General features: G+C 62.7%; 56 protein-coding genes (1 of these 56 cut by a window edge). 25 read left to right on the forward strand and 31 right to left on the reverse strand.

The window, feature by feature from the left end:
* The 7 genes from D2N39_RS18630 to D2N39_RS18660 all read right to left on the reverse strand — a co-directional run.
* The coding region (locus D2N39_RS18630) for a DUF6915 family protein (protein ID WP_119136376.1) at positions 1-302 on the reverse strand (302 nt) is incomplete at its 3' end.
* A gap of 10 nt (positions 303-312) precedes the next feature.
* A complete protein-coding gene (locus D2N39_RS18635) occupies positions 313-804 on the reverse strand; it encodes a DUF6878 family protein (protein ID WP_119136303.1) in 492 nt (163 codons plus the stop codon).
* Between the two features lie 99 nt (positions 805-903).
* A complete protein-coding gene (locus tag D2N39_RS18640; RefSeq protein ID WP_119136305.1) occupies positions 904-1,422 on the reverse strand; it encodes a DNA repair protein RadC in 519 nt (172 codons plus the stop codon).
* Positions 1,423-1,535: 113 nt separating this feature from the next.
* A complete protein-coding gene (locus tag D2N39_RS18645) occupies positions 1,536-1,976 on the reverse strand; it encodes a JAB domain-containing protein (protein WP_119136307.1) in 441 nt (146 codons plus the stop codon).
* Positions 1,977-2,099: 123 nt separating this feature from the next.
* Positions 2,100-3,299 carry a DUF932 domain-containing protein gene (locus tag D2N39_RS18650; RefSeq protein ID WP_119136309.1) on the reverse strand — a complete coding sequence of 400 codons (1,200 nt, stop codon included), beginning with the start codon at positions 3,297-3,299 and terminating at the stop codon, positions 2,100-2,102.
* 190 nt (positions 3,300-3,489) lie between these two features.
* Positions 3,490-5,781, reverse strand: coding sequence for an AAA family ATPase (locus D2N39_RS18655; RefSeq protein ID WP_119136311.1), 2,292 nt, complete (start codon positions 5,779-5,781; stop codon positions 3,490-3,492).
* A gap of 223 nt (positions 5,782-6,004) precedes the next feature.
* Entirely contained in the window at positions 6,005-6,409 is a 405-nt protein-coding gene (locus D2N39_RS18660) for a single-stranded DNA-binding protein (protein ID WP_119136313.1), read from the reverse strand.
* 423 nt (positions 6,410-6,832) lie between these two features.
* Here D2N39_RS18660 and D2N39_RS18665 point away from each other — a divergent pair, with 423 nt between their 5' ends.
* A complete protein-coding gene (locus D2N39_RS18665; RefSeq protein ID WP_119136315.1) occupies positions 6,833-7,150 on the forward strand; it encodes an H-NS histone family protein in 318 nt (105 codons plus the stop codon).
* Between the two features lie 23 nt (positions 7,151-7,173).
* Here D2N39_RS18665 and D2N39_RS18670 read toward each other — a convergent pair whose 3' ends face one another.
* The 7 genes from D2N39_RS18670 to repA all read right to left on the reverse strand — a co-directional run bounded on the left by D2N39_RS18670 (position 7,174) and on the right by repA (position 15,481).
* Positions 7,174-8,226 carry a hypothetical protein gene (locus tag D2N39_RS18670; RefSeq protein WP_119136377.1) on the reverse strand — a complete coding sequence of 351 codons (1,053 nt, stop codon included), beginning with the start codon at positions 8,224-8,226 and terminating at the stop codon, positions 7,174-7,176.
* A gap of 252 nt (positions 8,227-8,478) precedes the next feature.
* Positions 8,479-8,643, reverse strand: a complete 165-nt coding sequence (locus D2N39_RS23150; RefSeq protein WP_167384016.1) for a hypothetical protein — start codon at positions 8,641-8,643, stop codon at positions 8,479-8,481.
* 389 nt (positions 8,644-9,032) lie between these two features.
* On the reverse strand, positions 9,033-9,506 hold the full coding sequence (locus D2N39_RS18675; protein WP_119136318.1) for a hypothetical protein: 474 nt from the start codon (positions 9,504-9,506) through the stop codon (positions 9,033-9,035).
* 100 nt (positions 9,507-9,606) lie between these two features.
* Positions 9,607-11,778 carry a ParB/RepB/Spo0J family partition protein gene (locus D2N39_RS18680; protein ID WP_119136319.1) on the reverse strand — a complete coding sequence of 724 codons (2,172 nt, stop codon included), beginning with the start codon at positions 11,776-11,778 and terminating at the stop codon, positions 9,607-9,609.
* A 169-nt stretch (positions 11,779-11,947) separates the two neighbouring features.
* The gene (gene repC, locus D2N39_RS18685) at positions 11,948-13,159 is read right to left on the reverse strand and encodes a plasmid replication protein RepC (RefSeq protein ID WP_119136378.1); all 1,212 of its coding nucleotides are present in this window, start codon (positions 13,157-13,159) and stop codon (positions 11,948-11,950) included.
* A 212-nt stretch (positions 13,160-13,371) separates the two neighbouring features.
* A complete protein-coding gene (gene repB, locus D2N39_RS18690) occupies positions 13,372-14,304 on the reverse strand; it encodes a plasmid partitioning protein RepB (RefSeq protein WP_119136320.1) in 933 nt (310 codons plus the stop codon).
* A complete protein-coding gene (repA, locus tag D2N39_RS18695) occupies positions 14,288-15,481 on the reverse strand; it encodes a plasmid partitioning protein RepA (RefSeq protein WP_119136321.1) in 1,194 nt (397 codons plus the stop codon). The genes repB and repA overlap by 17 nt, the downstream gene beginning before the upstream one ends.
* A 209-nt stretch (positions 15,482-15,690) precedes the next feature.
* Here repA and D2N39_RS18700 point away from each other — a divergent pair, with 209 nt between their 5' ends.
* Positions 15,691-15,918 carry an AbrB/MazE/SpoVT family DNA-binding domain-containing protein gene (locus D2N39_RS18700; protein WP_119136322.1) on the forward strand — a complete coding sequence of 76 codons (228 nt, stop codon included), beginning with the start codon at positions 15,691-15,693 and terminating at the stop codon, positions 15,916-15,918.
* A gap of 93 nt (positions 15,919-16,011) precedes the next feature.
* Here the strand turns inward: D2N39_RS18700 and D2N39_RS18705 are convergent, their stop codons facing one another.
* A complete protein-coding gene (locus D2N39_RS18705) occupies positions 16,012-17,175 on the reverse strand; it encodes an ATP-binding protein (protein ID WP_119136323.1) in 1,164 nt (387 codons plus the stop codon).
* A gap of 47 nt (positions 17,176-17,222) precedes the next feature.
* Positions 17,223-18,107, reverse strand: coding sequence for a recombinase family protein (locus D2N39_RS18710; protein ID WP_119136324.1), 885 nt, complete (start codon positions 18,105-18,107; stop codon positions 17,223-17,225).
* Positions 18,108-18,271: 164 nt separating this feature from the next.
* Between D2N39_RS18710 and D2N39_RS18715 the strand changes: the two genes are divergently transcribed.
* Complete coding sequence (locus D2N39_RS18715; protein WP_119136379.1) at positions 18,272-18,514, forward strand: type II toxin-antitoxin system Phd/YefM family antitoxin; 243 nt, start codon at positions 18,272-18,274, stop codon at positions 18,512-18,514.
* On the forward strand, positions 18,514-18,915 hold the full coding sequence (locus D2N39_RS18720; protein WP_119136325.1) for a type II toxin-antitoxin system VapC family toxin: 402 nt from the start codon (positions 18,514-18,516) through the stop codon (positions 18,913-18,915). The genes D2N39_RS18715 and D2N39_RS18720 overlap by 1 nt, the downstream gene beginning before the upstream one ends.
* A gap of 32 nt (positions 18,916-18,947) precedes the next feature.
* Here D2N39_RS18720 and D2N39_RS18725 read toward each other — a convergent pair whose 3' ends face one another.
* Positions 18,948-20,057, reverse strand: a complete 1,110-nt coding sequence (locus D2N39_RS18725; protein ID WP_119136326.1) for a tyrosine-type recombinase/integrase — start codon at positions 20,055-20,057, stop codon at positions 18,948-18,950.
* A 114-nt stretch (positions 20,058-20,171) separates the two neighbouring features.
* Here D2N39_RS18725 and D2N39_RS18730 point away from each other — a divergent pair, with 114 nt between their 5' ends.
* The 3 genes from D2N39_RS18730 (at position 20,172) to D2N39_RS22990 (ending at position 22,302) form a co-directional block, all read left to right on the forward strand.
* Positions 20,172-21,059, forward strand: a complete 888-nt coding sequence (locus tag D2N39_RS18730) for a DUF1403 family protein (RefSeq protein ID WP_119136327.1) — start codon at positions 20,172-20,174, stop codon at positions 21,057-21,059.
* 2 nt (positions 21,060-21,061) lie between these two features.
* Positions 21,062-21,667 (forward strand): SMC-Scp complex subunit ScpB, encoded by a 606-nt coding sequence (gene scpB / locus D2N39_RS18735; RefSeq protein ID WP_119136380.1) that lies wholly within the window; start codon positions 21,062-21,064, stop codon positions 21,665-21,667.
* A gap of 485 nt (positions 21,668-22,152) precedes the next feature.
* The gene (locus tag D2N39_RS22990; protein WP_158589884.1) at positions 22,153-22,302 is read left to right on the forward strand and encodes a hypothetical protein; all 150 of its coding nucleotides are present in this window, start codon (positions 22,153-22,155) and stop codon (positions 22,300-22,302) included.
* A gap of 4 nt (positions 22,303-22,306) precedes the next feature.
* On the opposite strand, the gene D2N39_RS18740 is transcribed toward D2N39_RS22990, so the two are convergent.
* The 7 genes from D2N39_RS18740 to D2N39_RS18770 all read right to left on the reverse strand — a co-directional run bounded on the left by D2N39_RS18740 (position 22,307) and on the right by D2N39_RS18770 (position 29,372).
* Positions 22,307-23,350: a quaternary amine ABC transporter ATP-binding protein gene (locus D2N39_RS18740; protein ID WP_233557277.1), complete on the reverse strand. Its 1,044-nt coding sequence runs from the start codon at positions 23,348-23,350 to the stop codon at positions 22,307-22,309.
* A 13-nt stretch (positions 23,351-23,363) separates the two neighbouring features.
* A complete protein-coding gene (locus D2N39_RS18745) occupies positions 23,364-24,398 on the reverse strand; it encodes an ABC transporter permease (protein ID WP_119136328.1) in 1,035 nt (344 codons plus the stop codon).
* 84 nt (positions 24,399-24,482) lie between these two features.
* Entirely contained in the window at positions 24,483-25,454 is a 972-nt protein-coding gene (locus D2N39_RS18750) for an ABC transporter substrate-binding protein (protein ID WP_119136329.1), read from the reverse strand.
* Positions 25,455-25,530: 76 nt separating this feature from the next.
* Positions 25,531-25,917, reverse strand: coding sequence for a carboxymuconolactone decarboxylase family protein (locus tag D2N39_RS18755; protein ID WP_119136330.1), 387 nt, complete (start codon positions 25,915-25,917; stop codon positions 25,531-25,533).
* Positions 25,914-27,371: an aldehyde dehydrogenase family protein gene (locus D2N39_RS18760; protein ID WP_119136331.1), complete on the reverse strand. Its 1,458-nt coding sequence runs from the start codon at positions 27,369-27,371 to the stop codon at positions 25,914-25,916. The genes D2N39_RS18755 and D2N39_RS18760 overlap by 4 nt, the downstream gene beginning before the upstream one ends.
* Positions 27,364-28,464: an aromatic ring-hydroxylating oxygenase subunit alpha gene (locus D2N39_RS18765; protein ID WP_119136332.1), complete on the reverse strand. Its 1,101-nt coding sequence runs from the start codon at positions 28,462-28,464 to the stop codon at positions 27,364-27,366. Before D2N39_RS18765 ends, D2N39_RS18760 begins: the two co-directional genes overlap by 8 nt.
* Positions 28,461-29,372 carry a MurR/RpiR family transcriptional regulator gene (locus D2N39_RS18770; RefSeq protein ID WP_119136333.1) on the reverse strand — a complete coding sequence of 304 codons (912 nt, stop codon included), beginning with the start codon at positions 29,370-29,372 and terminating at the stop codon, positions 28,461-28,463. Before D2N39_RS18770 ends, D2N39_RS18765 begins: the two co-directional genes overlap by 4 nt.
* A gap of 68 nt (positions 29,373-29,440) precedes the next feature.
* On the opposite strand from D2N39_RS18770, the gene D2N39_RS18775 reads away from it, so the two are divergent.
* The 12 genes from D2N39_RS18775 (at position 29,441) to D2N39_RS18830 (ending at position 41,913) form a co-directional block, all read left to right on the forward strand.
* Positions 29,441-31,888 carry an FAD-dependent oxidoreductase gene (locus D2N39_RS18775; RefSeq protein WP_119136334.1) on the forward strand — a complete coding sequence of 816 codons (2,448 nt, stop codon included), beginning with the start codon at positions 29,441-29,443 and terminating at the stop codon, positions 31,886-31,888.
* Positions 31,889-31,896: 8 nt separating this feature from the next.
* On the forward strand, positions 31,897-32,982 hold the full coding sequence (locus D2N39_RS18780; protein ID WP_119136382.1) for an alcohol dehydrogenase family protein: 1,086 nt from the start codon (positions 31,897-31,899) through the stop codon (positions 32,980-32,982).
* Positions 32,979-33,602: a dimethylsulfonioproprionate lyase family protein gene (locus D2N39_RS18785; protein ID WP_119136335.1), complete on the forward strand. Its 624-nt coding sequence runs from the start codon at positions 32,979-32,981 to the stop codon at positions 33,600-33,602. Before D2N39_RS18780 ends, D2N39_RS18785 begins: the two co-directional genes overlap by 4 nt.
* Positions 33,599-34,705, forward strand: coding sequence for a mandelate racemase/muconate lactonizing enzyme family protein (locus tag D2N39_RS18790; protein WP_119136336.1), 1,107 nt, complete (start codon positions 33,599-33,601; stop codon positions 34,703-34,705). The genes D2N39_RS18785 and D2N39_RS18790 overlap by 4 nt, the downstream gene beginning before the upstream one ends.
* On the forward strand, positions 34,702-35,817 hold the full coding sequence (locus D2N39_RS18795; protein ID WP_119136337.1) for a mandelate racemase/muconate lactonizing enzyme family protein: 1,116 nt from the start codon (positions 34,702-34,704) through the stop codon (positions 35,815-35,817). Before D2N39_RS18790 ends, D2N39_RS18795 begins: the two co-directional genes overlap by 4 nt.
* Positions 35,814-36,917: a mandelate racemase/muconate lactonizing enzyme family protein gene (locus D2N39_RS18800; protein ID WP_119136338.1), complete on the forward strand. Its 1,104-nt coding sequence runs from the start codon at positions 35,814-35,816 to the stop codon at positions 36,915-36,917. Before D2N39_RS18795 ends, D2N39_RS18800 begins: the two co-directional genes overlap by 4 nt.
* Before the next feature lie 9 nt (positions 36,918-36,926).
* Positions 36,927-38,201 carry an aspartate aminotransferase family protein gene (locus tag D2N39_RS18805; RefSeq protein WP_119136339.1) on the forward strand — a complete coding sequence of 425 codons (1,275 nt, stop codon included), beginning with the start codon at positions 36,927-36,929 and terminating at the stop codon, positions 38,199-38,201.
* Between the two features lie 60 nt (positions 38,202-38,261).
* On the forward strand, positions 38,262-39,023 hold the full coding sequence (locus D2N39_RS18810) for an electron transfer flavoprotein subunit beta/FixA family protein (protein WP_119136340.1): 762 nt from the start codon (positions 38,262-38,264) through the stop codon (positions 39,021-39,023).
* Positions 39,023-39,934: an electron transfer flavoprotein subunit alpha/FixB family protein gene (locus D2N39_RS18815; RefSeq protein WP_119136341.1), complete on the forward strand. Its 912-nt coding sequence runs from the start codon at positions 39,023-39,025 to the stop codon at positions 39,932-39,934. The genes D2N39_RS18810 and D2N39_RS18815 overlap by 1 nt, the downstream gene beginning before the upstream one ends.
* Before the next feature lie 15 nt (positions 39,935-39,949).
* The gene (locus D2N39_RS18820) at positions 39,950-40,264 is read left to right on the forward strand and encodes an ABC transporter permease (RefSeq protein WP_119136342.1); all 315 of its coding nucleotides are present in this window, start codon (positions 39,950-39,952) and stop codon (positions 40,262-40,264) included.
* Positions 40,265-40,288: 24 nt separating this feature from the next.
* Positions 40,289-40,612 carry a 2Fe-2S iron-sulfur cluster-binding protein gene (locus D2N39_RS18825; RefSeq protein ID WP_119136343.1) on the forward strand — a complete coding sequence of 108 codons (324 nt, stop codon included), beginning with the start codon at positions 40,289-40,291 and terminating at the stop codon, positions 40,610-40,612.
* 77 nt (positions 40,613-40,689) lie between these two features.
* Complete coding sequence (locus tag D2N39_RS18830; protein ID WP_119136344.1) at positions 40,690-41,913, forward strand: NAD(P)/FAD-dependent oxidoreductase; 1,224 nt, start codon at positions 40,690-40,692, stop codon at positions 41,911-41,913.
* A 328-nt stretch (positions 41,914-42,241) separates the two neighbouring features.
* Here D2N39_RS18830 and D2N39_RS18835 read toward each other — a convergent pair whose 3' ends face one another.
* The 6 genes from D2N39_RS18835 to D2N39_RS18860 are packed head-to-tail and all read right to left on the reverse strand — an operon-like array spanning position 42,242 to position 49,105.
* Positions 42,242-42,601 carry a RidA family protein gene (locus D2N39_RS18835; RefSeq protein WP_119136345.1) on the reverse strand — a complete coding sequence of 120 codons (360 nt, stop codon included), beginning with the start codon at positions 42,599-42,601 and terminating at the stop codon, positions 42,242-42,244.
* A gap of 16 nt (positions 42,602-42,617) precedes the next feature.
* Positions 42,618-43,334, reverse strand: a complete 717-nt coding sequence (locus D2N39_RS18840) for a DUF3726 domain-containing protein (RefSeq protein WP_119136346.1) — start codon at positions 43,332-43,334, stop codon at positions 42,618-42,620.
* Complete coding sequence (locus tag D2N39_RS18845; protein WP_199725301.1) at positions 43,334-45,007, reverse strand: hypothetical protein; 1,674 nt, start codon at positions 45,005-45,007, stop codon at positions 43,334-43,336. Before D2N39_RS18845 ends, D2N39_RS18840 begins: the two co-directional genes overlap by 1 nt.
* Before the next feature lie 51 nt (positions 45,008-45,058).
* Complete coding sequence (locus D2N39_RS18850) at positions 45,059-46,606, reverse strand: BCCT family transporter (protein WP_119136347.1); 1,548 nt, start codon at positions 46,604-46,606, stop codon at positions 45,059-45,061.
* A gap of 37 nt (positions 46,607-46,643) precedes the next feature.
* On the reverse strand, positions 46,644-47,657 hold the full coding sequence (locus D2N39_RS18855; RefSeq protein WP_119136348.1) for a membrane dipeptidase: 1,014 nt from the start codon (positions 47,655-47,657) through the stop codon (positions 46,644-46,646).
* A complete protein-coding gene (locus D2N39_RS18860) occupies positions 47,654-49,105 on the reverse strand; it encodes an aldehyde dehydrogenase family protein (protein WP_119136349.1) in 1,452 nt (483 codons plus the stop codon). The genes D2N39_RS18855 and D2N39_RS18860 overlap by 4 nt, the downstream gene beginning before the upstream one ends.
* Before the next feature lie 90 nt (positions 49,106-49,195).
* Here D2N39_RS18860 and D2N39_RS18865 point away from each other — a divergent pair, with 90 nt between their 5' ends.
* A complete protein-coding gene (locus D2N39_RS18865; protein ID WP_119136350.1) occupies positions 49,196-50,068 on the forward strand; it encodes a LysR family transcriptional regulator in 873 nt (290 codons plus the stop codon).
* Here D2N39_RS18865 and D2N39_RS18870 read toward each other — a convergent pair.
* Complete coding sequence (locus D2N39_RS18870; RefSeq protein ID WP_158589885.1) at positions 50,044-50,973, reverse strand: LysR substrate-binding domain-containing protein; 930 nt, start codon at positions 50,971-50,973, stop codon at positions 50,044-50,046. The genes D2N39_RS18865 and D2N39_RS18870 overlap by 25 nt on opposite strands.
* Positions 50,974-51,069: 96 nt before the next feature.
* Between D2N39_RS18870 and D2N39_RS18875 the strand changes: the two genes are divergently transcribed.
* The 5 genes in view from D2N39_RS18875 to D2N39_RS18895 are tightly spaced (at most 21 nt apart) and all read left to right on the forward strand, a layout consistent with a single transcriptional unit that may run on beyond the window.
* The gene (locus D2N39_RS18875; RefSeq protein ID WP_119136352.1) at positions 51,070-52,176 is read left to right on the forward strand and encodes an NAD(P)/FAD-dependent oxidoreductase; all 1,107 of its coding nucleotides are present in this window, start codon (positions 51,070-51,072) and stop codon (positions 52,174-52,176) included.
* Positions 52,151-52,468, forward strand: coding sequence for a (2Fe-2S)-binding protein (locus D2N39_RS18880; protein ID WP_108129937.1), 318 nt, complete (start codon positions 52,151-52,153; stop codon positions 52,466-52,468). Before D2N39_RS18875 ends, D2N39_RS18880 begins: the two co-directional genes overlap by 26 nt.
* Positions 52,465-53,844 (forward strand): FAD/NAD(P)-dependent oxidoreductase, encoded by a 1,380-nt coding sequence (locus tag D2N39_RS18885; RefSeq protein ID WP_119136353.1) that lies wholly within the window; start codon positions 52,465-52,467, stop codon positions 53,842-53,844. The genes D2N39_RS18880 and D2N39_RS18885 overlap by 4 nt, the downstream gene beginning before the upstream one ends.
* Positions 53,841-54,605, forward strand: coding sequence for an ABC transporter ATP-binding protein (locus D2N39_RS18890; RefSeq protein ID WP_108129935.1), 765 nt, complete (start codon positions 53,841-53,843; stop codon positions 54,603-54,605). The genes D2N39_RS18885 and D2N39_RS18890 overlap by 4 nt, the downstream gene beginning before the upstream one ends.
* Before the next feature lie 21 nt (positions 54,606-54,626).
* Positions 54,627-54,694 carry the 5' end (the start) of an ABC transporter substrate-binding protein gene (locus D2N39_RS18895; RefSeq protein WP_108129934.1) on the forward strand. It continues 715 nt past the right edge of the window, so the window shows 68 of its 783 coding nt (coding positions 1-68); its start codon is at positions 54,627-54,629; its stop codon lies beyond the right edge, outside the window.

The raw sequence follows: 54,694 nt of genomic DNA on the forward strand, positions 1-54,694 counted from the left end.
GGTTCTGGCCGGATCGCCTTGACCCAGTCGGTGAAGCTCGGAATGAACCCCAGATCCTCGCGGACGTGCTGCTCGCCCACCCAGCGGGTCGGAATGATCCTGCCGGTCGACAGCGTGATCGTCGGCCCGAAGACAGTCTCGGAAAGCCAGATTCCAGCCGCATGATGAAACATCGCGCGATGGCGGAAATCCGCAGAGTGGGCTTTCGAGCTATCGTACCAGGCATGGATGGGCTGGTAATCGTCGACCGTGCCGCCCCATTTTTTTACCGAAGAGAGGGCGTGATGATATGGATGTGCCATCGTCGCCCCCTCAGAATTCGTGGGTGAAGAGTTCGGACGACGTGAACCGTTCGTTGAACTCGAGATGGATGCAGCGGGCACCGGCGTCGAAGCAGAACTCGCCATAAGCGCCGTCGTTGTTTTCCCAACCGCCGTGGGTGTCGCTGAGGAAATCATAGGCGAGCTGTTCGACGACATCTTCGAGCGAAAGCCGCCGCATCTCGACCTCGGGGCTGTCCCAGGTGATGGCGGCATAGAGAATTTCCACGGCAGGGAAAGCGACAGCTGTCTCCCCCGCCCATGCCGCGATGCTCTCAATCTGGCCGCTGTCACCCTCGCCATCGAAGGTGACAGTGACATGGGAAATGCCGGCGGCGGTCAGGGCATCTAACAGGCGATCCTTGTTGGCCGGACGCAGTTCGGCCTCGCGGGCGGCTTGTTTGGCCTGCACCGCGAACACTGCGGCGAAGTCGATCGTGGACGGCGGCATCGGCGCCGGAAGCGTGGGTTCAACCTGGGTCATTGGGGTCTCCGAAGAAGGGGAAAGGGTCGGAGCCGCCGGGCACTCTCTTGCCCCGGCGAAGCTCACAAAAGCCCCCTGCCCTCCTCTGCCTCTTTGGGGTCATGCCGCGATCTGCAGGGCGCGCGTGGCAAAGGCGCGCCAGAGTGGATCGACGAGGCGAGCCTCCAAGAGATCGGCACGCTGCCGCAGGCGGGTTGCAAGATCGCTTTCCAGCCAGTCCGCCGCACGGCTTGCCTGCGCCCGAAGCTGGCTTGCTTCCATAACCACGACCCGGGCCTCAGTCGCGGTCATGACCGGAGCGCACCAAGCGACAGCGCCATTCGCTGCAGCACCGGCAAGGACAAGACGCTCGTCGCGGTCAAGGATCGCCAGCATGCGCGGTGCAGCATCAGGCTCCATTTCGTCCGCCATTTTGATCGCGCCCCGCATGGCTTCGGTCAGCGTGGCGAAATGGCCGATGATCCGAGGACGCGCCTCTCCCGACATCGCAGCCGCAAGGTAGCGGTCAGGTAGCGTCAGGGAAAAGGGCAGCGAGGGGTCAGAAGTGCTGTGCGCGATGACCGGCATGACGTCAGCCGGAAACGGGACCGAGAGAGCCAGAAAGGAAAGGTCGAACATGGGAAATATCTCCGACGGTGCGGGAAGCCTCTCTCCCCGCATCAAGCGTCAAAGACAAAACCACCGCCCTCTTCCTCGAAGGGGCGACGGAAGGCGTTGATCCGAAGGACGGGTCACATCTTGCCCAAACCCCGAAGAGAGAGTTCCTGGCCCCCACCCACGATGATGTGGTCATGCAAGGTCAGCCCGAGATACTTGCAGCCCTTCTGGATTTCCTTCGTCATGGTGATATCCGCCTCGGAAGGCGTCGGATCACCGGAGGGGTGGTTGTGGACCACAATGAGGGCACTTGCGTTCAACATAAGCGCCCGCTTAATGATCTCGCGCGGATAGACCGGGACATGGTCCACGGTTCCGATCGAAAGCTGCTCGTCCGAGATGACGCGATTGCGTCGGTCGAGGTAGAGGACATGGAAGCGCTCCACCTCGCCGCGTACGGCCACCGCACAGTAATCGCGAACAGCCTGCCAATTGCCGAGGACTGGGTTCTGGTTCAGATAGCGACCGAGGATTTCGCGGGCCTCGAGAATGACGGTTTCTTCTTGCGGGGTCATCGGGGGTCTCCGAAAAAATGAAACGCCGACGCACCTGCCCTGTCGAAGGGCGGATCGTCGGCGCAATTGGAGGAAAGTTGACCGCCCAACAGGCTTGGGCGGTCAAGCGGATGACGCGCGGCCTCAGCCGACCCGGTCGAGGAGCTTCTTCGCCCGCCCCTCCATGTCGAGGCGGGCATCTTGCTGGGTTTTGTCACGCGCAAGCCGCGTGATGCCCTGCACGAAATCGAAAATGCTTTCGGGCGGGCGACCCTCTTCCATCAGCACCTTTTCGATGATCTTACCGGATTCAGCCTTGGAGAAGCCGCGCTTCCGCAGGAAGTCATCCCGGTCCTCGTCCGTCCGCGCCACGATCTGCTGCCGCGCGGCCTTGATGCCATTCACGAAGCCCTGCGGCGAGGAATTGGCGAACCGCGTCAGCGCCGGGGCCGCCTCATGGGCGAAGCGGGAGGCGGCGTATTTCGAGTGGCGGATGGTAATCTCCTGGAAATTCTCGACGCCCCAGAGGTTGCGGTTCTGGCAGACGGCCCGCAGGTAGAAGCTGGCCATGCCGAGGGTCTTGGCCCCGACCTCAGAGTTCCAGCAATAGAAACCCCGGAAGTAGAGATCGGGGGAACCATCGGGCAACCGGCCCGCCTCGATCGGGTTGTGATCGTCGACCAAGAACAGGAAAACGTCCCGGTCCGAGGCATAGAGCGTGGTCGTGTCGCGGCTGATCTCGACATCGGGGTTGTAGACCCCGGTCGACCAGTCGAGCACGCCCGGCACCTTCCAGCGCGTGTCGCCCGTGCCGTTGCCCGCGATGCGCTGCACCGCCCCGACCAGCTCATGGTCATGGATGCGGCCATAGTCGGGGCCGGTCACCGCGCGCAGTTCGGTGCGACCGTCTTCGGTCTCGAAGGTCTTCACCTGCTCGGCGCGGTGGTTGGTCAGCCCATACTGCAGGTTGATCCCTGCCAGCGGCGCGGGCAACTGTCGCAGATACGATGCCGGGGCCCCAACGATGCTGGCAAGCTGGCCAAAAGCCCAATGCGTGGGCGCGACCGGTTCATGCGCTTTCGGCAGCATCAAGTGCAACCGTTCGGGATTATCACGCGCGGCCTCGACGCGGATGTCGGCGGTCTGCACGACCCGGCTGCGGCTGCGCTCGGACCGGCCCTTTACCGACGCCCAGAGATCGTCGAGCGACAGATACCGCTCATCATCGGGCCGGTTGAACCATTCGGACGACACCCGCCCGTTCCGCTCACCCCGGCTCACATCCACCTTCCAGCCACCCGCCCGCGCCGGTGCGACCGGATCCAGAACTTCCACAACGCCCATCGGCTATCTCCCGCGACAGGCGCCGGGAGCCACTCTCCCAGCCTTCAACCCGTCACCGTGAAACCAGCACTACTCTTACTCTAAGGGCACTTTTGTACGGGAAGCCTAGTTTATCGACGGGTGCGAACACATCAGGCGCTGACGCCAGGAGTGGACATTGAATGGCCTCCGCTTGCAGGCGCACGGCAGATCAGCGCCGCGAGGCAAACAATAGTGTTCGCTCCGCGAAATCAGTCAGTTCAGCATCATTGATCGCAGCCGTCTGCCAAGCGGGGTTGGTATCGTGGTGAAAAAAGTTTGCATACCCGAGCAAGACTCTCAGTTCCGCGATGTCGCCCGCCGACAATATCTCGTTGTTCGCGCCAACGCGCTGGTCGCACAATCCTAGGAACGGGCCTAGAAGCGTCCCCGGCGGAAAATACTCTGGATAAGCAACTCGCATGAAGGCTTCCAGGATTGGCCGAAGAGCCGCCGCAACCTGACGTTCTTTGTCGGGATCGGCCGCTTGCAAATAGCCTCTTACGAGTTCATGGCGTTTGTCATGTTCCGAAATACTATCGCTCCGAACGTCCCAAACGGTAATCTCTGAGCCGACTGCGGCTCGGTTGATGCGCAGCGCTGTCGAAACGTTCCGGTCAGATTGCTCCCACAGACTGCAGAGAAACGGCTTCGAATGGGACAGCACAATCACCTGCCTCACTCTTGCGGATAGCGTCATGATTTCCGCGCGCGTCCGGAGGGTGCGATGTTCGTCCAGACTGGTCATGGGATCATCGATGACAACGATCTTGTTTGCGAGGTCAGGGTCTTGGTCCAGCGAGGCAAAGAAGAAAGCCAATGCGAGCGTGTTTCTGTCCCCTGCGCTTAGGGTATTTCGAAAGGACGGGCCCTGATCTGCCGTGACGTTGACGTTTTGCTGATTGATGACCACGCAATAAGACGCGGATGATCCGGAGCGGTTGTTAACGGACTGGACTTCCCCCAAGCGAAATGCCGCAGCGAAGCGCCTTAGATATTCGTTGATTGCAGTCTCGTAGGCAGGGAAAATCTGTTCCCGATACTGATCGAGCGCAGCGCGGGCTTGGGTTCGGAGCGTTTCAGTTGCCGCCTTGGCGGTCTTTTCTGCGGTGTAGGTATCGCAGTGCGGAAAGACGGCAGGATCGAAGCGGGCCTTCTGCGCCTTCAGCTTCGCAAGGTCATCGGTCAGGGCGGCGAGATCATCGGCTTGCGCCTGTTCCTTCACGATATCAAGCCGCGCGTTGACGGCAACGAGGCGCTGCGACAGAGCGGCTACTTCGACAATGCGCGCACGATAATCCATTACGGACCGACGAACTTCAGGCGATAGTTCCATGCGATCCAGAGGTGCAGCGGCCTTGGCGCGAAGCTGTTCGAGCACTGCTTCGCGGGCTGCGTTCCATTGACGACCAATGGCGGCAGTATCAACCTCGATTTCCGGCAGGTCGGCAAAGTCCTTCCAGAATTCGTGAGCCTGAACAGCAGTCCGAACGTCCCGCTCGAAAGCAGACGGAATGTCGCCTGCGTGCGTATTGCGTATCGCAAGGCCGGTCTGCCTGATGGTAAGTTTAAGGTCTTCGTAGGCTTGGCTGAAATAGGCACGGTAGTGACCAATCAGCTCGGAGCCATCGAGATCCTGAGCACAGAAGGGACAAATCTCGCCGTCATGTCCCTGGGAGACCGGTTCGATGCGCACCATGCCATCCGAGACCCAAGCTTCGCCGCCACGCCCAAGCTTAGCAATATGCGCGCGAACCCGGTCTGCAGCAGCGGCTTCGAGATCGGGCAAACTGCGATCCAACACGGCATCAATTCCTTCGAGGTCGAAATCTGGCAGACCAAAGTCCTGAAAGCCTGGTCGCTGGCGTATCGCCTCGGCGGAGTGTGCGGCAGCTAATCGGCGCTCAGCGTCCTGAATTTTCGCGTCGATGGTGGGGTCTCGCTCAAGACTGCAGTAGGTATCGACCTTGTACGGGCCCCGCGCGTTCGCAGGTATCGCGTCGGCCAACTCACGCAGTCGGGTATTGTGTTCTTCAATGCGTGTGACATGGCCTTGAAGCGCGACGCTCAGCGCGACTCCCTGTGCACCCAGAATAAGCTCGTGCAAGTTCTGGCGATGTGCCGTCTGGAGCTCAATGCCGGAGCAGACGTTCGCGGAGACAAAGGCATCATCGAAAATGGAAACCTGCGGCAGCGGTTGCGTCCAAGCGCCGTTCTGAAACACGCATTGACCACCTGCGCGACCGATAACAATGTGGGGCGGATGCTGCGCACCAAGCCTATGCCGGTCTGTCACCAAGCCGGGATCATTCGTCGCCAGAGAGCGAAGAATTGCGGCGATTGTCGTCTTGCCACGACCGTTTTCACCATAAATCAAGGAGAACGGGGTCAAGGCTGTCTGCGGCGGGGGGCTGACACTATCAAACTGGCCAATATTTCTAATAAGTTGAATACGTTCAATCATTTTCCGCTTTCATAGCTAAGCTTCATGAAGTTCCGAAAGATGTGCGCGATATCTCGAAGTTGACGCGCGCGCCAACCGAGCGTTGTACGACCGCACTGTAAATCGCCCAGGCGACTTGGAGAAGATGTGCTTCGACGATAGCTTGTAGTACGAGCGTCCGATCAGATTTTTCAACTGAACCCGGCGGGTTTCCCCGCCGGGCCCGAGGGGGAGACCCCATTCCTCAGAACGGGATCTCGTCGTCGCGATCGACCAACTCGGGGTTTTCGTTCTCGGCCGACTTCGGGCGGCTCAGGAAGTCGACCTTCTCGGCGATGATCTCGCAGCCGTAGCGGTCGGTGCCGGTTGCGTCGGTCCACTTCGTGTAGTGGATGCGCCCGTGGACGAGGACCTTCATGCCCTTTTCGCAGTGCTCTGCGACCGTCTTGCCGAGACCGTTGAAGCAGGTGATGCGGTGCCATTCGGTGTCCATGACCCGGTAGCCGTTTTCGTCGCGGATCGCGCGACCTTCCGAAAGGCGGGGACGCGAGGTGGCCAGGGTGAAGTTGGTGATCTTGGTGCCGCTTTGGGTCGAGCGCACTTCGGGCTTCTGACCGATGTTGCCGGCGAGGATGACGATGTTCTGCATTTGGTAGCTCCTGTTTTTCCTGTCCCTGGGACCGTCCCTTCGACAAGACCCGGAAAAAGCCTGTCGGCTGAGGCGTGCACGGGAGACGGAACGGCGACCGGAAACCTCCAGAGGGCCGGGGTGGAGCGGGCAGCCCCAAAGGGGCAACACGGCCCGGACTGACGCGGGGTTGCGCGCCAGAGGCCGAACAGGCTTAGGGGATTGTCAGTCGAAGGGATGGCGCCGGGGATAGGAGCGACGTGGGGCTCTTGCAGAACTCGGCCTTCCTAGCCAAGGCAACGGGGTTGAAGCTCTTGCGAAAGAATTGACCATGCGGCTCAAGCTAACCTCATCCCCCTGCCCTATCGCGGTGACCTCCGTGTGAGTTGCGATGTTGCGATCTGACGGCTATCCCGTATGCATCATTCAGGACACGAGGGCCCAATGGCTGATTTCAATCTCGAGGCGATGTCGCTCAAGGAACTGCGGCAAATGCAGAAGGACCTCGCCAAGGCGATTTCCACTTACGAGGACCGGCACAAGGCAGATGCCCGCGCCAAGCTGGAGGTCATCGCCAAAGAGATGGGCTACTCCCTTGCCGACCTGATCGGAGTCGAAGTGAAAACCACCCGTGCGCCAGCCGTGGCGAAATACCGACACCTGGAGAACGCCGCTCTCACCTGGTCGGGCCGTGGCCGGAAACCGCAGTGGTTCGCGGATCACATCAATTCGGGCAAAGAACCGAGCGACCTGTCGGTCTGAAATCACGGCCGGAAAATGCCGGGTCAGTCTTGGTTTGACGGCTCGGTCGCCGGAAACTCAAAACTGGTCGCATCAGACTTCGGACCCATCACGCGCGTCGGCAGATATGGCATCGGCACCTGACCTCGGTGATGTCCTTTGACCAGAACCACTTTGCCGCTCCGATAGTGCCTCTCATGCTCGGCAACCCAGTGACGGATGGGTCCATTCCGCGCCTCAAGTGCTTGCCGCTCGAATTCAAGGCGAGCAGTCCTTTCCGCCATGTGCGCAGCAGCCTGCGGGCCGATCCGGATCGTCAGATGTGATCTCTGGGCGCCAAGGATCCACGACTTGCCGAACTTCCGTGCGGTCTTCGTGTCCTTGGGGGTGAAGGTTTCGGCTTCCGTGGGGATGATCCCGCCCAGGTCCGGTGAAACCAACATGGCAAAGAGCGCGTAAGGAATGAACAGGTCGTACCCCGTTTCAACCTGGTGCACCGTGCGTCGACCGTTGATCATTTCCATCGTATCTCCGCTCCTCACGCGGAAATCGACCACGGAACGGCTGAGTTCGACTTCGACGTCGTCGTAATTCAGCTCTCCCGTTGGCGTGCGCTTGACAAGCAGAGCGCAGATCGGGTCGACGACACGCGAATTTTCGCGGCGATGGAACATCGTGATCCGCAGATGGCCATCGTTCCGGTCATCAAGGAGGTAGCCGCGCAAGCCAGTGCCCAATGGCTTGTCGTCATGCTTGGTCACCGGTGAAGCGCGTTCGAAGCGTGCAACGCCCAGCTCTCGATCGTCGAACTCTACCCAAACGACGTCAGCAGGTAGTTTCACCTCACCAAGAATAGCCATCGCCGGCAAACCGGTTTCGGCGGCCTGTTTGGCAACAGCGTCATGAAGCGTATCGGCATAGGCTGCTGCCAAGTGATCAAGCAGATAAACCTTGGCCTGTTGCAAAGCCTCGAGCGCATACTCGCGAAATAGTTTCAAGTCTTCGGACGGCGTGAAGTGCCAGACCAAGTCGTCAGTGGGAGCCGATTTACCCGCCAGCGATGATCCATATAATGAAATCAATGATTTATATAGCATGCGATGGGCCCTCAACCTGACACGCGACAGCTTCCGACGAAGCCCGTCCATGATCAAGCGGCTTTCACGGCGCCCTCACTGACGGATAGTGCCGATAGAGACGCCGAGTGCCGAGGCGTGCTTCAATCGTGTCAGGATCGACATGCCGACCATCGTCGGCACATTCTGCCGCTCGCTTGGAACAGCGGACAGGCGACAGGCTCGGATCGGGGCCCTTGCCCCGACGCCGAGCCCTCGTTGAGACCGTGAGCATCATGCCCACGGGTCGACCTCAGCGATCACTTGAACCTCGTCGCCGTCGATTTCATCGGCGGGGACAGCGCCGAAGGTTCCATCCCCTGCCTGGAAGACGACGATCGAGACCATGAGCGTGGCGGCGAGGGAGGCTGCGAAGGCGTGTGCATCTTTGCGAGACATCTGTTTGGCTCCTGTCTGGGAGGCGGGGGACCATCCCCCGCGCGACAGGACCCCGAAGGCCCGAAGACTGGCTGACATCACCGGGTGCGTTCGGCTCGCCCGAATCCACCCGGCGGCACGGGCTCGCCCGTAGTCCGACCCCTTTGCGGGTTGATCTCGAAGACGGGATTCGGGGCAAGGAAGGGAATGGCGAGCGGGGGATGGTGCCCCAACGTCAGGAGCCGGTTGTCGCGCTGATGCTTGTAACGCCGCCAGCCTCCCGGCCGGGCTCTTGGTTGAAGACCTCCGTCTTGGGGGATGGATCCTTTGGTGCCCCGCGAGATCGCGGGACGGGGTTGTGGTCGGTGAGAGGCCCGCCTGTGGGCTGGCCCCTCACGCCTTAGCAGCGCTCAGGCGGCCAGGTACGCGCCCTCTGCCCTATCGCCGTCCTCGGCACCGACGATTTCAAGTCGCGCGCTGCGGTATCCTTCCTTGGCGATCCAGAGCTCGGCCGCAGTGATAGATTCCGCCAGGTGCAGCAGCTCGGTGTTGCCGCCGAAGTCGAGGAGCACACGCACCTGCCCGGGCTTCGGCTCCTCAGCGACCTCGAATACCAGCCGGCTGTCCGCCGAGTGGCTGCGCATGATGGTGACGAGGATGACCCCGTCCGAGGAGAAGTTCCCTTCATGCAGCGTGAAGGAGGCCGGAGCGGTCCAGGTCGGATAGACCCGGGGCGGTTCCTTTTTCACGAGACGACCGAGGCCGTTTGACCTTTCCCAAGCTGCCAACTTCTTGGTGAAGCGTGCCGGCGGCTTGGGACTGCCGTCGGTGTAGCGGATCAGCGCCCCGAGAGGGGCTGAGTCGATGATGTTCCTTGCAGACATGATTCCTCATCCCGAATGCGAGAGTTCGCATTCATCATATTGATATTGCTGTATTTTGTGAGAAATAGGGGCGAGTTTCCTCGCCCCCGGATGGCTCAGATCATTCTGCCGCCATCATCGACGCGTCGCCGTTCGGCAGATCGGCCGTCAGGAAAGCCGGGAGATCGACATCTTCGGGCTCGCCCGCGTCCTCCCCCTGCCCTTCTACGATCGGCTCGCCGTCGCCTGCCGCCAGATCGGCCCGACGCAGGACCTCGGGCAACCAGCCGCTGCCCTTGAGGAGCCGCTCGGCTTCCGTGGCCATCTCGCCCTTCTTGAGGTGATCGAGAAGCTGCGCGGTCCCTTCACCCTTCGCCTCGCGCACGGCCTCGAGGATCCGGGCCTTGGGCACACGGTTGAGGTAGCCATCGACGGTCGGCTCCCAGCCCGCTTCGACCATGTCGAGATCGACGGCACGAGCCACCAGATCGGCATGCACCAATCGGCGGGTCAGGCCGCTGGCGGAGATGCCCGCACCATAGGGGTTCACTTTCTCATGGAGCGCGTTGATCCCGAAGCTGAGGCAATGCGCCAGCAGCGCCAGACGGCTGCCCTGATCCAGTACGGTCAGATAGTCCCAGAGCGCGGCATCATCGCCGAGGGGCAGATCGGCCTCCCAGGCGGCGTGACGCTCATCGACCAGCTTGGCCACCACGCTGTCCTTCAGATCAGGTGCCTGCGCCGACATGTAGACGTGACGCACCGAGGCTTCGAGACAGCTGCCCGTGGCCGAGGAAGTGCGGAAGGTGTCCGTCACCAACTTCAGGAGCAGGAGCGTCAACGCAACGTCCGGCGAACGCCCGATGGCTTCCCGCAGCGCGAGGGTCCGATGGGCGGTCAGTTCCATGACCAAGCGTTCGGGCAGCGGCTTCAGCGCACCGTCGTCGTCCTCGTCGGATAGGTCGGCGCCGATCGGCTGGCCCCCCGAGGTGATGACGGTGCCCCCGGCGGAGGTCGCCGAAGGTTTCCAGCTGGAAACACCGACATCACCCCCCTGCCCCATGGCATCCGCGCCATCGCCATCCTGGACCGCGGTCTCCTCGCGCGGCTCGTCCTCGGGCCGGACATAGCCGCGATAGACAGCCAAGCTGCCGTCCCGATCCAGCGACACGAAGACCCCCGCCCGCGCGACCTCGGCCTGGTCGTAGATCAAGGGCCGCTGTTCGAGTGCTTCCATTGCCATCTCGAGCTGCCCGAGCCGGGCATCGATCTCCTCAGGGTACTCGTCCTCGCCGGAGTATTCCTCCTCCAGCGCCCGATACTCTGCGAGGAGCGTCGCGTGGGCCGCGCTTTCCTCGTCGGTCATCGGCGCGGGATCACCGGCCAGACGTCGCAGACCGTGGCTGTAACCATAGGGCAGGTCGGTCGCCACCTCGATCCACTTCCAGCCCTCCGAAGTAAGTGCCTCGGCTTCCGCTTGGAGCTTCTCGGAGACCAAGCGGTCGAGCAGGGCAGGGTCCTCGAGCCAGCCACCGTCATCGCCCTGGAAAAGATCGCGCAGCACGACACCACCCGCCGCCTCATAGGCATCGACACCGACGAAGACCGCACGACGATCCGACGCCCGGACCGAGGTTTCGGTCAGCATTCGGCGAATGGCGTAGGGCTCCTTGTTCCAGGAGTTCTTCACCGCGTCCCAGACCTGTTCCTGACGCGCGTGATCCGGCTTCACCGTGAAGGCCATCAGCTGTTCCAGCGTCATGCCGTCCTCGGCATAGACATCGAGCAGGGCAGGGGCCACGGTGGTGAGTTTCAGGCGCTGCTTCACGATCTGCGGCGTCACGAAGAAGGCCGCCGCGATCGCTTCCTCGCCCTGACCCTTTTCGCGCAGGGCCTGGAACGCACGGAACTGGTCCAGCGGATGCAAAGCCACACGCTGCATGTTCTCGGCCAGCGAGTCGTCCTCGGCCAAAATCTCGGAGGCGGCATCCCGCACGATGCAGGGGATCGGCGCGGTCTTGGCCAAACGCTTCTGCTTCACCAGGAGCGATAGCGCCTGGAAGCGGCGGCCGCCGGCCGGGATCTCGAACGTGCCGGTTTCGACCCCGTCGGCATCAAGCACGGGCCGGACGTTCAAGCCCTGCAGCAGGCCGCGCCGCGCGACGTCCTCGGCCAGTTCCTCGACCGAGACGCCGGCCTTGATGCGCCGCACGTTGGACTGGCTCAACACGAGCTTGTCGAAGGGGATGTCCCGCGACGGGGACAGGGTGATGCTCTGGGCAAGTTTCGCCATCAGATCTTCTCCACGACGGTCGTCGGAAGCCACTCTCCCGATCTCACTCACCGTCACCCCTCACCCCCCCAACCTTTTCCTCTCTCCGGCTGCTGACCCAGCGACGCGCGACTTTACAGCTGTTAAGTCGCGTCGAACTTGGTGATCGCTCCAAAAGACTTAACAGCTGTTATGCAGCAGTTCGCCGGGACATCAGCGCCATGACCATCGGACCGCAAGAGAACTCGCCCGCCGCCGCCTTCGATGTCAGGGCGCGGAGGTAGCCACCGGGCGATCGGATGTCGGCAAAGCGTTCCAGCATGGCGACGACGACGATCGATGCCTGCTCGGGCCCCATGAACCGTTGCGCTTCTTCCCAAGCGGATGCACTGATCCCCATGGCCGGCCGTACATGGCAAGCCGCGTCGAAAAGCTGATGCCAGTGGCGGATGTCGCCCTGGTAAAAGGTTTTGAGCGACGGGCAGCCCGCGATCACCAGATGGAGCGGGATCTTTGGCACGCGTCTTGTGTCCGCTTCTTCCACGTCAGCAACAGGCGCATCCGTTTCAACATCTGGCGCGCCGGCCGCCGCCCCGCCTTTTTCTAAGGCAGGTTCAAGATCTATAGATTCTTCATTTGAATTATGATGGTGACGCTCAAAACCGGCATCATTGGTGTTCAATTCTTCTGTTTCAGGACCATCAATGATGTTGCGTGCATGATCGAGAAGAGCTCCGAGATCTGCTCGGTATGCCGAGAGCTCTTCGAGCATGAGCTTGCGTCGCAGGGCGCGCGCTGTCAGGACAGCCTTGTCGCGTAGTTGGTCCCAGAGGCCAAGACCTGGCTGGATCTCTTCTCCAAACTCCGCCAGGGCAGCAAGATCGCGCCGCATGAGGCTCACGACCTCCCGCAGCCGGCGCACACGGTCCTCGGCCTCACGCACGGCCTCTGCGGCCCGTGCCACCTCTTCGGACCGGCAGTAGAGCGGCGAGAGATCGAAGCCGAAGGCCACGCGTTTTTCGCCATGCTTGCGGACATACCTCTTCCCGTTCGGACTATCGCGTCGCATGAGCAAGCCAGCGTCCACCAGGCGGGCAATGTGCCTGCGCATCGTGGAGCAGGCCATGCCGTTCAGCCGCTCGCAGATTGCCTTGTTGGACGGAAAGACGACCATTTCTGCGTTCCCGCCAAGCGCATCATCCGGAAAGAAGCTCAGAAGCCCCTGCAGAACGGTCAGATCGCGCTCGGAAACGCCAAAGGCGGCCTGCGCCTTGGACAGCTCGCGAAGGAGCTCCCACTTGTTCACGGGCTTGCCCGGAACAGACGCCTCGGGTCGCTCGACCACGCGCAGATGGGCGTGCGAGATTGGCCGCATAAACGGCGAAATTGGTGTGTACTCCATGATGTCATTCACGAAGGCAAAATTTCCCTGGCCCGCGAATCGCTTTGCGCTTGCGGGAAAGGGGCCAGATCGCTACATTCAGAGGTGCGAAAACTGAGTTTTGTAGCGGGCTGGTCCCGTGCGAAACCTAAGAAAGGTCTCGTGAAGCTTGCTTCTCGGGGCCTTTTTCTTTTCTGCCTGTCTCGTGCCTCCTTGTTGGTTGTTGCTCTTCCTCAGTCTTCCTTGCGCTTCCAGCGCTCGTGAAGCTCAGCAATCAGCTGCGGGGCCATGCCCTCAAGCCAGCTGACAAAATCTCTGTCCTCGGCCTTCAGCTCGAGCTTGAACTGTCGGCCTCGGCGCCCTGTCGCGATGGTTGCAGCCCCGACACCCGGAATGGCCACACTGGGCGCCCCTCGGGGACCTGATGGACGGGTCGGCCGCTCTGCCTGCACCACTGCGGCGAGGACGGCAAGGAACGCGGCGTCTGACTTTTCGTCAGGTCCACCGGAGTGAGAGGACCTGGTCTCTGCCGCTACTGCAGCGAGGTTCTCGCGGTCCACAGATGCATCGCCCAGTGACTTCTTGAGCTCCTCCCAACGAGGCCGGCCAATACCTGGCGCAGCACCGATCGCAAGTACGAGGCTCTCACCAACTGCGCGAACGACACTTAACAGCTGCGACACACCGGCTTCTGTGAGCCCCAGAACCTCTGCCACACCCTTGTTGGTACGTTCCGCCTCTCCAAGATGATCACCATTGAGCAAGGCCGCCGCGACCAAGGCACGTTCTATGAAGCTCAGGTCACGTCGTTCTTGGTTCTCGAGCAGCTGATCCCGAAGCGCCTGATCCCCGTCCATGTCAGTTACGATCGCACGGACCTTGATCCCGAGATCCCGGCAAGCTTCAAGCCGACGCCGCCCGTAGATCAGGCTGTAGCGATCGCCTTCGAGAGGTCGCACGAGGATCGGCACCCGTTGGCCGCTTCTGGAGATCGATGCCTTCAGCCCAGCAATCTCGATTTGCAGACGGTCATCCAGCCTGCCCACGGTCTCGACATGGTCAGGCTCGATCTCGAACACGCCACCCCGCAGCCTGCGCCCCTCAAGAGCGTCGGGGGCATTGCGCAATGTCTGCAAGGGCAGTCCCAGTTTAGGCTTTCTTGCCATTGCGTCCCCACGTGCTCTGGATGATCGCAGCGATCTCGTCGTTGACGGCATTCATGGACTCGATAGCGCGGTCGAAGGTCTGGCGCGTGAAGTCCTTCTTGTCCGCCTCATACAGGGTCTGCTTGGTCAGTCCGGCATCCGATATCGCCGTCGACTCGACCATGTGGTTGGTAAGCACCGAACGCCCGAAGAGCCCTCGGATGAAGGCGATCACCTCGGTCTGTGGGGCGTCGCCCACCTTGTAACGGGTCGGCAAGAACCGCAGCCAATCGAAACGCAGGTTGGCGCCCGCGTCACGGATCACACCCAAAAGGTCGGCCGTCATCCGCAGGAACTGCGACATGGACATGAGGTCAAGCATCTGAGGGTGAACGGTGACCAGGACGCCCGAGGACGCGGAGAGAGCAGACATGGTCAGAAAGCCCAGTTGCGGAGGACAGTCGATCACGACGACATCATAGTCGCTTTCGACGCTGTCGAGGGCATCACGGACCCTCGCGAAGAAAGCGCGGGCGCCGCCACGCTGGATCGCGGCTGGGGTCTCATGCTCGAACTCCATAAGCTCGAGATTGCCCGGAATAAGGTCCAGGCCACGGATGTAGGTCTTTCTGATGACCTCGGAAACCGGGACAGGGTCGTCATAACGGACCGCGTCGTACAGCGTCCCGCCTTCCATCAGGTCCAGTTCAGGCTGGATCCCATGCAAGGCGGACAACGACGCCTGCGGATCCAGATCAATGGCCAGCACCCGATAACCCTTGAACGCAAGTCTCTGTGCAAGGTGTGCTGATGTGGTGGTCTTGCCCGAGCCACCCTTGAAATTCACAACGGAAATGACCTGTAGCTCGTCCCCTTTGCGCCGACCCGGCACGTAGGTTCCCGGCTTTTTGGCATTGGCCTCAAGGCTTTGCCTGATCTCCCAGACATCGTCGAGGGTGTAGCGGCGATGGCTACCGGCCGTCGTCTCGACGTCCGTGATCTTGCCTTCCCGATGAAGTTTGCGAAGGTAGGTGTGATCGACACCAATCAGCTCGGCCGCTTCACCACTCGTCAGGCTGCGCATCACCTTCTTCGCGTCGGGAGGGAAGTGGGCTGCACGTTGTGCATGCAGGTTCGAAGCCAGGAGTTCGGCGTAGTGGCCAATGGCGACGTCTAGGTCTTTGTCTATCTCGGTCATGCCCTGCTCGATCCGTGGGCGCGATTTTTATGTGACCGCGCGTTATTTTTCGAGACTATTGCCCGACCGACCAGATTCGCGCAAGCCTTTTCCACATCTAGTGTCCGAGCGTACAGTAAGCACAAGCACAGTGGGCCTCGCTGGCCGAGCTTTCTCTGGCGATCATGGGTATGTAGCTTTCTCGGCGTTAGTGCTCGCAGGAGGTCAGGATGAAAGTCGTGAGATGGGGCAACTCCCTGGCGGTGCGCCTGCCTGTAAAGCTGGTCAGAGAGCTCGGGCTGGTGGAAGGTGACCGGATCGACTTGATCCGTGAGCATGATGTTCTGCGGGTTCATCGCTTGCCGCGCACCCACGAGGTGCTGGACAGTTTGCGAAAGTTCCGCTGTCGACTTCCCGCCAGCCAGCGCCTTGGCCGCGATGATGCTCAACGCCGGTAAGGGCCACTGTCTGAAAGGGGAGGGTGGGTTTGTCCTTGGCTAAGTGAGACGCGGCGCAGCGTCGTGACGGGTCTTCGACGCACGTTGAGAACCCTACAGATTGCGCAACTGCTCCACGGCGGTGGCCAAAGGCATTGCTCTCAGCCCGTCACCTGCCGGCACCTCCCGTTCACCGGCATAAACCAAGATCTTCCGGTCGGCCTTGATGTCATCGACCGACAGATGGAAACCACGCGACACCTTGGGTGTTGTCGTGCGCTTGATCTCAATCGCCCAGATCGCATTCCCGGGAAGCCGCAGAACAAGGTCAAGCTCGGCCCCCGCTGCAGTCCGGTAGAAGAAGTGTTCGGTCCCTACTGGCGCGGCGGCGATCAGGGTTTCGATGGAGAACCCTTCCCAGCTTCCACCGACCACCGGGTGCCCCAGCACGCTTTCCAGCGAACCGAGGCCAAGCAAGGCATGGACGAGGCCGCTATCCCTGACAAAGACCTTTGGCGACTTGACGACGCGCTTGCCCGCATTCTCATGCCAAGGCTGCAGGCGCCGGACCAACATAAGATCGACGAGCAGATCAAGGTATCGCCCCACCGTCTGGCCTGAGACGCCCAGACCCTCTGCAAGCGAGCTCGCATTCAGCAGTCCACCCTGCGCATGCGCCAGCATCGTCCAGAAGCGGCGCAGCGTCGCAGCCGGGATGCGCGGCCCAAGGGCAGGGATATCGCGTTCGAGGTAGGTGCGCAGGAAATCCTCGCGCCAGGCCAGGCTGTTCTGGTCACTATCTGCTTGGAAGCTGTCAGGGAAACCGCCTCTCAGCCACAGGTCGTTCATTCTGTCCTCGCCGACTTCGTCCAGCAGGAGTGGCGGCATTTCGATATAACGAACACGCCCGGCAAGGGACTCGGCCGATTGGTGCAGAAGCACATTCGATGCAGACCCAAGCAGGAGGAACTGCCCCGTGCGGGCCCCCTTGCGGCGTCGCATGTCGATCTGTCCGCGGAGGGTCTTGAACAGGTCCGGCATCTGCTGGACTTCATCAAGGATGACGAGTTTGCCGACCTGTTCATCCAGATACAGATCTGGCTCTGTCAGGACCCGTCGATCTGCGTCGCGTTCCAGATCAAGGTACACGGATGGGCGTTGTCCAGCTATCTCGAGCGCGAGGGTGGTCTTGCCAACCTGCCGCGGCCCCAAGAGGACAACAGCCGCTTGAGCGTCGAGGGCGGATTGAACTGTCTGAGTAGCATGGCGATGATACATACCTTGCAATTACTCCACATCATGGAAGATTTGCAAGGTTATTGTGCTCAACCCAGCAAGCCAAGCCTCTCCGCCCGCTCCAGCAGCATCTTCACCGAGGAGGGTTGCCAGCGTGTCCGCCCACGGGGCGTGCGCTCGCGCATCGCTTCCAGCCGGGTGCAGATCGCCTGAAGCGTGATGTCGGGGTCCGCGCCCTTGATGGCGGCGACGATGGCGGGCAGGCGGTCGTCGGTTTCGCGGCGGCCGGCGCGGTCCAGTACCGTCGGCGGTAGGAAGCCGTCCCGGACATAGGCGTTGACCGCGCGCAAAAGGCGGCTTTGCGTCCAATGCCGCTCGCGGGGCAGGGGGCCGTTGACGATGCGCACGACGTCTTCCCAGGCCAAGTCCGGGCGCAGGCGACGGACATGGGGAACCCAGTCCTGCGCCGTCTCGTTCAGGCGTTCCATGTAGCCATCCTGCCGCGCCAGCCGCACCTTGCGCAGCGCCGCCGGATCTCGCGCGCGCAGGCCCGGATTGCCGCCAACCCGACCTTTGGTCCGTGCGCTGGCCAGCCCGGCCTTGGTGCGTTCGCGGATCAGGGCGCGCTCGAACTCGGCGGCTGCGCCCAGGACCTGGAGGGTGAACTTGCCCTGCGGTGAGGACGTGTCGATCGGATCGGTCAGCGAGCGGAAGAAAGCGCCCTTGGCCTCCAGCCGCTCGATCACCTCCAGTAGGTGCGACAGAGACCGCGCCAGGCGGTCGATGCGCACGACGACAAGCGTGTCGCCTTTGCCTATCCGCTCCAGCACACGGGCCAGCACGGGTCGGGCACGATTTCCGCCCGAGGCTTGTTCTTCGTGAATCTCAACGCAGCCCGCCGATTTCAGGGCCTGCGACTGGGGCAGGGGGGTCTGATCCTCGGTCGAGACGCGCGCATAGCCTATCAATGGCATCAAAACAGGCCGTTTGCAGTTTCATATACCGTCAATAAACGACCGATTGGGCGTGAAGGTGTCGTGATATCTGGGCTAGCACCTCTCAATCGTCTTTCCCTCTGCTTGACATTGGACCTCATGCAAATGATATATCTAGCCAGATAGCTAGCTAGGTGTGGATGATGTGGACTGTTCAGGATGCAAAAAACAAGTTCAGCGCGGTTGTCGATGCCGCGCTGGCAGGGACGCCGCAAGAGGTCAGCCGTCGTGGCAAACCCGCGGTGGTCATCCTGTCTGCGGATGAATACCACAGGCTGGTTGAGGGGGCTGTGAAAGCGCGCGAAAGCTTCGCGGAGCACCTTATGGCATTTCCCGGTGGGGAGTTTCCGCGCGCCGCGGCCGCACCGCGTGACGTGAGTTTCTGATGTACATCCTCGATACCAACGTTATCTCGGCTATACGCCGCCCAGACCGCGCACCCCAAGTGGCAGCCTGGTTGCGCGGAAAGGCTGAGCAGGACCTGTTCCTGAGCGTCATCACTCTGGGCGAAATCGAGCGAGGCATTCGTCAGCAGGAGGTCCGCGACCCTGCGTTTGCCAGCGATCTCCGTATATGGCTCGATCGGACGGTCTTGCTGTTCTCGGACCGGCTGCTTGCCTTTGCGGCCGAGGACGCACGCATCTGGGGGCGGCTTTCGGCCGAGATTGGCCACAGCGGCGCTGATCTCATGATCGCTGCAACAGCGTTGCGCCATGGCGCCATCATCGTGACGGGGAACGTCAGTGACTTTGCGCCGACCGGGGTTGCGGTCGAGAACCCCTTCTAGGCGCGATGCCCCGCGATGGGGCAGGGGGGGCATCAAAGCCCCGCCGCCTTTGTCAGGTTGACCCTGAACCTGTCGCGACGGCGCTGGTAGCGGCGGGTCATCTCAGCTGATGCATGGCCAAGCTGCTTCTGCACGTAGCGCTCGTCGACCTCGGCACTGCTCGCGAGACCCGAGCGCAGCGAATGGCCAGAGAAGAGGGCGACGCGCTCGGCCTCGGGCAGGTCGGGGCGCAAGCCTGCCTCGCGGACGCAGGACTTGATCAACCGGGCGACATGCTTGTCGGACAGGCGTTCGGATTTGGCCTTGAGCCCGTTGCGGGAGACCGCGACGAAGAGGGGGCCGAAGTCGATGCGGGCATAGTGTAGCCACTGGCTTAAGGCATGGACCGGGCAGGTCTGGTCGGATGAGCCGCGGGCGATTTCGACCTCGCGCCAGCCGGTCTTGCCGCGCAGCGTAACCAGAACGCCATCGTCCAGGATCTCGACCCAGCCGCCACTGTCGGGCGTATCGTCCTTGCCATGGTCCAGGCTGACGATCTCGGACCGTCGCAAGCCGCCGGCGAAGCCCATCAACAGGATCGTCCGGTCGCGCAGGCCGCGCAGATCGTGGGGCAGGGTGGCCAGCATGTCGCGCAGGTCCTCCGGCAGGATCGCTTCCTTCTGGACCGGCGGCCGGGCGTGCTTGCGGCGGATGCCGGCCAGGACGCTCCCGATGTGGCGGTCCTTGCGGTCGAGGCGTTCCCCGCGCTGAGTGTAGCCCCAGGCAAGGCCCGAGAGCCGGCGTTCGATGGACGATACCGAAAGGGCAGGGACCCTTCCTCCCGGCGCTGCCAGATCGGCGATGTAGAGCCCGATCAACTGGGGCGACGAGGGGAGAGGGTCGGCGCCGCGCATCCGGCACCAGCGGGCGAAATGGGTCCAGTCCTTGGTGTAGGCTTTGAGAGTGTTCTGCGACGCAGCCTGACGCGCATAGTCTCGCGCGGTTTCCACCAGGCGGTCGAGCGTGCCCGAGCCAGCGACATGGGAGGGCAGGGCAATCGTGTCGCGCTCATGATCGGCGCCCTCGTCCTTTTCGTGGGGATCAGGACGTTCCGGCGGCTCTGAAGTCGATTTCTCGTGCGTTTCCATCATATCCTTCAGCATATCATCTTTACGTCCGATAATGCAATCTTATTGGACATAGTAGCGCTGACAAAGCTACGGCGCTATTGGTGCATTTACCTGGTAGAAAGCGCCGTCACAATGTAGGCTACCAGCATGGGAAAACCGCGCACCGAGCCTTTGGAAACCTTGCCGATGTTGCCCCCGCTGCCGGGCTGGATCGTCTCTGCGCCGTCCGAGACGCCGGAGGCTGCGGCCTTCCGGTCCGGGGCCGCGCTGGCGCATCTGGGTCAGGCAATTGCGTCGGGGGATGTGCCTCTCGCCCTGTGGCGCGACCGTCTGGCCCTGGGGGCGGCCGGGAACTGCGCTGCGATGGCGGGGCGAAGGGAAGGGCAGGGCGCCTTGCGCGATGCGCTGCACCTGACGGGGCCGGGCGACGACCCCGGCCCGGCGGGGCGGATCGCACGGCAGTGGTCACGCGCGGCGGCGCGGCCGGTGTCGGTCGCGCATCTGGCCGCAACGCTGGAGGGGACGGCGGCAGAGCGGATCGCATTGTGCCTTGATGCCACGGGGCCCACTCCGGTGGACCGCGCGGCGCAGGTGCTGGAGGCGGTATTGACCGATCATCCGCGGGCCGAGACTGCGGCCCTGATCCTGGGCGATGCGGTGCTGGCAAGGGCGATGGGGGGAACTCATGTGCTGCCGCTGCTGGCGCTGACGATGAAGCCGCGCGAGTTGCGGCTGCGGGGTGATGACCTGCGGCTGGCCTGTCACCGCGCCGTCGTCTCAGCCATCGGGCAGGCGCTGCCGTTGGCCGGGGACCTAGCACGGGCGGCGGCCCGTCTCCAGGCGGCGGCCCCGAAGTTGCGGGCCAAGGCGGCGGGACGGGCGGTCGATCTGTTCCTGTCGCGCGATGCGCTGGTGCCGGGGGCATTGGCCTTCATGTCGGATCGGGCCGCGCGACGGCTCTGCGACCGGCTGGTCAGTCTGGGCGTTGCCCGCGAACTGACCGGGCGGGACACGTTCCGACTGTACGGGCTATGAAGATGGGGCAGCGCGACGCAGAGCTTGACCGAGAGCTGGCCGATCTGCCTTCCGAGCTGCGCTGGCGCGAATGGATGCGGCGGATCGAGGCAGTGTTGTTTGCGAGCGCAACGCCGGTCGCGCGCGAGGATCTTGCGCGGGTTGTGGGGCAGGGGGCCTCAATTGATCTGTTGATCGAGGATCTGGCAGTGGATCTGGAAGGCCGACCCTATGAGGTGGCACAGGTGGGCAAGGCGTGGATGCTGCGCACGCGCGCGGCCTATGCCCCAGCGATCCGCGCCGCGGCGGATGTGGACAGCCAGGCGCTGAACCTGTCGGAATACGATCTGGCCGTGCTGGCGGCGATTGCGTATCACCAGCCGGTCAGCCGCGACGGGTTGAAGGACATCTTCGGAAAAGAGATCAGCCGTGACCTGATCGGCCGGTTGGCCGAGCGCGACCTGATCGGCACCGGCCCTCGCGAACCCCGCCGTGGCGCGCCTTATACCTTCGTCACCACCGAGGCGTTCTTGGCTGCCTTCGGGATGGAGTCCTTGCGGGACCTACCAGACCCCGAGCAATTGGACGATGCAGGTCTGGCAGGCCCATCAGGGGCCACGGAAGTTTAGGCGACCGGCCGGGCCACAACAGGAAACGGCGCCTTTGGTGAAGCTGGATTGCTGCCCGCAGCAAGGCGGCCAGATCAGGCTCTCTGGAGGAGGAGGCCGGCCCCGGCCAGGCAGTTTCGCCAAGCCGATCTCTGAGCATCCTGACCAACCCCTTGTGGTTTTCGGAGGCGCGGGCAAGCCCGAGCAAGAAGGTCATCGGGCCGCGTTCTGTGGGATCTCTTACCTCGATCTGCCGCTCTGACAGCCGCCGGAAGAAATCGTAGCGAACCCGATGGGCGTTGTTGCTGAAGTCATGCGGTTTGAGGATTCAGTTGGGGAACCCAGTAGGTTAGACGGCTGGGATGAGTGCTGTGACCCCCGATAACTCGTCCATCTAATGCTAGAGTCCGGCCCATGGAGAGGACTGGACATCGAGCTGTCCAAATGGACGCCCACTTCGCCGTCTCGTTCCAAGCCCAAACCTCCAACGCCCATGCACGCGGAGAATGACGCGTTCAAATAACCAGCGGCAGGAGGGGGACAGCGTCGCGCTTACCCTGGACGAACTTGCCGGATCGAACCACCCGTCAGACAATCTCGCGCAGCGCGAGGGCGCAATGCGTCGTGCCCGTGCCTTCGGTCGCCCGACAGGCTAGGCGCTCAATCTTTGTTCACCCGACGCGGAACCAAGGCCCTCAACACGGTTGTCATTTGCAGCGAGCCGACGATCTTACCGTCTTTGGTGACATTGAAGATGTGATCGGCGCTTCCCTTCGCCTTTTCAATAGCGTCTTCAAGTGTCGAGTTGACGTCGATGTGGTCGTCGCTTCCGCCCGTGACGACAGGTTCCATGACTGAACGCACGCGGAGGACACGGGCCCGGTTGATGTCGCGCACGAAATTTTCGATATACTCGTCCGTAGGGTTGAGGATGATCTCTTGCGGCTCGCCCTGTTGTATGATTCGGCCATCTTTGAGGACGACGAGATGATCGGCAAGTCGCAGCGCCTCGTCGAGGTCGTGCGTGATGAAGACGATTGTCTTGTGCAATTCGCGCTGCAATTCCAGCAAGAGCGCCTGCATGTCGGTGCGGATAATCGGGTCGAGGGCCGAGAAGGCCTCGTCCATCAGCATGATCTCTGCCTCGGAGCAAAGAGCACGGGCAATGCCGACGCGTTGCTGCATGCCGCCTGACAGCTGGTTTGGGTAGTTGGCCTCGAAACCTCCCAGCCCCACCCGATTGAGCCAGTCCTGCGCGCGTCCACGGACGGCAGTAGCGGACTCACCGCGAACAAGCGGCGCCATCATGACATTATCTATCACAGTGCGGTGGGGCAGCAGTGCAAATTTCTGAAAGACCATCGACATCCGCGATTGCCGGAGTGTGCGAAGATCATCCTGCTCCAATTTTGTGACGTCCACACCGTCGAGAAGGATTTCGCCGGACGTCGGATCGATGAGCCGGTTGAGGTGGCGGATCAATGTCGACTTGCCAGATCCGGACAGGCCCATAATCACGGTGATCTCGCCGGCGTAGATGTCGATGTTGATGTCTTCCAGACCGAGCACATGCTTGTGCTTCTCCAGAAGCTCCTGCTTGCTCATCCCGCCCTTTACGTTGAGCAGCATTCGCTTCGGATCGCCCCCGAAGATCTTGTACAGATTGCGGACCGAGACTTTTGGATGCTTCATCTGCCTGTTCATGTCGTCCTGTCTGTCAATGTCGTGTCGCATGGTCGACCCGCACGAGCGCTGCCTTGGTGACCCGGTCCAGCAGGATGGCGAGGATGACGATCCCCAGCCCGGCTATGATCCCAACACCCAGTTCGAGTTTTGCAATTCCGCGCAGTACCAAGGCACCAAGGCCCGGAGCGGACACGAGCGAGGCAATGACCACCATCGACAGTGACATCATGATCGTCTGATTCACGCCTGCCATGATGTTGGGAAGCGCCAGCGGTAGTTGGACCCCGAAGAGTTTCTGGTTTCTGGACATGCCGAAGGCGTCCGCCGCCTCAAGTACGTCCTTGTCGACCAGCCGGATCCCGAGGTCCGTCAACCTGATAACGGGAACGACTGCGTAAATGATGATCGCAATACCGTAAAGCTTGGACTCGGTTACGCTGAACAAGAAGATCAACGGGATCAGGTAAACGAAGGTCGGCAGCGTCTGCATCATGTCGAGAAGCGGCAAAACGCCTGCCCGCAGCCGATCACTGCGCGACATGGCGACCCCGATCGGAATGCCGATCATGATGCTGATCGTCGCACAGACGAGAATGATCGCCAGCGTCTGCATCGCGTAGGTGTAATGGTCGATGAAAGCGAGAGCGAGGAAAGACAGGGCAGCCAGAACCGTGACCTTCTTCGATCTCGTCACAAGTTGAGTGATAATGAGAAAGGCTGGGATCATGATCCACCAGGGCAACGACATGATACCGGCCAAGGCACCGTCGATGGCCCAACTCAATGGTTGCGTGATCGGGTCGAGTACGACTTTCAGAGGATTCTTGATAAGAAGGAAAATGTCTTCAAGGCCAGCTGTCATGTCACGCGTTCTGGGGACAGCTCCACATGCCTCATGAAGGGCATCGAGGGATGGAAAGGGCAGATCCCAAAGGCTTGTTTCCTGGTTCCCATTTGAGGACTTCGCCAGTAGCTCCGCCATGGACATGGTCCCGCTTGCGTTCGCGCCAGAATCGCACCAACCCTCAAGGCCCAGCGTTTCGAAGATTGCAGAGTATGTCGTCACGAACGTCCCCCCATCGCAAGTGACCGGCCGCCTTGTGTCGCGGCAGGATGGATGCGGGGGTGTTTGGCCCCCGCACGTTTCAGGCTATTGCAGAAGAGCAGCCAGCTTCTCCTGGGCTGCATCGTTCAGCCATTTGCCCCAGACATCCTTGTAGGTGGTCAGGAAATGCACGGCGGCTTCTTCGGCGGATGCCTTGTTGTCCTCCTGCCAGGCTAGCACTTCATTCATCTGCGCATTGGTGAAAGCTACTTTCGACATCAGGTCGGCCACCTCGGGTTCACGTTCGGCGAAATCGGTCGTCACGCCGGTCACAACACGAGCGCTGGGATAGGCTGATTTGCCCGGGTTGGCGCAGTCGGCGGCAGAGTTGCACGCATGGACGTCGGCGACATACGACCCCATGTCGACCATCACCATCTCGTACTTCCCAAGCACCGAGGTCGGCGCAAAATAATAGCCAAACCAAGGTTCCTTGCTCTCGTAGGCCGATGCGATCGAGGCGGCGAGGGTCTCGCTCGAGCCGTGGTTGAATACTTCCAGCCCATGGCCGGCGAAATCCCAAGCCTTGACAAGGTTGTCGTTGACAACGCGGCAGGCCCAGCCGTCGGGGCAGTTGTTGAACCTGCCGCCCACCAGTTCCGGATGCGCAAGCACTCCGTCCATCGTGGTCAGTTCAGGATGCTCGTCAGCCAAGTATTTGGGAATCCAGAATGCTTCAACTCCGCCGTCCGACAGCACGTCTGCGACCGTCTTGACCTTGCCGGCTCTCTCGAGGTCGGTGTAGCTGGGCGCGGTATTGACCCACAGTTCGGTTACAATGTCGGGTTTGCCAGTTTCTGCGATCGATGTAACTGACGGCAGCGTGGAGGACGGAACAACCGTCACACGACACTCGTAGCCTTGTTCCATGAGAAACTTTGACACCGAGGTCACGACGGCCGCCGATCCCCAATTCATTTCAGTGATCGAGACTTCACCGCACTCAGCTCGGGCCATGCCCGCGGAAAGTGCCAGTGCTGCGCCGATGGTCAAAGCGCTTAGTTTTGTAGTCTTCATTCAGATTTCTCCTTGTTGGAAGGTAGCTGAGATCGCCGGATTGGCCCGGTTCTGATCGTGGATTGGTTGCCGCTTGCTACGTCTTGGCGGCATCGAGCACGCTGCGCGCGACGCGGAAACACTCCAACGCCTGGGGGACACCGCAATAGATTCCGATCACGTGGATGATCGCTCGTATTTCGTCCTTGGTGACGCCGTTGTTGATTGCACCGCGGCAGTGCACCTCCCATTCGTGCATCTTTCCGAGGGCGCCGATCATGGCGAGGTTCATCATGGAACGGGTCTTGGCGGGGATCACATCATCGCCCCAGCCGAAACCCCAGCACCAAGCGGTCATCGCCTCCTGGAAGGGGCGGGTGAAGTCATCGGCGGAAGCAAGGTTCCGCTCTACGTAATCGGCGCCGAGGGTGGCCTTGCGCTGCGCAAGGCCCTTTTCAAACAGGTCTTGGTCGAACGCACTCATGCGGTACCTCTCAGTCTGATTGCGATGTTCTTGGTCTGCACGTAGTTCCACAGCGCCTCGCGACCTTTCTCGCGGCCGTAGCCGGATTTGCCATAGCCACCGAAGGGAGTTTCCACACCGCCGGCATACCATTCGTTGATAAAGATCTGCCCGGCACGGATCTTGCGGGCGGCTGCGGTGGCCCTGTCTAGATCGCGGGTGAAAACGCCTCCGACCAGCCCGTAGTCAGTGGCGTTCGCAATGCGGATCGCCTCGTCGTCCGACCCGAACTTCACGACAGAAAGGACCGGTCCGAAGACCTCGTCCCTCGCGATCGCCATTTCGGGCGTCACAGTCAGGACAGTCGGCTCAAGGAAGGCACCGGGGCGATTCAACTTGTGGCCACCGGTGACGACGCGGGCGCCCTCCGCCTCGGCGGCTCGGATCATGGCCTCGGCACGGTCGCGCTGGCTTTCGGATACCATCGCTCCCATGGTCAGACCGAACTCTGGCTGGTCGATGCCGGGGCCGACCTCCAGGGAGCTGGCCAGGCTTGCGATGCGGTCGACGAGTTCGTCGTGGATACGCTCCGAAGCAATGACACGGCTCATGGCCGAACAGACTTGACCAGCGTTGAAGAAGATACCCCAGCGCACGTCCGACATGAAAGCGTCGAGATCGGCGTCGTCGTGGACGATGGCAGCGGACTTGCCGCCAAGCTCCAACACGCAAGGCACGACGTTCCGTGCCGCCGCAGAGGCAATGGCAATGCCGGTTGGGACCGAACCTGTGAAAACAATCTGGTTGACGCCTGGATGCGCCGACAGCGCGGCACCAGCGTCTCGGCCAAGGCCGCAGATCACGTTGACCGCACCCTTCGGCAGCCCTGCTGCCACTGCCGCACGGGCGATGAAGGCATTGGTGAGCGGCGTCAGTTCTGGCGTCTTGATTACGCAGGCATTGCCGGTCGCGAGCGCTGCCGAAAGAGACCGGGCTGTCATCTCGATCGGGTAATTCCACGGAATAATCTGAGCCGAGACGCCGTAGGGTTCGTGCGTCGTGAAGTCGAGATAGCCCGCTCCAAGTGGAATTGAACGGCCCTCGACGGTTTCTGCCTGGTTTCCGTAATACTCGAAGTAGCGCGCTGCGCCCTGGACCTCAATCCGCGATTCCCAAAGCGGCTTGCCTTGTTCCAAGGTCAGAAGCCGCGCGATCTCTTCGATATTGTCGAGAAGATAGCGGCCCATGGCCTGCACCATGCGTCCCCGTTCCACTGGGCGAAGATCGGACAGCGCGCCGTCATCGTGGCAAGCGCGCGCGGCCTGGACCGCGCGGTCTACGTCAGCAGCGTCAGCCAAAGCCTGTTCGGCCAGCGCTTCGCCAGTACCGGGATCGGTCACGACAATCCGACCGGCGCAGCCGTCGACCCAAGCGCCGTCTATGTAATTCTGCCAGTAGGGCGCAATGTCATCCATCGACCGCCTCACGCATCCATTGCTGCAGGGTCCGGATCGAATGCTCGGAGTTCAGCCCGCAGGCCGGGTCAAGCACCAGGGGCCCCGGCCGATAGCCACGGCTTTTCAGCCCTCGCGCCACGCTTTCGACAAGCCTGATATCCTCTTCCACTGTTGTCTCGCGGTCCTGGACCGCAAGCCGCCGGATCACCTCGCTGTCCTCGCCGCCCGGTGTGTACCAGCCGCGCCAGACCGTGCAGTTGTCGACCCCGTGGGCGCGCCAGTGATAGGTGTTCAGAACGTTGCCCGGATAGACCTGGAACGAGAACATCGGCCAAAGGAAAAACGAGCGGTATTCTCCTCCGTGCGGTACCGAAGTGTCGATGGGATAGGTCATTTTCGAAAGATCCTGGCACTCGGTGGTGTGTCGCAGGACATAACCCTTTTTCATCGGCTGGATGTCGTATGTCTCGGGTCGGATGACGCCGGTGGCAAACGTGGGGTGGTTGATTGAGCAATGGTAGCACTCGGAGTAGTTCTCGACCGAGACCTTCCAATTGCACTTCTCAGGGATCTCGACCCATTCGATCGGTGCAAGGGTGTCGATATGAGGCACATAATCGGCCAGTTCCTCACGAACGCCGGGATACCATTCGTCCATGGGAGCGGCGTTGTCGTCGAGGTTCACAAAAATGAACCCATGGAAGACCTCTGTCCTGACGGAAGTCAGGCAGATCTTGCTGCGATCGAAGCCCGGGACCGCCTTGATGTTCGGCCCGGCACGGAGTTCTCCGGAAAGCTCGTAAGTCCAGGCATGGTAAGGGCAAACAACGACGCGGGTCGAGCCGGAGCCCTCAACCATCTGATGCGCGCGATGCTGGCAAACGTTGTAGAAGGTACGTAGTTCTCCCTCGCGACCACGGATACAGAAGAGGCTCTCGCCTGCGATTTCGAAGGTGAAGTAGTCGCCGGTATTCCTGACTTGGCTTGCATGCCCGGCAAACTGCCAGGTGCGGGCAAGTAGTCCCTTCATTTCCTGATCGAAAATCGTGGGGTCTGTATAGTAACGTGCTTCCAGCGAGTGGATGGGGGCCGGGGGCTCGTGAACGCTCATTCGTGCTTATCCTTTTCTCCGACATAGATGCCGAGCGCGTGGCGCTGGCTGTGGTAGCTTTCGATCGACGACACGACATCCTCGCCGGCTTCGGCGATGATGAACGCGATCAAGACTTCAAAGAATGCCGTCAGCGCCACAGTCGAGATGAAGAATTGTGGCGTGTCGGTCGGCACGACGAACCTGTGCTGCGCGTCGGGCATGATCGGGCTCGCAAGGCTGTCGGAAATGGCGATGACCCGAACGCGCTGAGCGCGCGCAACGGCGACTGCTTCGACAATTTCGCGCCGGTAGGGCCGGAAAGTCATGGCAATCAGAACGTCGTTTTCGTTAGCGCGCGCGAGCCCATCCACGGGCTGCGTTCCGCCTTGGGGAAGGGCCCGCACGCCGTCGATAGCCATGCCGGCCAGGTAGGCAAAGTTCTGCGCGATCGCATTGTTCACGCCCACACCGAGTGCAAAGCAGCGCCGTGCAGATACGATTTCGCGTGCTGCTGCCTGAATTGTGCGGTGGTCCGTCGAGGCGAAAAGGCCTTCTATGTTGTCGATGGCCGATTCGGCGCTTGCGGCGAAGAGGGCGCCCATCTCGTCACGTTGCGCGACCGACTGAAGCCAGCGCGCCCGGTCGGGATATGTCTCGCGGCCTTGGCGGATCTCGTTTCGAAATACCTCTCGGAACGATTCGTAGCTTTCGATTCCGATGGCTCGGGACAATCGTACCAATGTATTTGGCTTTACATCCGCCTTTGCGGCAAGCTGCCGGATGGAACACACGCCAATCTCATTGGGGTTTTCCAGTAGAAAGCCCGCCAACTTCGCCAGTTCCGGTGTGAATTCAGCTCGAAGGGCCTGAATCCGTTCAAGGATTTCGAGGGACGTGGCTGGATGTGGTTCATTTGTTTGTTTCATGATTGACGACACTACAAATGTTCGCTAGCCCTGTCCACAGAAAACATTTGTTCGAAAGGAAGCGATCAATGGTTCCCTCCTCTGCCCGCGTGGTGATCATCGGAGGCGGCATCATGGGCTGCGGTCTCGCCTATCACCTTGCACATGAAGGCTGGACGGACGTCGTCCTGCTCGAAAAGGCCGAGCTGACCTCTGGTTCCACATGGCATGCCGCCGGGCAGATCACGCATTCCACGTCCAGCTATGGTCTTGGCAAGTGCGTAGGCTACAATATCGATCTGTACTCGAAGGTGCTCGAGGCAGAGACCGGGCAGTCGGTCACCTGGCATGGCTGCGGCTCACTCCGGCTGGCTTATACCGACGACGAGCTTGACTGGCTCCACCAGACCATTTCAGTTGGCAAAGGCCTCGGTTTCCCGATGGAGCTTGTCGGGCCAGAGCGGATCCGCGAACTGCATCCCTTCTACAACCTCGATGGCGTCAAGGCGGCATTGCACACGCCCGACGACGGCCATGTCGACCCGGCCGGCGCGGCTTTTGCGCTCGCAAAGGGCGCGCGGCAGTTGGGCGTGAAGGTGATCCGACACTGCCGGGCCACGAACGTGACGTTTACGCCGAACGGCGAATGGCTCGTCGAAACCGAGCAGGGTTCGATTACTTGCGAGCATGTCGTCAACGCCGGCGGCACCTACGCAAGACAGGTGGCGTTGTGGTCGGGCTACGACCTTCCGACGACCTCGATGACGCACCACTACTTCATCACCGACACGGTCCCGGAGTTCCAGAACCTCGACAAGGAACTTCCCGTCGTTCGCGATGATCGGCTGGTCTCTGGCTATGTCCGGATGGAGCAGAAGAAAGGCCTGATCGGCATTTATGAGAAGGCCAATCCGAACACTGTCTGGGAAGATCACTGCCCTTGGGAAGCGGAGAACGAACTCTTCGAGCCGGACTATGATCGCATCATGCCCTGGCTCGAAAACGCGATGGGCCGAATGCCGATCCTCGCCGAACTTGGAATCACCCGCGAAGTGCATGGCGCGATCAGCCATCCGCCCGATGGCAACCCGCTGATCGGTCCGGCACCGGGGCTGAAGAACTACTGGTGCTGCTGCGGTACGCAAATCGGCATTGGTTGGGGCCCTGGTCTGACGCGGGAACTGGCGCGCTGGATAATTTCGGGCAAGCCCGAGATCAACATGCGTGAATTCGATCCGCGCAGGTTCGGCCCCTATGCGGATAAAACCTACCAGATCACCAAGGCCAAAGAGGATTACCTTCTGCGGCACGAGATTCCGTTCCCGCACTTCAACCGTCTTGAAGGCCGGCCGGTCAAGCCGTCCGCGCTTTATGAGGATTGCAAAGCTGAAGGCGCGGTGTTCGAGGAAGTTTACGGCCATGAGCGTCCGCGCTGGTTCGCGCCAGAGGGGACCAAGGCAGAGGATATCTATGGCTTCCGGCGTACCAAACTGCACGACATCGTCGGCGCCGAAGTGCGCGCAGTTCGCCAAAGTGCCGGCATTATGGATATTTCCGCCTTTACCAAGGTCGAGGTCTCAGGGCCGGACGCGCGCGCCTTCCTTGATCGATTGGTCGGCAACAAGCTGCCCGCGCCGGGGCGTATCGCTCTGACCCACATCTTGAACGAGGCGGGCCGGATCGAGCTGGAAACCACGATCGTCTGTCTTGCCCAAGACCGCTTCTATCTGGTCTGCGCAGCCTTCTTCGAACAGCGTCTGGTCGACAATCTGAGCTTCGCGCTGCAGGGCGAGAAGGTGACGATAACCAACCGCTCTTCTGACTGGGGTGCGGTTGCTCTGAACGGGCCGCTGTCTCGCGACATCCTCACGGCTTGCACCAGTTCCGACCTTTCCAACGCCGGATTCAAATGGATGACCGCGCAGGAAATCGAGGTGGGCGGCCACAGGCTTTGGGCTTTCCGGATGTCCTATGCGGGTGAGCTTGGCTGGGAATTCCACGGCCCTCGCGATGCGATCCTCGGGGCTTTCCGAGCCATCAAGGCGGCAGGCAAGCAATATGGGCTGAAAAACTACGGGTCTTTTGCCATGAACGCGATGCGCATGGAAAAGGCTTTCAAGGGTGCTGGGGAACTCACGAATGAAGTTACGCTGCCGGAAGCGGATGTCATGCGCTTTGTCAAACTGGACAAGGACTTCCGTGGCAAGGCGGTCACGGAAGCAGCCGCAGCCAAGCCGCTGCGCTTCGTCTGTGTCTACCTGGAAGTGACCGATGACGGCAAGTCCGACGGCAACGGCGGCGAGGCTGTTCTTGCAAATGGCACACAGATCGGAACCGTGAGTTCCATCGCCTTTGGTCATGGCGTAGGCAAACTTCTGGCCTTTGCCTACGTGAAACCCGAACATGCTGTGCCGGGCGCGACATTGGAAGTCGTGATCATGGGCGTGCCGCGGTCAGCCAAGGTACTGGGAGAGCCGGCATACGATCCTGAAAGCCTCAAGCCGCGGACTGACACCCGCGCTGAGGCGATGGCATGAGCGCTTTGATGAAAGCCATGGTCCTAGTGGGCCATGGTGACTTTGATAAGCTCGTTTGGCGCGAGGACTGGCCGAAGCCGGTCCCCGCTGCCGGCGAAGTCCTGATCAAGGTCGGAGCCTGCGGCCTCAACAACACCGATATCAATACGCGCACCGCCTGGTACGCGACGGAAGTGACGGCGGGAGTATCCCAGGCATCGGGAATTTCGGGATTTGATGTCCAGGATACTTCGGAAGGCACCTGGGGAGGCCTTCCGCTGACATTCCCGCGGATTCAGGGGGCCGATACAGTCGGATGCATCGAGGCGGTGGGAGACGGCGTTGATCCCACACGCATCGGCGAGCGGGTGATCGTCGATCCATGGCTTCTTGGGACCGGCGACTGGATGGACCCGGTGAACGCACCCTATTACGGTTCGGAATGTGACGGCGGCTTTGCTGAGTATACGACGATCCGTGCCAGCAACGCCCACCGGATCGACAGCCAACTGACCGACGCCGAGCTTGCTACCTTTCCTTGCGCTCTAACGACGGCGGAAACACTTGTGCTGAGGGCAGAGCCGAAGCCCGGCGAAACCGTCGTGGTCACCGGTGCGTCCGGAGGCGTCGGCAGCACCGCAATTCAACTTTGTCGGCTGCGTGGCGTGCGCGTCATCGGGATTGCTTCGGCCGCCAAGCACAGCCTTCTGCTGAAGGCTGGATGCGATGCCGTCATCGACCGTTCTGAACCTGACCTGGAGGCAGCTATCCGCAAGACTGCGGGCGGGCCGGTGGACATCGTCCTGGATGTCGTCGGCGGTGCGATGTTCATGCCGGTCATCAATGCGCTGCGTCAAGGGGGGCGCTATGCCTCCTGTGGAGCCATCTCGGGCCCAACGGTGAATTTTGACCTGCGTCGGCTCATTTATCGTGACTTGAAGCTCTCCGGCGCGACGATCACACCGCCTGGCACCATGGCGCGCTTGGTCCGACTGATTGAGCGCGGCCTACTCAAACCGCAACTCGCGGCGAGCTTCCCGCTGAAGGAACTCCACGCAGCGCAGCGCGCTTTCCTGGCCAAGGACCATGTCGGCAACATCGTGGTGACGCCATGATTTCCGCAGCGGCCACTCAGGAACGGGACAACGGCTTGCGGCAGATGTGGGGCGTACTGCGCGCCTATGTCGAGGCTCATGCGGAGCCTTTCCACAGCTTCACAGGCGCACTGCCTTACGACCTCAGTCTGCTTGCGACCGACACGAAAACGCTTCCGACGGGCGCGATGCTGGCGGAGATGTCAACCTTTGCCAGACCCGAGACGCGACCCTTGGTCGAGGCTGTCATCGCGGTGGCCAACTTGCTGGAGTGGCAACAGGGATATGACGAAGTACAGGTCGGATCCGACTATCTGGCACGATCCGGTTGGTGCCACCTTGCCGGGCCCGATGGCCCGATCCTGATGACGGGTGCCCGGCTTTTTCTGGGCTATTGGGGCGGCGGCCTCGATTATCCTTTCCACTGGCACGCGGCCGAAGAGTTGTACCTGACGCTCGCCGGTAGCGCCATTTTCCGCGCCGAGGGGCGCGCCGACGTTCGCGTAGGTCCGGGCGACAGTGTGCACCACGCTTCCTGGCAACCTCACGCCACCCAATTTGGGTCGAAAGGATTCCTCGCGCTCATCGCTTGGCGTGGGGCTGATCTGTCGATGAAACTGGAAATGGAGACGCGCAAGTGAAGATTACCCGCATACGTGTCTACAAGACGGACCTCCCCTACGTCGGAGGAACCTATTCCTGGGGCGCGGGAAACGCCATAAAGGTAGCCAAGGCGTCTGTCGTCGTCATCGACACGGACGCCGGGTTGTCCGGATGCGGGGAATTCACGCCCTGCGGCGAGAACTACATGGTTGCCCATTCCGAAGGGGTGGAGGCTGCGGCACGGCTTCTCGCACCGGCGCTGCTGGGCGAAGATCCCCGGCAGGTGGCGCGGATCGAGCGGATCATGGACCACGTCATTCAGGGTCACGGATATGCCAAGGCGCCAATTGATGCCGCGTGTTGGGACATTCTGGGCCAGTCCACCGGACAGCCTGTCTGGATGCTCCTCGGTGGAAGGCTGACGGAGGCCGCTCCAATGTATCGGGTCGCCCCGCAAAAATCGACGGACGAGACCATTGCCGAGATGGAGCGATATCGCCAGCAGGGCTACAGGCAGTTCCAGATCAAGGTCGGGGCCGACTGGGTGACGGACATCGACAGAATCCGCGCCACCTTGCCCCTGCTGAAGCCGGGCGAGAAGGCGATGGCCGATGCCAATCAGGGCTGGCGGGTGGACAATGCGATCCGCGTCGCACGCGCCACGCGAGATCTCGACTTCATTCTGGAACAGCCGTGCCGGACCTACGAGGAGTGCCAGCAGGTCCGACGTGTCGCCGAGCAGCCCATGAAGCTCGATGAATGCGTGACAGGTATGGCGGCGGCACAACGCATTGTTGCCGACCACGGGGCGGACATATGCTGCCTGAAGATCTCCAACCTCGGCGGGCTCTCGAAGGCACGTCGGGTACGTGATTTCCTGATCGACAACCGCATTCCGGTGGTCAGCGAGGACACCTGGGGCGGAGAGATCACATCTGCGGTTGTGGCTCACTTCGCCGCTTCGACACCTGAGGAATACCTTCAGAACACAACCGACCTCATGAACTACAACACCCGGTCGACAGGTATCGGAGGTCCGACTGCACAAGAAGGGAAACTCTTAGCCAGCGACACACCCGGGCTGGGCGTGCGCCCGGATTTCGAGAGCATCGGTTCCGCAGTTTCGGAGTATGTGCTGTGAAGATAACCCGCATCACGGTCTGGGCAGTCGATCTACCCTTGACGAAGCCCTACTGGCTTTCAGGCGGCCGGTTAAAATTCGAACGGCTCGACTCGACTTTCGTTCGCCTCGATACGGATGAGGGGATCTGCGGTTGGGGCGAGGGCTGCCCCTGGGGGACGACCTATCTGCCCGCGCACGGTCCAGGCATCCGTGCCGGCATTGCGATGCTTGCCCCGGCAATTCTTGGACGTGATCCACGCTCCCTCCGTTCGCTCAATGAGGTGATGGATGTCCAACTTCCGGGCCACCTCTACGTCAAATCGGCGATCGACATGGCGGCTTGGGATATTCTTGGCAAGGTCGCGAACATGCCGCTCTGGCAGCTTTTCGGGGCCCATACTGCGGAGCCGGTAGCGGTCAACTCGTCGATTTCCACCGGGACGCCAGATGAGATGATCGCCCTCATCGGCGAGGCATCGGCCAAAGGCTACCGCACGCATTCCGCCAAGCTCGGTGGCCACGACATTCGCGCCGATATTGCCCGGATCGAGGCGATCACGGCCGCGCTCCCGTCGGACGAGAAAGTCACCTACGACATCAACCGCGCATGGACACCCGGCGTTGCGGTGCAAGTTCTGAACTCGGTCGCGGCACGGGATTGGATCGAGCAGCCCTGCGAGACACTCGACCAATGCGCGCATGTGGCGGGTCGCGTCGCCAACCCCATCATGCTCGACGAATGCCTCCATACCTTCCAGGATCACCTTGACGCCTGGCGGCTTGGGGCGTGCGAGGGCGTCAAGGTCAAGCCGAACCGCGTTGGAGGGCTGACAAAGGCTCTGCAAATACGCGATTTTGGGGTCTCTGTCGGCTGGCAGATGCACATCGAGGATCTTGGCGGTTCAGCCTTGGCCGACACCGCGGCGATACACCTCGCCGCAGCCACGCCCCAGGCAAACCGGCTCGCAAGTTGGCTCTGCCACTATCACCTTTCGGTCGATCCGGTGCCTGATCAGGGTGCGCGCAATGAAGGTGGCTTTGCCACCCCGCCCTCTGTGCCGGGTCTCGGCGTAACACCTGATCCTGGGCGACTGGGCGATCCTGTCGCGGTCTATGAGGTTTCAAGATGAAGATCACACGCCTAACACTTTGGGAAATCCCGCTGACGAGCCATGTTGCCTATCACATGGCTGGCGGCAAAACGTGCGATACGGTCACCTCGGTCGTTCTTCGCGTCGATACAGATGAAGAAATCTCCGGCTGGGGCGAGGTCTGCCCGATCCCGCATTATCTGCCGGCCTACCCGGAAGGCGTCCGTCCCGCACTGGAATACTTGGCACCAGTGGTGATCGGATCTGATCCGGTTGGGCCAGAGGCACTGATGAGCCGCGCCGATGCGTGGCTCCAGGGTCATCCCTATGCCAAGTCGGCTCTGGATCTGGCGCTTTGGGATATTACGGGCAAGGTTGCCGGATTGCCGCTTTATGCGCTGCTCGGCGGGCGGCAGGTCAAGGACATGCCCCTATATCATTCCATCACTTGCATCGCGCCAGAAGAGATGGCGCGAATTGCAATGGAAGCTAAGGCCGAGGGGATCACTCAGTTCCAGGTCAAACTCGGTGCCGACGGCGACTGGCAGGCCGACGTTGCACGGTTGAGGATGGTGCGTGAGGTGGTGGGCGAAGGGCCGCTGGTTTACGGCGACTGGAATTGCGGCGCGACGCGGCTCGATGCCACGCGGGTTGGTAAGGCGGTGGCCGATCTGGACATCATGCTGGAACAGCCCTGCGCAACGCTAGAGGAATGCGCGGCGGTCCGCGCGGCGACCGGCCTGCCTATGAAGATCGACGAGAACGGGCACGACACCACCTCGCTGCTCAAGGCATACGAGCTTGGCTGCATGGATGCCGTCGCGCTGAAGCTGTCCAAGTTCGGCGGGCTTTCCCCGATGCGGCGGGCGCGCGATCTGTGCCTTCACCTTGGCGCGAAGATGTGCGTCGAGGACACTTGGGGATCGGACGTGACAACATCCGCATTGCTGCATCTGGCAGCTGCAACGCCCGAACGGATGCTTCTGAACACCTGCGATCTCTCGAACTACGTGGGACCACGACTTGATGCTGCGGCACCAAGCCGCCGCGACGGTCGCATTGCCCCGCCTGTAGGCCCCGGCCTGGGCGTCGTGCCCGACCCTGACACACTCGGCCAGTCTGCGGCCGTTATCGACTAGGAGAGCAAGATGCCCGACAAGACTCTGATGCAAACCTGGGCCGCGCGCGCGCGTGCTGTCCTGCCTGCTGGTGGCTTTGGCAATTTCGACCCGTCGATTTTCATCCGCGAGGGCAAGGGATCACGGATCTGGGATGAGGATGGTAGGGAGTATGTCGATTACCTGATCGGCTCCGGACCAATGCTTCTCGGTCACGGCCATCCCGAAGTACTGGAGGCGGTGGCCGAGCAGCTTCCCAAGGGCATGACGTTCTTCGCCAACAACGCAGCCGGCGTAGAACTGGCCGAGGAGATTTGCCGTGCAGTTTCTTGCGCAGAGCAGGTTCGGTTCCTGTCTTCGGGCGGAGAAGCGGACATGTATGCCATGCGCCTGGCCCGCGCCTTTACCGGCCGTGACAAGATCCTGAAGTTCGAGGGCGGCTATCACGGCATGTCCGCCGAAGCGCAGATGAGCCTTGCGCCGACACAGCTGGTGAACTTCCCGCAGGCGGTTCCCGACAGCGCCGGCATTCCCGAGGCGGTCCGGGGCGAGATGCTGATCGCGCCGTTCAATGACCTCGACTACCTCGAAAGCCTTCTGGCCGAATACGGTGATCGGGTTGCCGGCATCATCGTCGAGCCCCTGCAGCGGATCATCCCGCCGGCACCCGGTTTCCTTGAAGGCGTACGGGCGCTTTGCGACCGCTACGGCATCGTCCTGATCTTTGACGAGGTTGTGACCGGCTTCCGCTTTGCCTATGGCGGGGCGCAGGAAGCCTATGGGGTCACGCCAGATCTCTGCACGCTCGGCAAGATCATTGGCGGTGGCTTCCCGCTGGCTGCTGTGGCGGGCCGGAAGCCGATCATGGATCACTTCGACAAGGCCATCGTCGGGCCGGAGAAATGGCTTATGATGCTTGGCACGCTCTCGGGTAATCCGGTTGCGGCAGTGGCCGGCCTCAAGACGATGGAGATCCTGCGTCGCACCGGAGCGTTCGACACGCTCCGCAGTCACGGCGAGCGGCTCCAGTCGATGTTCCGCCGGCATCTCGACGCTGCGGGCGTTCCGCATCGGATTGTCGGCCATCCTACCCTTTTCGATGTGGTCTTTGTTGACCGTGAAGTGCGGACCTATCGTGATGTGCTGGCTGCCGACCAGAAGAAGAACGGTCGGTTCAACGCGGTTCTGCGTGAGAACGGAGTATTCAAGTCGCCGGGCAAGGTCTATCCGAGCCTCGCACTGACCGAGGCCGATTTCGAACTGACAGAGCTGGCCGTTCAAAGGGCCGCCGCCGCGATCGCCTGACGGGCGAGGTGACCCGGCGCGCCAGAAAGTGACACCAGGAAGAGACAAGGAATACCAACCATGAAGGTTCTCGTGCCCGTAAAGCGGGTGATCGACTACAACGTGAAGGTCCGCGTGAAGGCGGATGGATCGGGTGTCGATCTTGCGAATGTGAAGATGTCGATGAACCCCTTTGACGAGATCGCGGTGGAAGAGGCGATCCGGCTGAAGGAGAAGGGGGTTGCGACCGAGGTTGTGGTGGTGTCGATCGGCGTGAAGCAGGCGCAGGAGACGCTGCGGACGGCGCTGGCGATGGGAGCGGACCGGGCGATCCTGATCGAGGCGGCGGCGGACGTGCACACCGACATCGAACCGCTGGCGGTGGCCAAGCTTCTGGCCGGCGTGGTCAGGGACGAGGCCCCCGGCCTGGTGCTGGCCGGCAAGCAGGCGATCGACAACGACATGAACGCCACCGGCCAGATGCTGGCGGCACTTCTGGGCTGGTCGCAGGCGACCTTCGCCAGCGAACTGGCGGTCGAGGGCGACAAGGCGACCGTGACGCGCGAGGTTGACGGCGGCCTGCAGACGATTTCGGTCAAGCTGCCGGCGGTGGTCTCGGTCGATCTGCGTCTGAACGAGCCGCGCTATGCCTCGCTGCCGAACATCATGAAGGCCAAGGCCAAGCCCTTGGCGACCAAGACGCCGGCCGACTACGGCGTCGACGTCGCGCCCCGCCTGACGGTGGTCAAGACGACGGAACCCGCGGGCCGCAAGGCCGGGGTCAAGGTCGGCTCGGTGGACGAGCTGATCGCGAAACTGAAAGACGAAGCGGGGGTGATCTGATGGCTGTCCTTCTTCTTGCGGATGTGAACGGTGGCCAGCTTGCCACCGATTCGGTTGCCAAGGCGTTGACGGCGGTGGCGGCCCTGGGCGAGGTGCACCTGCTGGTGGCCGGTCCGGCCTCGGCCGCGGCCGAGGCGGCGGGGCTTGCCGGGGCGGCCAAGGTGCTGCACGCCGAGGACGCGGGCCATGGCCTGGCCGAAGGGCTGGCCGACCTGGTGGTCAGCCTGGCCGGCGGCTACAGCCACATTGCGGCGGCGGCGACGCCCTATGCCAAGAACGTGCTGCCGCGGGTTGCGGCGCTTCTGGACGTGATGGTGCTGTCGGACGTGACCGCGGTGGTCGATGCCGACACCTTCGAACGGCCGATCTATGCCGGCAACGCGTTCCAGACGGTGAAATCCTCGGACAAGGTGAAGGTCTTCACCGTGCGCACCGCGGCCTTCGCGGCCGCCGGCACGGGCGGCTCGGCGGCGGTTTCGCCGGTCGCGGCAAAGCCGTCGGACCTGTCGGCCTGGGTCGAGGACAAGGTGGCGACCTCGGACCGTCCGGAACTGACCTCGGCGGGGATCGTCGTGTCGGGCGGGCGCGGCGTGGGCAGCCAGGCCGACTTCGCGCTGATCGAGAAGCTGGCCGACAAGCTGGGCGCGGCCGTGGGCGCATCGCGCGCGGCGGTCGACTCGGGCTACGCCCCGAACGACTGGCAGGTGGGCCAGACCGGCAAGGTCGTGGCGCCGCAGCTGTACGTCGCGGTCGGCATCTCGGGCGCGATCCAGCACCTGGCGGGGATGAAGGACAGCAAGGTCATCGTCGCCATCAACAAGGACGAAGAGGCCCCGATCTTCCAGGTCGCCGACTATGGCCTCGTCGCTGACCTCTTCACCGCCGTGCCGGAACTGATCGAAAAGCTCTGAGCGGGTGGGCTGTCGATGAACATTAAGGAGGCGGCGCAGGACCTTGGCGCCAATCGGCTGGAGACGTTCTTTCTGATCACGCTCCGGCAGATCAAGCCTGGGGTGATCGCAGGCGGGCTATTCGCCTTCATCATGTCATGGATCAACGTTGAGGTCAGCATCTTCAATTCGACTGTGGAACTGGTGCCGATCCCGGTGAAACTGTTCAATTACATCCAGTACGATGTCGATCCGCTCTTCGCGGCACTTTCGGCTGTGACCATTTACGTCGCTTTTGGTGTCGTGTTCGTAATTGATGCGCTTATTGGAATCGACAAAGCGACAAACTGATAAGACCGAAGGAAGTCGACTGGCATGCCAAAGATCACTTACATTGAACATGGTGGAAAAGAGCACGTTGTAGAAGTCACGGCCGGTCTGACGGTGATGGAAGGCGCGCGGGACAACGGGATTCCTGGAATAGAAGCCGATTGCGGCGGGGCCTGCGCCTGCTCGACGTGCCATGTCTATGTCGACCCTGCGTGGATGGACCTTCTGCCCGCGAAGGAACCGATGGAGGAAGACATGCTCGACTTCGCCTACGCCCCCGATCCGCTGCGTTCCCGGTTGACCTGTCAGATCAAGGTCACGGACGCGCTGGATGGGCTCGTCGTGCAAATGCCCGAAAAGCAGATCTGATGGCTGCCAGGCCGGCTTTGGAACTGACTGTGCGGCTTTGATGACTCAATTGAACTCATGACGGGAAGGTATTGGGAATGTCTGGCATTGTCGTGATCGGCGCAGGGCAGGCGGGTGCCTCGCTCGTGGCCAGGCTCCGGGGCGTCGGATATGGGGGCCAACTGACCCTGATCGGAGCGGAACCGGTTCCACCCTATCAGAGACCTCCATTGTCCAAGGCGTACCTGAAGGGCGATATGGACCCCGAGCGCCTTTTTGTGAGGCCGAAGAACTTCTACGCCGATAACGGCATTGATCTTCGACTTGGCCAGTGGGTGAGCGACATCGACCCCGCTGCCAAGACCCTAAAGGTTGGCGGAGACGTGCTCGCCTATAGCCAGCTGGCTCTTACAACCGGTTCCATTCCACGACGCCTGCCGGCACGGATCGGGGGAAGCCTAGGCGGTGTGTACGTCATGCGCGGCTTGGCCGACATTGATGCAATGGCACCGGAATTCGTGGAAGGCCGGAGGCTTTTGATCGTGGGAGGCGGCTACGTCGGGCTCGAAGCCGCCGCAGTCGCCACCAGCCTTGGCCTTGAGGTTACGCTCATTGAGGCCGCGCCGCGTATTCTTCAGAGGGTGGCGTCTGCGGCAACGGCCGACTACTTCCGCAAACTCCACACAGACCATGGGGTGCGAGTACTCGAGAGCACCAAACTGGATCATCTTCTTGGTGATGACAGAGTGCGAGCAGCCGTATTGGCGGACGGAAGGGAGATCGCCGCCGATTTCGTGCTGGTCGGGGTTGGTGTGGAGCCAGCGACCGCCCTTGCAGAAACGGCCGGTCTCAAAGTTGAGAACGGCATCTGGACAGACGCCCTGGGCCGAACCTCGGATCCCTCAATATGGGCCGCAGGCGATTGCGCCTCGTTTCCGCACAGCAGCGGGCGCATGCGGCTTGAGAGCGTTGGACACGCAATCGATCATGCCGAATGCGTCGCCCAGAACATGGTTGGCACCGGCATGACCTATGTCGCGAAACCCTGGTTCTGGTCTGACCAGTACGATACCAAGCTCCAGATCGCCGGGCTGAATTCTGGATACGACCAGGTGGTTGAACGGCTCGGCCAAGGTGGCTCTGCCTCAGTTTGGTACTTCGGGGGAAAACGGCTATTGGCCGTCGACGCCATGAACGACCCGCGGGCCTACATGGTCGGCAAGCGGATAATCGAGGCGGGCCAAACTGTTCAGCCCAATCTGGTGCGGGACCCAACCACGGATTTGAGAACGCTGGCTCCGTCAGCCATTGGCAGTTCATAGCATCCACTGTGACTTGATCTCCCTGCAGACCGGTAACGATCTGCAAACTGCGGCACCTTTGGGTGCCGCTTCTTTTTGAGCGGGGTGATCAATCCTGTTCATCGATTCCGGTCGTAAACGCATGCACGCTCGTGCGGCTTGGATCATTGCCAGCCACTCGAGCATTCACAAGCCTTGAGTGATGCTTTGACGGCCTATCCATGCGCAGCCGTTGGAGATACAAGGGCTGACCCGGCGCATCAGCCGGGTCTGTTCTATTTCGCGGCAGAGTCTGCGCTCCCAAATCGGCATCGACCAGCAGCCGAGCGGAGATCAACCGGATGTGAGCCTAAAGACGCCTAGGATTACGGGCGACGACGATCATCTCGACGCGCATACCTGCACGCGCCAGAGCAACGCCACCTGTCGCCCGGGCCGGAGGGTTGCCCAGATCGACCCAGGCGTCCCAGACGGCGTTCATCCCAGCGAAATCCGCCATGTCGGCCAGCCAGACCTGGACCGACGCGATGTCGGCCTTGCTGCCGCCCAGTTCTGCCATCACGGCATCGACATTCGCCAGAACCTGCCGGGTCTGGGTCGTGATGTCCGCCGTCAGATCGTCGGGCACCTGCCCGGCCAGAAAGACGATGTCGCCGACCGTGACGGCCTCGCTCATGCGGGGGCCGGGATTGAGGCGGGTCAATGTCATAATTCTTCCTTCGGTTTCAGTCATTGTCGCTGACCATCGCGCCAGCGCCCCGGCGCGAGGTTTCGGATGCCGGAACTGTCGTGCGCATTGACAGCGCGTTGAGTCCGGCTAGCGTCTCTGCCGAGAGAGGGCACATGTCGGGGGCAGGGGGCGCGATCTTGTGTTCCGCCCGGCACGTCACCAGCACAACCTGTGCTTCCTGCAGCTTGGAAAGCGCGGTCAGCTGTGCCGGATCCACCTCACCGTCGGCCGAAATATAGGCCTTTTCGCCGTTCCAACCGATTTCGATCGCCGCATTGATCGCCTTGGCGATTCGCGCCAGATGTGGAACGGCAAGCACCGGATGACGCAACGCCCCGACCATGACAGGCGCGGCAGAAACGCCTTCCGGCAGGCCCGCGTGGTCGTCAAGCGACGCGCCGGCCGTGATCGGGCAAAGCGCGCGCCCGTCCTGCGCCGCCCAGATCCGGCCAGAGATGGTCAGGGCACCACCTCCCGCAGGCCGCGCCGCAAGATGGGCCAGCAGGGCCGCCGGACCATCAATACTGCGGGCAGCCAACCAGCCGGCCGCGAAGCCGGCTTCCTCGGCCAGCCCCCATGGCATGCCGGCACCGCGTGCGGCCTTCAAGCACAGGGTTTCCACTTCGTTGCGCGACAATCGGGTCAGCAGCGCGGGATGTTCGGGAAAGGTCGTCGCCGAGGCTGTCGGATCATGGGCTTCCGTCAAGGACATCACCGACTCCTCCCGGCCATTTCATCGGGATAGGGCATGTCCTGGAACATGCTGATACGGACCCATTTGTCGGACCGCGGATCAAAGCGGCTGGCGCCGAAGAAGGCCAGCTTGCAGCGCATCAGGTCGATGGGCAGCATGTCCTTGCCGATCAGGTTGTCACGCACTTCGGCGAAGGGGTGGCCTTCGGCAATCTGCACCCGCCGAGCAGCATAGCGCTGGCCGGGGTGGCGCATCAGGAAGGCGGCGACGGTCGTGTCACCGTCTTCACCTTGAAGTGCGATGTGCAGCTCCTGCACCAGCCGGGCGATGCAGAGCGGTTGTTCCAATTCGGCACCGTCTTCGCTGTGACGTTCGCCCAACCGCGGTTCGAGCTTTTCCTCAGACACATACCAGAAGCGGGCATCGTTCGCGGAATCACGGAAGTCGATATCCAGCGCCCAGCGGAAATGCTCGCGGATCAGCCGACGCAGGGTCTCGACGGTCATTGCACCATCGATGCGCGCTGCAATGGCCTCGTCAGCGGACATGGTCGGGCCGAGATCGTCGATGAGCTTTCCATGCGGTTCCAGCATCAGGGACAGAAGAGCCTCTTGCCCCTCCAGCGTCAGCGTCACCTCGCCCCAGCGCCAAAGATCGTCCCACGGATAAGGTGAAGTTCGGGGCCAGTTCGTAAGCTTGCTTGCTATCAGGTCCAGATCGGCATCGAGATCCTTCAGCTTTGCAACCTGGATGGGGTGCTCGGACTGCCACAGTCCGGCGTTGCGACGGGCCTCGGCCAGCGCAGCATTCAGGGACTGAATGGTGTCGCCATCGGCTGTCGGCAGGGCGCGGACGCGGGCTAGCGCTTCTTCCCGTGCGCGCATCCAGTTGTTCATGAGAACCGGATGGCGCACAAGGAACGGTGCCATGCCGAGGCCGGTGGAATTACCAACGCCAAGGCTGCGGCGGGTGGCAGGATCCAGCCGCGCCGCGCGCTCGCCGCCCCTCGATGCCGCCAGATGTTCAACAAGGTCGGTGGTGAACTGGCGGGTAAGCCAGACGCTGAGCATCTCGGCCTGGAAAGGGGCCGCCATTTCCGGCCGGTCGGCGATGATCGAACGGTCGGCGGCGCCGAACTTGCCCGCGCCATAGACGGCGGTGGTGCGCATCAGATAGCCGACGGTGGCGACCTCGGCCGGGTCGGGCTGTTCGCCCTGCGCCAGCCGGTCAACCACATGTGCAAACAGCCGGACGGAGCGGTTGGCGCGGCTGAGCGACAGCTCGTGCGGGGTGATCCGGCCCGCCTCCTGCAGGGGGACATTGGCTTCGAGCCGCGCAATATCCTCGCGCGTGGGGTTACCATCGAACAGGGCAAAGGTCGCGTCCCAGGCGGTGGCAATCACTCTGTCGGACCGCATCTCGTCAGGCAGGTCATGGGCAAAGGCCACCAGGCTGTAGGTGCGGACGGGGCCGATGGCGCGATAGACCGCGCGGCCGACACCCTTCGCATTGATGTCCCACAGCGGGCGGTCAAAGCGCCAGCCTTCGCTTTCCATTCGGCGCAGCAACTGGCGCAGGAACGAAAGCCGCGTCGGATGGGCGGCCCCCATGCGAGCAAGCGTCATCACTTGATCTGGCGAACGGCGGAACCGGGCCAGATCGCCGGTCGGTTGGGGCAACATGCGGTTCATCTTCTTCTCCGGTTCCGTATGGCCCGGGGGCTGGCGCCCCCGGGCGAAGACTCAGGCCTTGCGGCCCAGCATCAGGGTGATTCGCAGCGCGTCCCATAGCGATGGCAGCAGGATGATCGATACCGGAACTGCCGTCACGACGATGAAGCTTTGCAGCTTGCCAATGCCGCCCGACCCGGTCGAGATCAGGATTAGCGCCATCACCCCCATGGCAATCCCCCAGAAGGCGCGCAGCGCAACTGAGGGTTCGCCCTCGGACATCGCCGCCGAGATCACATAGCTCATCGAATCGCTGGTGGTGGCCACAAAGATCATGGTCAGGATCAGAAACAGGATCGACAGGATGAACCCGGCCGGCATGGCGCTGGTGATTGCCAGCAGCGCGGCGGGCAGGTTGAAGCCCTCGAACGGTCCGGCAATGACCCCGGGCGAGGCCATTTCGAAGGCGATGCCCGACCCGCCGATAATGGTGAACCAGAAATTGGTGATCATCGGTGCCGCAATTGACAGCATGAGGACGATCTGGCGGATCGACCGGCCACGGCTGACCCGGGCGATGAAGATCGCCATCAGCGGACCATAGCCCATGAACCAGCCCCAGAAGAACACGGTCCACCAGCCCAGCCAGCCGGGTTCGCCGAACATCCCCGCCTCGCCGCGATACATCGACATCTGGAAGAAGTTCTCAAGATAGACGCCCATGCCGCCGAAGAAGCTGGTCAGCATGGCCGTGGTCGGCCCGAATACCAGAAGGAAGACCAGAAGGCCGAGCGCCAGGATCACGTTCAGCGTGGACAGCATCTGGATACCCTTGGCCAGGCCCGAAATGGCCGACAGCGTATAGACCGCGACCAGCGCCATGATCACCACGGCCTGCGTGGCGAAGGTATCGGGAATGCCGGTCAGGGCATTGATGCCATAAGACATCTGCAGACCAAGGAAACCGATCGGCCCGACCGTGCCCGCAACCACGGCGACGATGCAGGTGGCGTCCGCAATCAGGCCGATGGGACCGTTGATCGCCCGGTCGCCGAACACGGGATAGAGCAGCGTGCGCGGCGCCAGCGGCAGGCCTTTGTCATAGTGGTAATGCATCAGCATGACGCCCGAAAGCGAACCGAGGATCGCCCAGGCCAAAAAGCCCCAATGCAGAAAGCTTTGCGCCATTGCAATATTGGCGCGGGCCTGAAGATCGGTCGGCGCCTCGCCGAACAGCGGCGGGGTGGACAGGAAATGCGCGATCGGCTCCCCTGCGGCCCAGAACACGCCGCCACCGGCCAGCAGCGTGCACATGATCATCGACGCCCAGTTGAAGGTCTTGAACTCGGGCATCGACAGCCCGCCAAGGCGCGCGCGACCGCCAGGCAGCGCGCAAAGGACAAGGCTGATCAAGAATGTGGCCAGCATCAGGATCTGCCAGTAAAGGCCGAAGTACTTGGCCGAAACGGCAAAACCCCAGTCAACCGCCGCCGAAAGCCCGTCAAGGTCCACCAGCGCGTATAGGCAAAACAGCAGGATAAACCCACCCGACAGCGCGAACAGCGGTCTGTTGATCCGCTGCAGGGCGCTGCGTCCTCCCTCCATCGAAATATCTGCCATGTCGTTCCTCCCTGAACGTTGTGTCATGGGGCCGCCGTCAACCGACAGCGCGCCTCGATAGTGTTTGTGGCATCTCAGCGGGGCCGAAACTGATCTCAAAAAAGCGATGCCAATTGCCGCCCATCACGCCGTCGATAGCAGCGAGATCCAGCCCTGCCGCCTTGAGCCCCGCGCGGAGGCTGCCGAAATCGCGGTTGTCGTGGAACCATGCGGGCATCGGCGGAAACCCCGGCGCATCGGCACTGCCTTCGCCGTAATCCACCGTCTTGGTCCAACGCCCGGTTCGCATCCATTCGACGATGCTGTCGGGCTGGTCTTGGCACAGATCGGTACCGATCCCAACCTGACGGGGACCGACCAGATCCAGCGCGCGGGCCACCATGTCGCACCAGTCCTGAAGCGTGCAGGCGCTGCCGCCCTTGAGGTGATGCGGATACACCGACAGACCCAGAAACCCGCCGGATTGGCCAAGCGCGCGCAGCAGCGTATCCGACTTGTTGCGCAGCGCCGGGTGCCAGCTGTGCAGATTGGCGTGGCTGATGGTGATCGGCCGCGTCGAATGCTCAATCGCCTCGCGCGTGGAACGTTCGGCCGAATGGCTCATGTCCACGACCATGCCGACGCGGTTCATCTCGGAAACCACGGCGCGGCCCATGCGGGTCAACCCGCTGTCGGTGTCTTCGTAGCAGCCCGAGGCCAGCAGCGACTGATTGTTGTAGGTCAGTTGCATGAACCTCAGGCCTAGCGTGTGCAGCACCTCGACCAGGCCGATGTCGTCCTCGATGCAGGACGGATTCTGCGAGCCGAAGAAGATCGCGGTGCGCCCGGTGTCGCGGGCGCGGCTCACATCGGCGGCTGTCCGCCCCTGAAAGATCAGGTCGGGGAACAGCTCGAACCATCGGTTCCAGCGTTCGATCACCTGCACCGTCTCGCGGAAGGTCTCGTGATAGGTGATGGTGACATGCACCGCATCCACGCCACCGGCGCGCATCTGGCGAAAGATCTTTTCCGACCAGTTGGCGTATTGCAGGCCGTCGATCAGCGGCGTCATTCCGGCGCCCCCGCGGCGACATAGGCGGTCTTCACGCTGGTGTAGAACTCGGCTGCGTAGCGTCCCTGTTCGCGCGAACCAAAGCTGGACGCGCCGCGTCCGCCAAAGGGCACATGGTAATCGGTGCCGGCGGTCGGCAGGTTCACCATGACGCAGCCCGCCCGCATGTTGGCGCGGAAATGACTGGCGCGAGAGAGGCTGCGGGTCATGATCCCGGCGGTGAGGCCGAACTGGCTGTCATTGGCGATGGACAGCGCCTCGGCATAGTTGTCGGCCTTGATCAGGCAGGTAATCGGGGCGAACATTTCCTCGCGGTTGACGGTCATGTCATTGCGGGTTCCGGCCAGCACGGCAGGGGCCATGTAATAGCCCTGGGTCTCGCGTTCCACACGGTCGCCGCCGCACAGCAGCTCGGCGCCCTCGGCGCGGCCCTTTTCGACATAGGCGAGGTTCTGGGCAAGCTGGCTTTCGCTGACCACCGGGCCAATCTGGGTGCCGTCTTGCAGCGCGTGGCCGACCTTGAACGCCTTGGCCGCCGCGACCAGCCGCTCCGCGAACTGGTCATGGATCGCGGAATGCACGATCAGCCGGCTGGCTGCGGTGCATTTCTGCCCCGTCCCGCCAAAGGCCGCATTGGCGGCATGAGTGACGGCCAGATCCAGATCACAATCGTCCATGATGAGCATGGGGTTCTTGGACCCCATCTCCATCTGCACCTTGGTCATGTTGGCCACGGCTGCGGCCGCGATGCCGCGCCCGACACCCACCGAGCCGGTAAAGCTGATCGCATCCACCTTGGGGCTTTCGACCAGCCGCTGCCCGACCTCGCGGCCCGAACCCAGCACCAGGTTGAACAAGCCCGGCGGAATATCCTGCCGCGCGATGATTTCGGCCAGCGCGACCGCACTGGCGGGGGTCAGGTTGGCGGGCTTCCAGACCACGGCATTGCCAAAGGCCAGCGCGGGCGCGATCTTCCATGCTGGCGTCGCCACCGGGAAATTCCACGGGCTGACGATCGCTACCACGCCCACCGGCTCGCGCCGCACGTCGATCTCGATGCCGGGGCGCACGCTTTCGGCCAGATCGCCCTGATTGCGCAGACATTCCGCCGCGTAATAGGTAAAGAACTGGCCGGCGCGATAGGTCTCGCCCTTGCCCTCGGCCAAGGGCTTGCCTTCCTCGCGCGCGATGATGCGGCCGATTTCCCCGGCGCGGGCCATCAGCTCGGTGCCGATGGCCATCAGCACGTCATGGCGTTTCTGGATGCCGGCCGCCCACCAGACCGGCTGGGCCGCCCGCGCCGCGTCCAGCGCCTGATCCAGCTGCTCGGCGCTGGCCTGGTCATAATGGCCGATCAGGTCCGACAGGTCGGACGGGTTGCGGTTCTCGATCGTCGAGATGCCGGACTGCCAGCGGCCCGCGATATAAAGATGCTGATTCTGGGTCATGGCGCCTCACTTTCCTTTGCATCCGGTTTAGGGCGCGCCTATCAATTCAGGCAATCTTGAAGTTCTGAATGAAATTGCAGGAGAACTGAAATGAAACTCGAGATGCTGCGCGTCTTCCAGACCACCGCCGCGCAGGGGTCGCTGGCCCGTGCGGCCGAGGCCCTGGGCAGAACGCCCTCGGCCGTCTCGATGATGCTCTTGCAACTGGAACAGGAGGTCGGCGGCGCGCTTTTCGAGGCGGGCCGCAAGAGCCGCCTGACACCGCTCGGCCTTCTGGTGCTGGAGGAAAGCCGCCGCGCCAACGAGGCGTTCGAGCGCAGCGTCGGCGCGATCCGCCGCTATGCCACCGCGACCGGCGGGCTGGTGCGGATCGCGGCGGTGCCGTCCGCGACCATCGGTCTGTTGCCCCCGGTGATCCTGCGGTTTCGCCGCGAACGCCCGGATGTGCGGTTGGAAATCAACGATGTGGATAGCGCCTCGGTCCGCCGCCGGATCGAGAATGACGAGGCGGATATCGGCATCGTTTCGGCGGCACCGGAAAACGCCGGCGAAGGAACGCTGATCGAACGCACGCCGCTGGGCATCGTCTGCCGGGTGGGTGGCCCCATCGACCGCGCGGCAAGCGAGGGCCGCAGGGATTGGGCACTGATGGAACTGGAGCCGATGATCGTCAACCCGCTCTGCGGGATGGTGAAGAACCCTGCCGTCGAAGGGCTGGTGCTGCGCTCAGGCCTTGAATCGCGCAATACCACGGCCCTTCTGGCTTTCGTTCATGCCGGGCTGGGCGCCACGATCCTGCCCGAAAGCGCGATGCGTGCAACGGGCGGCGCGCTCTCCTTCTTGCAGCCCGACGACCCTGGCGCCTTTCGGCACCTGTTGAAGATCCGCCAGACCACGCGGCCCGCACCCCCGGTGGTCGAGACGTTCTGGCAAAGCCTTCACGCCCTGTCGCCGGGGGATTGAGCCTCTGTCGCGGCAAGCCCGGCAAACCGCTGGCGGACCCGCTGCACCAGATCGCTGACCAGCCGCGAAGCGGGGCGCAGGGCCGGGGTGAGGATGTCATAGGTGAAGGGCTGAACCGGGCGGATCGGACGGGCCACGACCATGCCGAGATGCGCGCAATGCAGCGCCGTCACCGGCTCGACGATCGAAACGCCCGCGCCTCCGGCGACCATGGCGCAGATGGCGAAGGACAGTTGCGCCTCGGCGACCACGCGGGGCTTGATGCCATGATCGGCAAAGAAGCGGTCGGTGTCGGACCTTGTGCTGATCTCGCTGCCAAGGGCGATGAAGGGCCGTTGGTGGAAATCCTGTGGTTCCAGCACCGCCTTGTCACAGAGCGCATGGCCGGGCGGCAGCACCGCCAGCATGGGCATTGTTCCCAGCGGTTCGCGCCGGATCGCCGGCAGATCGAAGTCCAGCGCGCTGAAACCCACGTCGAATTGCTGCGAACTGAGGTGCTGCACCACGGCATGCGAACTGCGCACCCGAAGCGAGACGGCGATGCCGGGCCGCTCAGCGGTGAAGTCGGCTATGGCGCCAGGCAGGAACTGCAATCCAAGGGCCGGCATCGCCGCGATCTTCAGGCTGCCGCTGCGGTATTGCCGGATGTCATCGGCCACGCGGGAGATTTCCTGAAGCCCGACGAAGGACCGCCGCACCTCCTCATATAGCGCGTCGGCCTCGGGCGTGGGCGTCAGGCTGCGGCCGATGCGGGCGAACAGCGCAAAGCCGAGTTCGGCCTCAAGATCGGCCAGCAGGCGGCTGACCGAGGGTTGGGTCAGGAACAGCAGATCGGCGGCGGCCGTGACCGAGCCGCTTTCGATGATGGCGCGGAAGGCCTCGATCTGCCGATGGGAAAGCCGCATGTCAGACTCATAGCATTGGCGTATGGATAGCGCGATTCTTCGGATTTTACATATTCGCCCCTGATCTGTCATCCCTGCAGCAAGGGGAGATCGGCCATGTCAGCGCAAGCAGGCACAGCAATCATTGGCGGGGGCATCGTAGGGCTGTGCGTGGCCCTCGGGCTTGCGGCGCGCGGGCATGAGGTGCTGGTGCTGGACGGGCGCGACGGCGACATGCGCGCTTCGCAGGGGAATTTCGGGCTGGTCTGGTTGCAGGGCAAGGGCGCAGGCTATGCGCCCTATGCGCGCTGGTCTTTTCAGGCGGTGCAGGCCTGGCCCGACTTTGCGAAACGCCTGTCAGGGCTGGTCGACGTCGATCTGGCGCTGTGTCAGCAGGGCGGCTACGAGTTCTTCACCGACGCTGCGGAATATGAGGCTTTCGGCCACGACCTGCACCGGCAGGCCAACGCGCTGGACGACCGCTTATCTTTTGAACTCCTGAACCACGCCGATCTTGCGGCGCGCCTGCCCGGCATCGGTCAGCGCGTGGTCGGGGCGAGTTTCTGCCCGCTTGATGGCCATGTGAACCCGCTGCGCCTGCATTTCGCCTTGCGGCAGGCCTGCCTTGCCAGCGGGGTCCGCATCACTGGCGGCGCCAGCGTCGTATCCGTGCGCCCGGCGGGCGCTGGTTTCGCCCTTTTGGACGAGACCGGCCGTCAGACCCGCGCCAGCCGCGTGGTTCTGTGCGCGGGCCTGGGGGCGGCGCATCTTGGCCCGCAGCTGGAGTTCCGGGCGCCGATCCGGGCGCAGCGGGGCGAGCTGATGATCACCGAGCGGGTGGCCGACCGCCTGCCCTTCCTCTCCAGCACGATCCGGCAGGTCGATGAGGGCGGTTTGCAGATCGGCGGCACCAAGGCCGAGACCGACTGCGACACCGAGACGACCACCACGATGGTGGGACTAGCGCAGCACGCCGTCGCGGTCTGGCCCCGGCTGGCCGATCTGCGCGTGCTGCGCTCCTGGGCGGCGCTGCGCGTCATGACGCCGGACGGCTATCCGATCTACCAGCGTTCCGCCGATCATCCGGGCGCCTTCCTTGTCACCTGTCACAGCGGGGTCACGCTGGCGCCCCTGCACGCAACACGGCTGGCCGAATGGATCGACGGCGATCCCGCCGCCCCGGATCTGGAGGCTTTCGATGAACGCCGCTTCGCGCTTTCGTGACGCCCCCGGCGCCGCCCCGCGCAGCCTGCGCCTGATGCTGGACGGGGTGCCCGTGCTGGCCCGGCCGGGCGAAAGCGTCGCCGCGGCGCTGCTGGCGCACAGCGGGGGCGCCACGCGCCAGACGCCTGTCACCGGCGCGGGGCGCGCGCCCTATTGCATGATGGGGGTGTGTTTCGACTGCCTTGTCACCATCGACGGGCACCCGAATGTGCAGGCCTGCATGGTGAGCGCGCGCGAGGGCATGGTGATCCAGCGCCAGATCGGCGCGCGCCGGCTGGGGGACCAGCCATGAGCGCCGATCTGGTCATCATCGGCGCCGGTCCAGCCGGGATGGCGGCGGCCCGGGTGGCGGCGGAGGGCGGGTTGTCGGTCACGCTTCTGGACGAACAGGAGCGGGCGGGCGGGCAGATCTACCGCAATGTCGGCGCAGTAGCGGGGCGCGGCTGGCTGGGGGCCGATTACGCGCGCGGTGGCGCTCTGGTGCAGGGCCTCGATCATCCCGGCATCACGCATCAGCCCCGCGCAACCGTCTGGCGCATCGACGCAAGGCGCGGCGTGATCTGGTCGCGCGACGGGCAAAGTCATGTCAGCCCGGCCGCGCATGTCCTGATCGCCACCGGCGCGCAGGAGCGGCCCGTGCCTTTTCCGGGCTGGACCCTGCCGGGGCTGATGCCCGCAGGTGCGGCGCAAATCCTGATGAAACAGTCGGGTATGGTGCCGGATGAGGCCATCCTCTCCGGGGCGGGGCCGCTGCTCTATCTGGTCGCGGCGCAGATGATCGCGGCAGGTGCGCCGCCGGTCGCGCTGGTCGAGACGCCGACGGCGATCACCCATGCCCTGCCGAAACTGCCGCGCGCGCTGTTCGGCCTGCCGACCCTGATCAAGGGCCTTGGTCTGATCGCCCGCATCCGCGCGGCCGGCATCCCGTGGTATCGGGGCGCCGCCGACTTCCGGGCAGAGACGACGGAGGACGGCCGGATCCGCTTTGACTTCACCACCGGAAAGCAGAGCCACAGCCTGACGTGCGGCCTGTTGCTGACCCATCTGGGCGTGATCCCGCAAAGCCACCTGACCCGCTCGATGGGTCTGGCGCATGAATATGACGCGGAGCAAGGCGCCTGGCGGCCGACGCTGGACCCCTGGGGGCAGTCGTCCGAGCCCCATGTGTTCGTTGCAGGCGACGGCGGCGGGATCGGCGGCGCCGAGGCTGCGCGTGCAAAGGGCGCGCTGGCCGCGCTGGCGATCCTGCACCAGGCCGGAAAGCTGGATGCAGCCGGGCGCGACCGGCGGGCCGCTCCGCTCCGCCGCGCTTTGTCGCGCGCGCTTTCCCTGCGGCCGTTCCTCGATGCAGCTTATTCCGTGCCCTCCGCCTTCCTGGCCCCGCCGGACGAGACCATCGTCTGCCGCTGCGAGGAGGTTACCGCCGGTTCCATCCGCAAGGCCGCCTGCACCGGCGCCGAGGGCCTGCGCCTGATGCGCACCAGCCTGCGCACCGGAATGGGCCCCTGTCAGGGCCGGATGTGCGAGACCACCGTCATCGGGCTGATCGCCGAAGCGACCGACCGCCCCGCGTCCACCCTCGGGCCGGGCCGCATCCGCACCCCCGTCAAGCCCGTCACCCTGGCCGAGATTGCAGCCCTCGGTCCCCAGCCAGAGGAAACCACATGACCGAACCCGCGCTCCGTGTCGAAAACATCCGCAAGAGCTTTGGTGGGCATGAGGTGTTGAAGGGCATCTCGATGAGTGCCGCCAAGGGCGATGTCGTGGCGATCCTTGGCGCCTCAGGCTCGGGCAAAAGCACCTTCCTGCGCTGCATCAACCTGCTGGAGACCCCCACCGACGGCAAGGTCTGGCTGAAGGGCGAGGAGATGCGGATGACCAGCCGCCAAGGCGAACGCCGCCCCGCCGACTTGCGCCAGGTCGAACGGATGCGGGCAAGGCTGGCGATGGTGTTTCAGGGCTTCAACCTCTGGTCGCACATGACCGTGATGGAGAACATCACCGAAGGCCCGGTGCATGTGCTTGGCACCCCGCGCCGCGAGGCGCGCGAGAAGGCCGCGGCACTTCTGGCCAAGGTCGGCCTGTCGGACCGCGCCGACTATTACCCCGCGCATCTGTCGGGCGGCCAGCAGCAGCGCGTGGCCATCGCCCGCGCGCTGGCGATGGAACCCGACGTGATGCTGTTCGACGAGCCGACCTCGGCCCTTGACCCCGAACTGGTGGGCGAGGTTCTGGCCGTCATGCGCGCGCTGGCTGACGAGGGGCGCACCATGCTTGTCGTCACGCATGAGATGGCCTTTGCCCGCGATGTCTCATCCCGGACCGTGTTCCTGCATCAGGGACAGATCTGCGAGGAAGGCCCGCCCGACCAGCTTTTCCGCAACCCGCAGACCGACCAATTCCGGGCCTTCCTGTCCCGGATGAACTGATCACCCAGAGGAGGAACCACCATGATCAGAAAGACCCTCATCGCCGCAGCCACCCTTGCGACCCTTGCCACCGGCGCTTTTGCGCAGGA

Source organism: Gemmobacter lutimaris (genome assembly GCF_003570715.1).
In the GTDB taxonomy this organism is placed as follows: domain Bacteria; phylum Pseudomonadota; class Alphaproteobacteria; order Rhodobacterales; family Rhodobacteraceae; genus Gemmobacter; species Gemmobacter lutimaris.

What these genes read in the sequence shown, in the direction of transcription:
- D2N39_RS18750 (WP_119136329.1), bottom strand. Translation starts at nt 25,454, where the DNA reads ATGAAGACTACAAAACTAAGCGCTTTGACCATCGGCGCAGCACTGGCA.
- D2N39_RS18755 (WP_119136330.1), bottom strand. Translation starts at nt 25,917, where the DNA reads ATGAGTGCGTTCGACCAAGACCTGTTTGAAAAGGGCCTTGCGCAGCGC.
- D2N39_RS18640 (WP_119136305.1), bottom strand. Translation starts at nt 1,422, where the DNA reads ATGTTCGACCTTTCCTTTCTGGCTCTCTCGGTCCCGTTTCCGGCTGAC.
- D2N39_RS18880 (WP_108129937.1), top strand. Translation starts at nt 52,151, where the DNA reads ATGAACGCCGCTTCGCGCTTTCGTGACGCCCCCGGCGCCGCCCCGCGC.
- repB (WP_119136320.1), bottom strand. Translation starts at nt 14,304, where the DNA reads ATGGCAAGAAAGCCTAAACTGGGACTGCCCTTGCAGACATTGCGCAAT.
- D2N39_RS18805 (WP_119136339.1), top strand. Translation starts at nt 36,927, where the DNA reads ATGCCCGACAAGACTCTGATGCAAACCTGGGCCGCGCGCGCGCGTGCT.
- D2N39_RS18680 (WP_119136319.1), bottom strand. Translation starts at nt 11,778, where the DNA reads ATGGCGAAACTTGCCCAGAGCATCACCCTGTCCCCGTCGCGGGACATC.
- D2N39_RS18730 (WP_119136327.1), top strand. Translation starts at nt 20,172, where the DNA reads ATGGGAAAACCGCGCACCGAGCCTTTGGAAACCTTGCCGATGTTGCCC.
- D2N39_RS18820 (WP_119136342.1), top strand. Translation starts at nt 39,950, where the DNA reads ATGAACATTAAGGAGGCGGCGCAGGACCTTGGCGCCAATCGGCTGGAG.
- D2N39_RS18780 (WP_119136382.1), top strand. Translation starts at nt 31,897, where the DNA reads ATGAAAGCCATGGTCCTAGTGGGCCATGGTGACTTTGATAAGCTCGTT.
- D2N39_RS18655 (WP_119136311.1), bottom strand. Translation starts at nt 5,781, where the DNA reads ATGATTGAACGTATTCAACTTATTAGAAATATTGGCCAGTTTGATAGT.
- D2N39_RS18830 (WP_119136344.1), top strand. Translation starts at nt 40,690, where the DNA reads ATGTCTGGCATTGTCGTGATCGGCGCAGGGCAGGCGGGTGCCTCGCTC.
- D2N39_RS18670 (WP_119136377.1), bottom strand. Translation starts at nt 8,226, where the DNA reads ATGCTATATAAATCATTGATTTCATTATATGGATCATCGCTGGCGGGT.
- D2N39_RS18765 (WP_119136332.1), bottom strand. Translation starts at nt 28,464, where the DNA reads ATGAGCGTTCACGAGCCCCCGGCCCCCATCCACTCGCTGGAAGCACGT.
- D2N39_RS18760 (WP_119136331.1), bottom strand. Translation starts at nt 27,371, where the DNA reads ATGGATGACATTGCGCCCTACTGGCAGAATTACATAGACGGCGCTTGG.
- D2N39_RS18870 (WP_158589885.1), bottom strand. Translation starts at nt 50,973, where the DNA reads ATGCGGCTTTCCCATCGGCAGATCGAGGCCTTCCGCGCCATCATCGAA.
- D2N39_RS18720 (WP_119136325.1), top strand. Translation starts at nt 18,514, where the DNA reads ATGTACATCCTCGATACCAACGTTATCTCGGCTATACGCCGCCCAGAC.
- D2N39_RS18840 (WP_119136346.1), bottom strand. Translation starts at nt 43,334, where the DNA reads ATGTCCTTGACGGAAGCCCATGATCCGACAGCCTCGGCGACGACCTTT.
- D2N39_RS18785 (WP_119136335.1), top strand. Translation starts at nt 32,979, where the DNA reads ATGATTTCCGCAGCGGCCACTCAGGAACGGGACAACGGCTTGCGGCAG.
- D2N39_RS18875 (WP_119136352.1), top strand. Translation starts at nt 51,070, where the DNA reads ATGTCAGCGCAAGCAGGCACAGCAATCATTGGCGGGGGCATCGTAGGG.
- repC (WP_119136378.1), bottom strand. Translation starts at nt 13,159, where the DNA reads ATGGAGTACACACCAATTTCGCCGTTTATGCGGCCAATCTCGCACGCC.
- D2N39_RS18855 (WP_119136348.1), bottom strand. Translation starts at nt 47,657, where the DNA reads ATGACGCCGCTGATCGACGGCCTGCAATACGCCAACTGGTCGGAAAAG.
- D2N39_RS18700 (WP_119136322.1), top strand. Translation starts at nt 15,691, where the DNA reads ATGAAAGTCGTGAGATGGGGCAACTCCCTGGCGGTGCGCCTGCCTGTA.
- D2N39_RS18850 (WP_119136347.1), bottom strand. Translation starts at nt 46,606, where the DNA reads ATGGCAGATATTTCGATGGAGGGAGGACGCAGCGCCCTGCAGCGGATC.
- D2N39_RS18710 (WP_119136324.1), bottom strand. Translation starts at nt 18,107, where the DNA reads ATGCCATTGATAGGCTATGCGCGCGTCTCGACCGAGGATCAGACCCCC.
- D2N39_RS18835 (WP_119136345.1), bottom strand. Translation starts at nt 42,601, where the DNA reads ATGACATTGACCCGCCTCAATCCCGGCCCCCGCATGAGCGAGGCCGTC.
- repA (WP_119136321.1), bottom strand. Translation starts at nt 15,481, where the DNA reads ATGACCGAGATAGACAAAGACCTAGACGTCGCCATTGGCCACTACGCC.
- D2N39_RS18770 (WP_119136333.1), bottom strand. Translation starts at nt 29,372, where the DNA reads ATGAAACAAACAAATGAACCACATCCAGCCACGTCCCTCGAAATCCTT.
- D2N39_RS18815 (WP_119136341.1), top strand. Translation starts at nt 39,023, where the DNA reads ATGGCTGTCCTTCTTCTTGCGGATGTGAACGGTGGCCAGCTTGCCACC.
- D2N39_RS18650 (WP_119136309.1), bottom strand. Translation starts at nt 3,299, where the DNA reads ATGGGCGTTGTGGAAGTTCTGGATCCGGTCGCACCGGCGCGGGCGGGT.
- D2N39_RS18665 (WP_119136315.1), top strand. Translation starts at nt 6,833, where the DNA reads ATGGCTGATTTCAATCTCGAGGCGATGTCGCTCAAGGAACTGCGGCAA.
- D2N39_RS18775 (WP_119136334.1), top strand. Translation starts at nt 29,441, where the DNA reads ATGGTTCCCTCCTCTGCCCGCGTGGTGATCATCGGAGGCGGCATCATG.
- D2N39_RS18890 (WP_108129935.1), top strand. Translation starts at nt 53,841, where the DNA reads ATGACCGAACCCGCGCTCCGTGTCGAAAACATCCGCAAGAGCTTTGGT.
- D2N39_RS18635 (WP_119136303.1), bottom strand. Translation starts at nt 804, where the DNA reads ATGACCCAGGTTGAACCCACGCTTCCGGCGCCGATGCCGCCGTCCACG.
- D2N39_RS18645 (WP_119136307.1), bottom strand. Translation starts at nt 1,976, where the DNA reads ATGACCCCGCAAGAAGAAACCGTCATTCTCGAGGCCCGCGAAATCCTC.
- D2N39_RS23150 (WP_167384016.1), bottom strand. Translation starts at nt 8,643, where the DNA reads ATGTCTCGCAAAGATGCACACGCCTTCGCAGCCTCCCTCGCCGCCACG.
- D2N39_RS18860 (WP_119136349.1), bottom strand. Translation starts at nt 49,105, where the DNA reads ATGACCCAGAATCAGCATCTTTATATCGCGGGCCGCTGGCAGTCCGGC.
- D2N39_RS18845 (WP_199725301.1), bottom strand. Translation starts at nt 45,007, where the DNA reads ATGAACCGCATGTTGCCCCAACCGACCGGCGATCTGGCCCGGTTCCGC.
- D2N39_RS18885 (WP_119136353.1), top strand. Translation starts at nt 52,465, where the DNA reads ATGAGCGCCGATCTGGTCATCATCGGCGCCGGTCCAGCCGGGATGGCG.
- D2N39_RS18660 (WP_119136313.1), bottom strand. Translation starts at nt 6,409, where the DNA reads ATGCAGAACATCGTCATCCTCGCCGGCAACATCGGTCAGAAGCCCGAA.
- D2N39_RS22990 (WP_158589884.1), top strand. Translation starts at nt 22,153, where the DNA reads ATGACGCGTTCAAATAACCAGCGGCAGGAGGGGGACAGCGTCGCGCTT.
- D2N39_RS18705 (WP_119136323.1), bottom strand. Translation starts at nt 17,175, where the DNA reads ATGTATCATCGCCATGCTACTCAGACAGTTCAATCCGCCCTCGACGCT.
- D2N39_RS18865 (WP_119136350.1), top strand. Translation starts at nt 49,196, where the DNA reads ATGAAACTCGAGATGCTGCGCGTCTTCCAGACCACCGCCGCGCAGGGG.
- D2N39_RS18825 (WP_119136343.1), top strand. Translation starts at nt 40,289, where the DNA reads ATGCCAAAGATCACTTACATTGAACATGGTGGAAAAGAGCACGTTGTA.
- D2N39_RS18675 (WP_119136318.1), bottom strand. Translation starts at nt 9,506, where the DNA reads ATGTCTGCAAGGAACATCATCGACTCAGCCCCTCTCGGGGCGCTGATC.
- D2N39_RS18800 (WP_119136338.1), top strand. Translation starts at nt 35,814, where the DNA reads ATGAAGATCACACGCCTAACACTTTGGGAAATCCCGCTGACGAGCCAT.
- scpB (WP_119136380.1), top strand. Translation starts at nt 21,062, where the DNA reads ATGGGGCAGCGCGACGCAGAGCTTGACCGAGAGCTGGCCGATCTGCCT.
- D2N39_RS18810 (WP_119136340.1), top strand. Translation starts at nt 38,262, where the DNA reads ATGAAGGTTCTCGTGCCCGTAAAGCGGGTGATCGACTACAACGTGAAG.
- D2N39_RS18725 (WP_119136326.1), bottom strand. Translation starts at nt 20,057, where the DNA reads ATGCTGAAGGATATGATGGAAACGCACGAGAAATCGACTTCAGAGCCG.
- D2N39_RS18715 (WP_119136379.1), top strand. Translation starts at nt 18,272, where the DNA reads ATGTGGACTGTTCAGGATGCAAAAAACAAGTTCAGCGCGGTTGTCGAT.
- D2N39_RS18740 (WP_233557277.1), bottom strand. Translation starts at nt 23,350, where the DNA reads ATGAACAGGCAGATGAAGCATCCAAAAGTCTCGGTCCGCAATCTGTAC.